The organism is Psychrobacter sp. CX97, assembly GCF_057396285.1.
On sequence record NZ_JBXYJE010000010.1, the window covers coordinates 1 to 57671 of the forward strand.

Genomic DNA, 57671 nt, shown 5'->3' on the forward strand with positions numbered 1-57671 from the left:
TGAACTGACCCCCAAAAGTTGGACACAACTTATGGGGTATTTTTATGCGTTACAATCTAGATTTTAAGATCAAAGTCATAGGATACTATAAGCAAGGACATACCGGTCATGCCACAGCAAAGAAGTTTAAAGTGAATCCAAGATTTGTAAGTAAATGGGTCAAGCAATATCAAAGCGGTGGTATAAAGGCTATTAAGCCAAAGACAAGCAAAGCCAAATACAGTAGTGAGTTTAAACTTAACGTACTAACAACGATGCTTACCCAAGGCCTAAGTCAATTGGAAGTTGCTCTAAGGTATAACATCAGCTCACCAGCTTTAATCAGCCAGTGGCACAAAGCTTATCGACTACAGGGTATGTCTGGACTCATATCTAAACGTAAAGGTAGAGCGGCCATGAGCAAACCATTTATCACAGACAAACCAGATGATGAAAAGATATTAGCAGAGCTGAAACGTGAGAATGAATATCTTCGTGCGGAGAATGCCTACCTAAAAAAGCTCGATGCCTTGCTCAGGGAGAGGGAACAAGCCGAGACAAAGCAAGGCTCATCGAAGGACTAAGGGATAAATATTGCATATCAGCTTTACTTAAGATAGCTGATATGCCTAAAAGTGTCTTTTATTACCATAGGTGTCAGTTTGATGCTGAAGACAAATACGCTGATTTAAAGCAGCGTATCATCGAGCTATATTACCAACATAAAGGTCGGTATGGCTATCGTAGAATCACAGCCGCATTAAAGCAGTTAGGCATGCATCATAACCATAAGCTTATTGCCAAGCTTATGAAGCAGTTAAATCTTAATGCGAAGATCAGAAGAAAGAAGTATCGATCCTATAAAGGTCAACAGGGAAAAATAGCAAAGAACTATTTAAAGCGTCGCTTCCATGCTGGTAAACCCAATAAACGCTGGTTAACAGACATTACTGAGTTTAAGGTGGGTGACAATAAATTATATCTATCTCCGATTCTTGATTGCTATAATAATGAAATAGTCAGTTATACCTTATCTAAAAGACCAACCTATGATGTGGTAAGTAAAATGCTAGATTTTGCGCTAGATAAGACGAAAACAAGTCGTCATAAAAAGTTAATGCTTCACTCTGATCAAGGCTGGCATTATCAAATGAAGCCTTTTAGAAAGACGCTTAAAAAGCATAAGATAAGACAAAGCATGAGTAGAAAAGGCAACTGCATAGATAATGCGTTAATGGAGAGCTTCTTTGGCACACTGAAGTGTGAGACCATCTATATTGAAAAGCCTAAAACTATTGATGAACTAGAAAAGCAAATTCATGAGTACATTCATTATTACAATCATGAGCGTATTCAGCTTAAACTTAAAGGACTGAGTCCTGTGAAGTACAGAATTCAGTCCTTGAGATAGACTTAAACCGTCCAACTTTTGGGGGTCAGTTCAAAACGAGTCCTTTTTTTATGCGATTTTTTTCAAAAGAACCTCAAAGAGTAGCCTAAATATATCTTAATACACCTTTAACATGGTTATGTCTATTTAAAAACCTTCATTTGGCTCTTGATAGCGTGGCTGTAAATATGCTTATAATGAGATATTAAATTTCATTTTAAAAACCCAGATGGTAGTTGCCCTTATATACATATAGTATATATTCAGTATAAGTATTGACATGAAAATGAGCACCTTTGGATGCTTTAAAGGATTAAGAAATATGAAATATTGCCTAACTTGTTAAATTTTAGGGTTGTGGTTGTTTTAAGCTATTCCATTTGGCGTTGAGTTAAATTAAAGTATTAGTCAGATTAAGCGTTTAACAAAGGATTTGTTAAAACATAATTATCATTAGTGCCATCGCTTTTATTTACCCAGTTAACCTAAGTTTATTAGATGGTCGCTGATTAAAAAGTCATTTAACCCCAGCTATTTAACAAGCGACTTAACCTCAGTTATTAAGCAATCGTCATAAAAAACAAGGATGTGATTATGTTTAGAGATCTATTACACCAGCGCTTCCCTAATGCGGCCTCAAGAAATGCGCCGCTTACCATGAGTCATGACATTGGCCCAACCGATACACCGCTTATTGACCAAACCATTGGCGATTATTTCGACAGTGTTGCGGAAAAGTATCCCAACAAAGAAGCCATTGTCTCACGTCATCAAGGTATTCGTTGGACATATAAAGAACTGCAAGAAAAAGCCAACCAGCTTGCAAGTGCCATGATAAGAACGGGGCTTGTTAAAGGCGATCGTATCGGCATCTGGTCGCATAACAACGTTGAATGGCTACTCATGCAGTTAGCGACCGCCAAAGCCGGCATTATTTTGGTAAACATTAATCCAGCTTATCGTATTTTTGAACTTGAATACGCATTAAATAAAGTAGATTGTAAGGTTCTGGTCGTCATGCGTCATTTCAAAACCAGTGACTATGCAGAAATGCTGCAAGAGATGGCACCAGAGATTTATCGCCAAGATTATAAGTATCTTGAGCTCGTCTCTTTGCCAAATCTTAAACGTTTAATATGGATTGATGAGCCTGAAAGCACAGAAAACATTCGCTATATGCAAAAGTTTTCGGATTGGCTCAGCGAGGGCGATGCGAATGACCCTTTATTAGCAGAGCGTAGTAAACAGCTGAAACCCTCTGATCCCATTAACATTCAATTTACCAGTGGCACAACAGGCGTGCCGAAAGGGGCAACGCTTACTCATAAAAACCTACTAAATAACGCCTATCATTGCGGGCAGACGCTGTGCTTAACACCAGAAGATAAGCTGTGCCTGCCATTACCGCTTTATCACTGCTTTGCCATGGTGTTGGGTAACTTAACCATGCTCAGTCATGGTGGTACGATTGTGTATCCGAGTACCAGTTTTGAGCCTTTGGCGGTGTTGCAAGCTGTGAGCGAAGAGGGCTGTACAGTATTGCATTCTGTGCCGAGTATGTTTTTGAGTATTTTGAACCATCCTGACTTTGATCAATACGATGTGTCAACATTGCGAACGGGAATCTCAGGTGGTTCAAGCTGTCCGATGGAGCTGATGCAGCGTATCATTACTGACATGCACATGGATGAGCTGACCATTGCCTATGGTATGACGGAAACCAGTCCTAAAGCCACTCAAACATTACCGATAACCTCCCTTGAGAAGCGTATCTCTACAGTGGGTCTGGTGCAAGCTCATTTGCAGGTTAAGATTGTCGATAGTGACACCAAAGAAACACTACCTATAAATCAAGTGGGCGAAGTAATGACTAAGGGCTACGCTGTAATGCTTGGTTATTGGAACGACACTATTAAAACGTCTGAGGCTATTGTGGATGGTTGGATGCACACCGGCGATTTAGGCCAGATGGATGAAGAGGGCTATATCACTATTGTGGGTCGCAGCAAAGATATGATTATCCGTGGTGGCGAAAATATTTATCCGATTGAGGTGGAAAACTACCTTTATCGTCATCCAAAAATACTGGATGTACAAATAGTCGGTGTACCATCTGAAAAGTATGGTGAGGAGCTGGCTGCTTGGATTATTCCAAAGCGTGGCGAAACCCTAACTGAACAAGAGGTTAGAGAGTTTTGTCGTAACCATATTGCTCACTTTAAAATTCCAGCGTATATTCGATTTGTAGAAGAATACCCCATGACTGTTACGGGTAAAATACAGAAATTTAAAATCGTTGAGGCAATGAAAGAAGAGTTAAACTTATAGGCCAGATCTAATCTGGCTCAAATGCTATCCAAAATGTGGATCGATCTCCCCTCACCTAAGTGATCCTGAGTAATGACTTAAAAAAGGGGAGTTGTTCTACTTTTAGCCATTACCATGGGTTTTCAGGTTAGGTTATTGTGCAAGCATTGGCATAATAGAGGAAGATTGCTTTATGTTAAGGTAACTCTTCATATTCGCCATGGATTCTACCGGTATTAAAAGGCTGGCGGATTTTTCATAATAGAGTCAAAGGCAAAATGAAGAGTTACGGTGTTGATTAAACTAAATATACTACTCATAGCATCTGCGGTTGGTCGCTATGTACCTCATTTGCCTGTCTGCTTTACTTGCCTGTGACTATAGCTGTCAATATTGATATAAAACAGTATGGATATAAACAACGCCAAAATAAAGCCCAGCATTTTACAAAAATATTTTTACAGTTAGCCATTATGGATAAGCTATGACCTCTGCTAAGCAACCTATTATTACCTCATTGCTTGATAACGATCTATACAAATTCACGATGCTACAAGCCATGTTACATCAGTTTCCACAAACCCATAGTGTCTATCGCTTTCGTTGCCGAAATTACAAGGATACCGCTTATCCTCTTGCAGAGATTAAAGATGAACTTGACGCGCAACTCGATTGCCTATGCAGTCTGAACTTTACTGCGGAAGAGTTAGATTATTTAAGCAATTTACGTTTTATTCGTTCTGACTTTATCGATTACTTAGAGTTATTCCAGCTTAAACGTCGTCATATCAAGGTTGTTATTGACAGAAAAAATAGGCTATGTATCGATATTGAAGGCCCTATGATTCAGGCCATGTTTTTTGAGATTTTTGTATTAGCGATTGTCAACGAACTTTATTACCAAAGATTAACGACGCCAGCAGTTTTAGAAGAGGGCGAGAAGCGTCTCCAACAAAAAGTGGCAAAACTCCAGCACTATGCAGCAAAACAGGTAAGAGGTGAACCTGAATTCATCATTGCTGATTTTGGTACGCGTCGTCGTTTTAATAAAGAATGGCAAGCACATGTGGTTGAAACATTACACAAAGCCGCTCCCAATATTGTCCGGGGGACTTCTAACGTCTATCTGGCCAAAAAGTTAAAAATAACCCCTATAGGAACGATGGCGCATGAGTTTATGCAGGCATTTCAAGCTTTGGATGTGCGCTTACGAGATTCGCAAAAGGCGGCTCTTGAAGCATGGGTACACGAGTATCGAGGCGATTTGGGAATTGCCTTAACTGATGTGGTGGGGATGGATGCCTTTTTGAGGGATTTTGATTTGTATTTTGCGAAATTATTTGATGGCTTGCGTCATGATAGTGGCGACCCTTACGAGTGGGGCGATAAGGCGGTCGCTCACTATAGAAAACTTAAGATTGACCCGAAGACAAAAGTGCTAACTTTTAGCGATGGGCTTGATATTGAAAAAGCGTGGCAGTTGCATCAATATTTTAAGGACCGTATTCAAACCAGTTTTGGCATTGGCACAAATTTGACCAATGACATGGGGCTGACTCAGCTAAATATTGTTTTAAAGCTCGTGGAGTGTAATGGTCAGCCGGTGGCTAAACTATCAGATAGCCCGGGAAAAACGATGATTAATAATGACACTTATCTGGCATATTTGCGGCAAGTGTTTGATATAGATAGCCCTTAATAGTAATAGCTTTTTTGCCATTGGTATGGGGTAATTTTTACCGCACGGGTGTGTAGACATTGGCGTATAAAAGATAACGTATCCATGCTCAAAGCAAGAGCGGTTTAGCCACGATTGTAGCGGATATACTTGGTGGGGCACTGGGCTGCGCGGGCTTTGGCTAGATGGGTTTGCTTGAATAATGAAACGCTTCTAGCCTTAGCCCACGCCCCAGTGAACAACCAAGATAGTAGCGAAAAGCGTGATGAGCTACAAATTTTAAGCTTTTCAAAGTTGAGACTGGGGGATACGCCTCAGTAAATTATGAGTTACTGCTTATGCAGACAGATTTTGTCGGCCATGTGGGGTGGTAAAGTCTATCTCTGGACCACGAGGCACGATCAATGTGGGGTTGATGGTGTCATGACTACCATAGTAGTGCGATTTTATATGGGCCATATTAACGGATGCGGCCACTCCCGGCACTTGGTATAAGTCACGTAAGTAACCCCACATGTTAGGGTAGTCGACAATACGTCTAATATTACATTTGAAATGGCCTACATAGACAGGGTCAAAGCGGACAAGGGTGGTAAATAATCGCCAGTCTGCTTCTGTGATGGTATCGCCAGTGAGATAGCGGCGCGTTGCTAAGCGTTCTTCAATTTTGTCTAAAGCGGCGAATAGATCAATGACCGCTTCATCATAGGCATCTTGAGTGGTCGCGAAACCAGATTTATAAACGCCATTATTAATATTGGGGTAGATAAAGTCGTTTAGTTCGTCAATCTCATCTCTTAATGTATCGGGTAAAAAATTAACGTCTTTATTGCCACCTACTGCATCAAAAGCTGAGTTAAACATGCGAATGATTTCTGAGGATTCATTACTGACTATGGTGTTATTTTTTTTGTCCCATAAGACTGGTACTGTAACACGTCCCGTATAATCTGACTTGGCAGCTGTATATATTTCATGCATATATTTAGCGTTAAATATAGGATCCGCAATGACACCTTCACCTTCTTGAAAAGTCCAGCCGTTACTGTGCATTAAAGGATGAACCACTGAGAGCGTTATCAAGTCCTCTAAGCCTTTTAGCTTACGATAGATGAGGGTGCGATGCGCCCAAGGGCAGGCTAATGATACATACAGATGATAGCGATTAGGTTCTGCATTAAACCCAGCACTTCCTGAAGGCCCAGCACTACCATCGGAGGTTATCCAATTTCTAAATCTAGAGATATCTCTCTGGAAACGACCACCAGTTGCCTCTGTATCGTACCATTGATCGTGCCACTTACCTTCGATTAGTAAACCCATAGGTTACTCCGTAATTAGTTAGGCTAATACTGTTTATCAGTATAGTTTATCAGTATAGTTGATTTAATCTTATGCTATTAATGCCCAGTTTTTAATGGCTACTATAGAATGTCATTAGAAAGATGATAACCGTTGAATTAATCTCAGTAAACAGCAGTAATAGCAATTGAGTGTTCTATTTATAAGAACCTTGTGTTTATAAGCAGTGTTTAAAAGACATCTGCTCTTTGTCAAACCAGAATTCAATGACTTTTAACGCATCGGTTGGGGTCGGTGGGTAAGAAAAATTAATAGTAGTTATATTAACGCCCGTTATTATAGTTTGTCTCAAAAAAATACACTAAGGCGTTGACCTTCCTGAATGTACGACTTGGATTATCTACGGTCTGTTGCCTTGTAGCGAAATTATTTGAGTTCAACTCTATTTTATTTATTGAGTGGTAGTCATTTGCTTAACAATTAATATAATTCAAATGTGCTTTTCAACCCGTAGTTTGGATATGGATATTCTACAATAATATTGTTTTTGGTCTAGCTTTGTTTAGTCTGCAGGTATTAAAGCAACTGTTGTCTTTATTAATAGACATGAATAATAGATGTGAAGATAACAATGCAACTGGACAGTCTCTTAGGCATACTATTGAAGTTTGTGCTTATGTGTCGATAACATACTGGCACAGTTTTTGCTTATTTCATTATTGCAAATAGATTTACTTATCAATCTATTAATAGACACTTTGGGTGTTATTATAAAGGAAAGTTCAATATGACAATGTCAAAGAAATTGGCTGCCGAATTTTTAGGCACAATGTGGTTGGTTTTAGGTGGGTGTGGTAGCGCTGTGTTTGCTGCAAACTTTGGTGGCGAGGGCAACCCCCTAGGGATAGGGTTTGTCGGTGTTGCTTTGGCGTTTGGTCTAACGGTACTGACTGGGGCGTATGCTTTTGGTCACATTTCAGGCGGTCACTTCAACCCCGCAGTAAGCGTGGGCTTAGCTATTGGTAAGCGATTTCCTATGGCGCATCTTATGCCCTATATTATTGCTCAAGTATTGGGCGGTTTATTAGGTGCTTTCTTTATTTATATTATAGCCAGTGGCCAAGCAGGCTTTGCAATTGACCCAACAGCTGCAGGGGCTTTTGCGACCAATGGTTTTGGAGCCTTATCTCCAGGTGGTTATAGCATGATGGCGGCCTTGATAGCCGAAGTGGTTTTAACCGCTATTTTTTTAATTATCATTATGGGCTCAACCCATCATCGTGCCCCAATAGGATTTGCGCCAATTGCTATTGGCTTAGGGCTAACGTTAATTCATTTAATTAGTATTCCTATTACCAATACTTCAGTCAATCCAGCTCGTTCAACAGCTGTCGCTCTATTTGTTGGCGGTGGCGCATTATCTCAGTTGTGGATGTTTTGGGTGGCTCCAATCATTGGCGGTGCAATTGGTGGTGGCATCTACGCTTGGTTGGGTCATGAAGGCCCAGATATTGTGGGCGATGTGGTTTTAGATGAAAAAATAGGCTAAGCGCTAGCAGAATTTGAGCGGTAAGTTTATAAATAAAAGGAGACTCAAATTGAGTCTCCTTTTTTTGTCTTATTATATTTAAACTCGATATTTTTTAATAAATAACATAGAGCTCCTGTAGTATTAATAGCCCCGGTATCCACCCTGTTGTAATCGCACAAAAAACGGCATACATGCCAACTTGTTTTTGGATGTTTTTTGATAAGCTGAGCATAACAAAGTCTAAAAACCATAGCACAGCCCAAGCATACCAGTTGTAGATGTCCCAAACACTAAATTCCATGCTTATTTTAAACGTGGCGTTTAGTGCAACAGATAAAGCGGTTAAACTGACAAACAGGCAAAACCATCCTAACCCTTTTGAATCTGTATTTAAAAATTGATTAATACCCGTCCATAGATAGGTAAAAGCGAATAGGAAAGTAAAAGCACCGGTACTGATTAAATGTAAATCGTGAGCGTTTATCAGTAAAGGTTATACCTTTTCTATAAAATAACCTATCTTTGTCAAGCTCATTAAACCTACTATTTGTAGCGTTTGCACTCGCTTTCCTTGATAGGTTAATTTCTAGATTTGTTATTAGCTAAATAATACCGCGCATAATCCAACAATTGCCATGACTCGTTGAACAATTATGCTGTTTTGAATATTATTAATTAAATACTTAGCCATGACGCTACCGAAAGCGTAAAGACCCAACATGGCCACAATCATACCGATAAAGAAACCTGTAATGATACTGTTGGCAGGGACTTCAATAGCATGCGCTGCACCATGAAACATTGCTAACGCACCAAAACCAATAATAATTGTGTTATACATTGTCTTAACAGAGGTTTGCGAGTGCTCGGTTAGCGCAGGGTTAAAGTATCGGCTCATAAGCGCTATGGTTAATAATACGATCGATAACATGATACCCGCTTCGATAAATTGACTGTTTAAATTCACACTTAAGCTAAGTGCAAAACCCGCTATTAAACCAATGCTTAAGAAGGCAAATCCTTTTTTAAAGCTGTGCATTTGACTAAAAAGTATGCCCATTCCTAGCGCTAGCATCAGATGATCAAGTCCAGTTAATGAGTGTATAACTCCAGATAAAACAGAGGAAGAAAATGAGCCGTCGGATAGGAATAAACCTTGCCCAGGATGTGCAAATGCAAGTGTTGGTAGCAAAGAGAGTAACGTGAATAAACTAAATGTTGCGGGTTTAGTCGCTGTATTTGAAAGGTTAATTAACTTTGCGTTATTTACTATCATGATAAATTCCTTAATTAATGAAGTAAGTCGGTTTTCTTACTACTACATATTCACACTTAAATTAAATATTCACACTTAAATAGTCACACTTTCATTAATATCATTGTTTACTTATGCCGCACCTTATGCTGTGCCGATCATGCCCTTATCTTTGATAAAAGCCACAATCTCATCCAAGCCTTCTCCCGTTTTCATATTGCTAAATACGACAGGTTTTTTACCACGCATTTTTTTGGCATCACGTGCCATGACCTCAAGAGATGCCCCAACTAAAGGGGCCAAATCTGTCTTATTAATAATAAGTAGGTCAGATTTCATAATGCCTGGACCACCTTTGCGCGGTATCTTGTCGCCTGCCGAGACATCAATGACGTACAAAGTTAGATCTGATAATTCAGGGCTAAACGTTGCTGCTAGGTTGTCTCCACCAGATTCAATGATGATTAACTCTAGTTCAGGAAACTGACTTTGTAATTCTGCAATTGCCGATAGGTTAATGGAGGCATCTTCACGAATGGCAGTATGAGGGCAGCCACCTGTTTCAACACCGCGAATACGTTCCGCCGGCATGGCATTATTTCGAGTTAAAAACTCGGAATCTTCTTTGGTGTAAATGTCATTGGTAACGACCGCCATATTGATCTCATCGCGTAGGCACTGGCATAATCTTAACGTTAAAGCGGTTTTGCCAGAGCCAACGGGACCACCGATACCTAAACGAAGTGGAGATAATGTGGTAGTGTTATTAGTATTTTGAGTTTTGGGCGTAAGCGCCATAGAATGCTTCCTTAATTTTTAATGGGCTATTATAAAAATAATTTTATAAGTCATAATACTGGTTTACTTATATTACGAACGGAATAAACGGCTGTATTGTCGTTCATGTTGACAAGACAGCTTGGCTAAATTGGGCAAGTTAGCCGACATATTTAGTGGTTGATATAACAAATTAAGAGGGGGTGCTGTTGGGTTGAAGTCAATCCTATCAGAGTCTTTATTTTGCTCGTAAAAGGCTGTTTGATGGGTTTGAAAATGTTGATAATCGAGATAAACGTGACGGACTTCAGAACTTATTTTTTGAGTAAAATGCTCCAGCTTTTGCTGCAACTGCCAAATAATACGTTGTCCTGCCATTTGACCCAGTGGCACAGTTTTTACCGCAGCCAATACCATATTCTCGATTTGACCAAAAGCATAAGTGATCATCGCTTGCTCGGGTTTAATCTGCCAATGCGCACTGATGTTCGCAAACAGTGGCAGAAATCCATGAGTGACTAGCTCTTCAGGAACATTTAGATCTAATACCTCATCCAGCCACGCAGATAGTGAAATGGCAAGTTGGCTAGACTCATAGACAAACTCTTTGCTTTCACGGCTGGCATGATAGTCAGCACCCAAGGCCTTGGCTAAGTCCTCATTGTCGTCAGTTAGCGCGTTTACCATCAAAGCCAATAGCGGAAGCTCATAACCCACTAATGCAAGCTCTAGGTAGTCTTGCATGAATTGTAGGGTACTGTCTTCATCATGAATAAGGCCTGATTCTATGGCAGGCTCTATACCTTGCGAATAGGTATAACTACCAATAGGCAGGTTACTTGAAGCCAGCATCAGCAACCGACCTGTAACATCTTTATCTAGAGCATCTTCGTCTGCGCTTAAGGGTAGGGTTTCTACTTTTGCATCAGTCATGTGAATGCTCTTTCTCGTGACTGTGCGTAGAAGCATGATCATGTGAATGACTGCTGTGCGAATGACCATGTCCACCTTTGTAAGCCCCTGTTTCTGGTTCAAAGAGAGCCTGTACTTGCTCTGTATGTAAGCCAATATTTTGTAGCATTGACTCAAGGACATGGTCAGGCTCAAAGTAGAGTGCGGTTGGAGTAATCATAAGCGGCACATGACGGTTACCTAAGTGATAGGCTCCCTTCATTAAATTAAACCCATCGTCAGCGGTTACGCAGACCAACGTTTGCTTAGCAGCTTTTACTTGAATAAGCTCTCCAGCAGCAGTAGACAGCACGCAACCGTCTTTTAACGTCTCAGTACGTGGCAAGTCAATAGCCACTGATTCATTTAATACAGTATTGGCTTTAAAACGGCTACGCTGGCGGGTATCAAAGTCCAAATATAGATAGTGATTGTTCTGCTTCTGCTCTTCAATTAATGAGCGTTGCTCAGGGGTTAAATCGGTATCATCAAGGCGTTGCGAATAAATTTTCATAGTCAATAGAGTCTATTTGATAGGATAAGGTCTCATATAAAAGTGCTTCAAAATACAAAGCGCTCTAGGTTGATTTGGCTCTAAAATAATCCTGCGTTAAAATAAAAAGTAGCGTTGAGCCATTGGTAGATGCTCCGCAGCCTCACAAGTCAATAGCTTACCATCGGCATGAACTTCATAGGTTTCAGGATTAATATCCATATCAGGACAATGACTATTGAGCTTCATATCACTTTTACGTACTTGGCGAATATTATGAACAGGTGAAATGACTTTATTAAGCTTAAGCTCGGTAGCGACGCCCTTATCTATCGCTGTTTGTGACATAAAAGCAATACAGGTTTGAGCCACTGTCTTTGGATAACTACCAAACATACTACGGTAATGTACCGGCTGCGGTGTTGAAATAGAGGCATTGATATCTCCCATTGGCGCGGCAGCTATTAGACCGCCTTTAATAATGCAGTCCGGTTTAACCCCAAAGAAGGCAGGTGTCCAGAGAATTAAATCCGCCCACTTACCTACTTCAACTGAGCCCACCACATCACTGATACCGTGAGTGATGGCAGGATTGATGGTGTATTTGGCGATATAGCGCTTGATACGGAAGTTATCATTGTCTTCACTGAAATCTGTTTGGGATAGGTTAATATGCCCCGCGTTTTGTTCACTTAGGGCTGACTTATCTGGACTTAAATGTCCTCGTTGAGCTTTCATCTTATCAGCAGTTTGCCAAGTACGGATAATAACCTCACCCACACGGCCCATCGCTTGTGAGTCACTGCTCATCATAGAGATAGCGCCTGTATCATGTAGGATATCTTCAGCAGCGATGGTCTCTTTACGGATGCGGCTCTCTGCAAAGGCGACATCTTCTGCAATAGCGGGACTTAAGTGATGACATACCATGAGCATGTCGAGATGCTCATCAATGGTATTGATGGTAAAGGGACGAGTCGGGTTGGTCGAGGAGGGGAGAACGTGCGGTTGTCCAATTGCTTTTAAGATATCTGGGGCATGTCCACCCCCAGCGCCTTCGGTATGGAAGGTATGGATACAGCGACCTTTAAATGCGCCTAGTGTGCTCTCTAAATAGCCACTTTCATTTAGGGTGTCCGTATGAATAGCCACCTGTACATCATATTTCTCAGCCACACTTAAGCAATTATCGATAGCTTGAGGCGTTGTGCCCCAATCTTCATGCAGTTTTAGACCAATAGCCCCTGCTTCAATTTGCTCCACAACAGGATCAGGTAAGCTGACATTGCCTTTGCCCAACAAGCCAATATTCATAGGGATAGCATCGGTAGCTTTTAACATACTGTGAATATGATAAGCGCCAGGTGTACAGGTTGTTGCCAGAGTGCCTTGAGCGGGTCCTGTACCACCACCGAGCATGGTAGTTACCCCTGACATCAAAGCGGTTTCACATTGTTGGGGGGCGATAAAGTGGATATGGCTGTCGATCCCGCCTGCGGTTAAGATTTTACCTTCACCTGCAATAATCTCAGTTGATGCGCCAATTGGGAGAGTAACATCAGGCTGAATATCTGGATTACCTGCTTTGCCGATACCGCTGATACGTCCATTTTTAAGCGCAACATCAGCTTTGTAAATACCAGTATAGTCAACGATAAGTGCATTGGTAATCACTGTTTCTGCAACGTCAACCCCCATTAATTGAGACTGTCCCATGCCATCGCGGATAACTTTACCGCCGCCAAATTTTACCTCTTCACCAATATTAATGTTGGGTTGTGAGTCGGTTGAACCATTACTGGCTAAACTTTGAGAGTCTTCTTCAGCATGCGCTGAACCGCTGATTGAGATTGATTCGCTAGTTGAGGAGAGAGCGGTGTGAGTGGATTGGGAAGTGGATTGCTCATTTGAATCACTATTTGCCTGTAAATCTGACTTGGCATCCATTTGATTGGTCAAATCGTACTCTACTTCTAGCCATAGATCGGTGTCTGCTAAGCGTACTTTGTCGCCAGTAGTAGGACCAAAATGTTCCGCATAAATACGGCGGTCGATACGTTTCTGTGAGGTTTGCTTGGTTTGTTTTACCTCAGCATTGCCCATCACTTTACCTGAAAAGCCATAGACGTTTTGCTTCCCGCTTATAGCAACAAGTTCGACTTCGCGAGATTGACCAGGCTCGAAGCGTACCGCAGTACCCGATAAGATGTTTAAGCGGTAGCCCTTGGTTACTTCTCTATCAAATCTTAGTGCTTCATTGACTTCATAAAAATGATAATGTGACCCAATCTGAATTGGACGGTCGCCAGTGTTGACCACCTCTATGGTTAGTACGCTGCGACCTGCATTTAAGGTCATAACACCGGCTTTTACTTTATATTCGCCTACTTTCATAATGTTACCTTATTTATTGACCAAATAGTTCATTCAATAATTTATTTAACACTTCATTTAACAGTTCATCGAATAACGCGTCTAATATGACATTAAATAATAGGGTTATGCACGGTTACCAGTTTGGTACCATCTGGAAAAGTCGCTTCAATTTGAACGTCTGATATCATATCTGGCACGCCCTCCATGACATCTTCAGCCGATAAATAAGTCGTCCCTTCGCTCATAAGTTGTGCCACAGTTTTACCGTCACGTGCCCCTTCCATCAGTAACATACTGATATAGGCGACGGCTTCAGGGTAGTTGAGCTTAACGCCTCGATTTTTACGGCGTTCGGCAACCATACCAGCAGTGAATAACATAAGTTTATCTTTTTCAGTAGGAGTCAGTTGCATAGCTATTCCTTAAAGGTTATCTTTTACTTAATCAAGTGTCCCAAATTCTAGGTCGATGTGGTTCAAGCTTGTACCATTTTGCCCTCAATAGCTCACGTATGAGATAAAATGCTTCAAAACAGGCTCTGACATCCACGCCTAAATAGCGACAATTAATGGCTTGATAATTATGCGTACAATCAATTGGTAAAGCATGTTTCTCAATCAGTGCGCGTATATCAATGATAGTGTCATCTAAATACTGCCCAAGTTTTAATGGATTGTGACGCTGTGCACTGTCAACAACCTCACAGCTTGGTACTGCCCAAAATGAGCCATGTACATGCTGGCTGTTCAACCCAAGTGGCGACTTAAACCATCGCGATGAAGCACGCTGGCAAGTATGCTCACTGATAAGTAATTGTTTATCTCGCCATATCTCTAAACGATTACTGTACTCTCCGCTGATAAACGTCTCGTTGTATGCTTGACGCCCAAACACAGCAATATCCCACGTTAGCAAGCCCGCTGTTTGTGACAACTCAAAACGGTTAAATGCATTTGAGAACGAATTATCGTAATAGATACTCTCTTGGGGTAGCCACTCTAGGGTCGCATTCGCCTGAATTTTTGCGCTAATATTTTGACTGGCAATTTTTTTTGTAATGATACTATTTATATTGTCACTATTTGCCTGAGAGCTATTTGCCTGAGAGCGAGAAGACAGATCAGCACTATTCACTTTTTTACGACCATACCATTTACCAGCGCCGGGTGTGGTAATCACTGCATGACTGTTCTCTTGCAGCTGAAGGTCGACTGTTAACTGATCCCCTTCGGCGATACCAGCGGGTGGGTAAAGGACATAGATATGACAGATACCTGTCTGCTTATTTGACTCAGGATACAAGGGACGTTGTACCATTAATGCACCTGAATGGGCACGGGTGCAAAGCCGAGTTTTTTGGCTGGCAGTCACATAATCAAAGCTTAGGTTGAGTGAGGAGAGCCATGTCAAGATTGCGTTTTCCTAAAAGTAAACTGTTTAAAAAGCTATCCAAATAGTTGTTTACAACGCTATTTAAACAGTTAGTCAGCCAAAATCTACTACCCGTATTATCTAAGTGATAATTCTTTGTAAATTAGTTACTTAGCTACTGATGAGGTAACAGCTAGGTCATCGGAAGTAATTTATCACTTTTGTTGTTACAAGCTAGGTAAATTAGGTTTGTTTATAGTAATTAATTCTTAAATAATATTTGCTCTGTGGCTTTTGTCCCAAACGCTAAAATAACCATTTAGTCGTTGAAAATAATTGATGAGTTATGTTGTTGTTACAAATTATGTGCCATCGCCTTATTCATAGTAACTGAGTCATAGTAACCGACAAAATCGCTCACTAATAGCCCCAAAAATGCACCAATATTATTAATAAAACAAAATATTGTTTTGTTTCGGTGCAGGGGTAGGGATAAAACAACACTGTCAATTCATATTGAGTTCAAGGCGCTAACCTCTAAGTTGAGGACTCTATTTTTTAATAGTTGATCGTGCTAAATAGCAGCTGTCCATCACATTGATTATTCAAAACCAAATGAGAAAAGGATTAGGTTACACCCTGCTAACGAGGACTTACTTTCAAAAAATATTGGCTATGTTAGAATCAAACTTAATGAACTTCTAATGCATTCAATAAGTATCTAACAACAAATAACTAATAAGTAGACAGTTAACAAAATCATCAGACGATAAAAATTAAGAGGATAGCATAGCCATGAAGACCACAGCTGCCATCGCATGGGAAGCCAACAAACCATTAAGCTTACATGAAGTTGACCTTGAAGGTCCAAAAGATAACGAAGTTTTAATTGAGCTTAAAGCGACAGGAATTTGTCACACTGATTACTATACTTGGTCAGGTGCTGACCCTGAAGGAGTTTTTCCCGCCATCTTAGGTCATGAAGGAGCAGGTATAGTGGTGGAAGTAGGTAAAAACGTAAAAAGTGTAGAGGTGGGTGATCATGTTATTCCACTCTATACACCTGAGTGCCGTGAGTGTGATTTTTGTTTACATCCAGCGACAAACCTTTGTCAGGCGATTCGAGATACTCAAGGCAAGGGTCTAATGCCAGACGGTACCTCTCGGTTTAGTCTTGATGGTCAGCCTATTATGCATTATATGGGCACTTCAACGTTTGCTCGGCACACCGTACTTCCTGAAATTGCCGTGGCCAAAATTCGTAAAGATGCGCCGTTTGACAAAGTTTGCTATATCGGTTGTGGGGTAACGACAGGTGTTGGCGCGGTGGTTTATAGTGCCAAAATGGAAGCTGGTACCACTGTGGCTGTATTTGGGCTTGGCGGTATTGGTTTAAACGTTATTCAAGGTGCGAAACTGGTTGGTGCTCGGCGTATTATCGGCATTGATCTTGATCCAAGTCGTGAAGCATGGGGTCGCCGCTTTGGTATGACTGATTTTATCAATCCAAAAGATTTGGATAAAGGCGAGAGTATCGTTGACCGTATCGTACAAATGACAGGCGGCGGTGTTGACTATTCGTATGAATGTATCGGCAATGTCGAGGTTATGCGCCAAGCGTTAGAGTGTACCCATAAAGGCTGGGGGCGCAGCTTCATTATTGGCGTTGCTGGAGCGGGACAAGAGATTAGTACCCGCCCATTCCAGCTGGTAACTGGCCGTAAGTGGGAAGGCTCTGCATTTGGTGGTGCTAGAGGCCGTACCGATGTGCCGACTATTGTAGATTGGTATATGGAAGGCAAAATTGATGTGGATTCACTGATTACTCATACTTTAAGCCATGAAGAAATCAACAAAGGTTTTGAGCTTTTGCATGATCCAGAATGTATTCGTAGTGTGATTGTTTATTAATAGCGCCATTGTTTACTAAATGAATGTCTAATAATCGAATGTTAAAAAATAAAATCAGTTATCAATATAAAAGATCCGTACAAAATAATAAACTGCGTGCTGTCTTATTTTTATAAAGACAGAGATAAAGGTCAGTTTATTATTAATTTAAATAATAAAATACAACTCTAAAAATAGGTCTCTAATATGTCTAAAATTAATCCCAAAGGTCTAGAGCTGAAAAGTAATAATCGCTGTTTTGAAGGCGAGCAACGCTACTATACGCATCAGTCATCCTCAACCAATACCACAATGACATTTAGTATTTATTTACCTGACGAAGCGCTGGTAGGTAAAACGTGTCCAGCAGTGATGTATTTGTCAGGGTTAACATGCAGCCCAGATAACGTGACACTCAAGGCACATTTTCAAAAAATATGCAGTGAGTTAGGGGTTATATTTATTGCCCCAGATACCTCTCCAAGGGGCGACAATGTGGCTGATGATGACCGCTTTTATGTGGGGCAAGCAGCGAGCTTTTATGTAGATGCCACCAAAGAGCCATGGCGTGACCATTACAAGATGGAAACTTATATTGTTGATGAATTCTATGAGTTAGTCCGTCATTTTTTTCCGATTAACAGTATTGGTATCATGGGACATTCAATGGGAGGGCATGGTGCATTGATGTTTGGATTCAAATATCCAAGCAAGTTTGTCAGTGTTTCGGCCATTGCGCCCGTGTGTGTGGCCAGCGAATCAGAGTGGGGCGCAGTTGCTTTAAACGCTTATTTAGGCGAAGGGCAATTAAGTGAATATGATGCTACTCAGTCCATCTTAACGGCTGGCAGCCAATATGATTCAATTCTAGTGGATCAGGGTAACGATGACGAGTACTATCATCAAGGCAATCTTAATCCAGAAATGTTGCATAAAGTGTGTCGAGAGGTGGAGCAGCCGTTAACTTTACGTTATCATGCAGGCTCAGAACATGGCTATTATTTTATCCAGACGGTCATTGACGACCATATTAAGCACCACTTTAAAGCCGCTCTGAGATACAGCTAAGTTTTCGTAAGAAACTAAGACATCTGGCATGATTTGAACTGAACCCAAATGAACATCTAAATGAATATATAGGTAGCCATATTATGACCCCTGCATCAAAGCCATATTTAATAGCCCCATCAATCTTATCAGCGGATTTTGCTCGTCTTGGTCAGGAAGTGGAGAATGTATTAAAAGCAGGTGCAGATGTCATTCATTTTGACGTTATGGACAATCATTATGTACCAAACTTAACTTTTGGTAGCATGATTTGTAAAGCATTACGGGACTATGGGATTGATGTGCCTATTGATGTGCATCTGATGGTAACGCCTGTAGACAGTATGATTGAGCAGTTTTTAGAGGCAGGAGCAAGTATCATTACCTTTCATCCAGAAGCCACTCATCATGTCGATCGCTCATTACAAATGATTAAAGATGGCGGTGCAAAATGTGGGTTAGTATTAAATCCTGCTGCGCCACTTCATCATCTTGATTATGTACTGGATAAGGTTGATCAAATCTTGCTTATGAGTGTTAACCCTGGGTTTGGCGGTCAGTCCTTTATCGAGAGTACAATAGATAAGATTCGTCAAGTACGCAAGCTTATTGATGTTAGCGGTAGAGATATCCGTTTAGAAGTAGACGGTGGCGTTAAAGCCAGCAATATTAGACAGATTGCCGAAGCAGGCGCCGATATGTTTGTGGCGGGCTCGGCAATATTCAATCATGAGGATTATAAAGTGGCAATTGATGCCATGCGTCATGAACTGAGCCTTGTTGGTTCAACAAGCGTCTAAGTCTCTTAACTAACCCTCTAATGTCTTAACTATCCCTCTAATGTATAGGCATCTGCTATATATTAGAGATAAGAGTGACATAAAATAAGGGACAGTATGACTCAAGATTCACAAAACAAGAGTGATCCTAGTTTAGTGCCTATAGGTGTAACTATTGGCTTAGCCATATTTGCATTTGTGTTAAGCGTTGCTGGCTATGGTTTTCGATTGATAGCTGGAGAGCCAGTCAGTGATGTCCTATTGCAGGCCGCTGTTCTGGTTCCTGCTTTTGTTATTGTCTATCCACTCCTATTTTGGTTGGGGGCACTTATCATGAATAAAGTGAAAGGTACTGATATAAAAAAGCGCAACGCTTTGACATTAGGTTGGTTGCTTTCATGTGTTACTATGCTGTGGTTAATGGGTGTGTATAGCTGATGTTTTAATTGGTTTTAGTGTTATCAACCTAACCCTCACTTGTTTAATGACAGTCGCCGGTTTAAAGAAACCAACATGCCAATTTAGCGCCTAACATTTTCCTATCATTAAGCTTATTATAAAGTCTCTCACTTTTTTAAGGACTTAGCTTTGTCATTGTTTGATCCAAATTCTTTTTATTACCCTTATCCTAAAACCATACCAAAGGGTTTAATTAGGTCACTTGTTATTGCCTGCTTATTGTTCGGTTTGGCTGGGCTCAGTAAAGGGTCGGGCTGGCAAGGTTGGTTATACGTTTTTGAAAACTGGTTAGTAATGTTGATTATTTTTCCAGCGGCCACTGCAACCGTTGCATTACCATTTAAGTATCGTGACCCAACTTTTGAGCTAAAAAACGCCTATTATCTAGGTATGTTTGTGGCATTATTGTTTATGTTAGCCAAAATGCGTTATTGGCGTTAACTTACAAAATCCTCTGGTTAATTACCATACCTTGGTTTTATTTTGCAGGCTGCTTTGAGTTTATAGGCCTGCCACTTTATACGATGACTAAATCGGTTTAGGGTACTTTTAAGTAAGTGGATAACTCATCCTTCATTGAATACGACCACTCCTTTAGGCAATAGCTAAGTTAAAGGTTCTATAATAAGTTAAAGGCTTTCTGCAAGCTTACTTGAGAAGTTATGTACTCAACTTCATGAATTATATTGAATAGCTTATTAAAAGATAACCCTTGAAATTCAGCGTAAAAGCATCCATTGTATACATTATAAGAAATTGCTAGATAAGGTGGTTAAGCATGGTGTATGATTCTGAAAAAGACAACTATAAGCAAGACACTATAGAGGCAGACTCTGAGTCTAAAGAGACTAGGTTTCGTAAAGGCTTTGCGCAAGAGACCGTGCTAGAGCTGGCTGAAAATGATAAAGGGCAGATTGTTCTTAGAGATGCGAATGATTCTGAAGATCCATTAGTGACCATTGATTTTTCTTCAAAGGTTCAAGATGTATTGGGTAGTGATATCCAATTTATTGGTCATCAAATGGTACATGCGGCTATTCAAGCAGTTATGCAAAAGCAATTCAGTCAATGGCATGCTAATGTGTATGACGAGCAGCCTGAACACTTTAGTTAAGTTGGGGCTATTAGGCTCAATTGCTTTTGATTTTAGCGCCTCTTAGTCTAAGTGAACTGGGACATTAGTAACTACGTTGTTCGTTAATCATTATTCTATTATCTCTAGTCATACAATCTAAGCATAAAAAAAGGGTTTATCTTAAGTGATTAACCCTTTTTTTATAAGCAAAGAAAAGCTTATTTAATTTTGGCTTCTTTGAATACAACATGCTTACGTACTTTAGGATCAAACTTTTTGATCTCCATTTTACCTGGCATAGTACGCTTGTTTTTAGTTGTGGTATAAAAATACCCAGTACCTGCGGTAGATACTAATTTAATCTTGTCTCTCATGATGATTTCCTATTTAAGTTTTAAAGTCAGAGGCTGGAAGTATAGATAGACTATACTTTTTGACCTGCTGCGCGCATATCAGCTAGCACTTTGTCGATACCATGCTTATCGATAATACGCATACCTTTAGTAGAAACACGAAGACGAACAAAACGGTTTTCAGACTCTACCCAAAAACGATGGTTATGTAGATTTGGTAAAAAGCGACGACGGGTCTTGTTATTCGCGTGCGAAACGTTGTTACCCACCGCAGGGCGCTTTCCTGTCACTTGGCATACTCGAGACATGACGGACTCCTAATAAAGTTGTAAGACACATGAGGTGACGTGTCAAGCACGGTCACGCTACAAATGCAGTCTTACTCTATTTAAATAACAAATCACAATGAGGCTATGGACACAGAGGACTGAAACTTAAATAAAATGTTAACAGAAAGTTTGCGGTCGTACCCTTTAATCGCCACAACGAAAAGTGGGTGACCTGCTAAAAAATTTAAGGGCGTATTTATACCACGTTATTTAAAATTTTTCAACCGAGTTGGTTATTTATTATCCCATATTTTATAAATAAATGTATGGCAAAATAGTCGGCTGCAAGGTGTCACTGTATTTCATATTTATTCTTTGGTTTTATGGAAAAATTAATATAAATAGTTAATTCGCAAGCCAATTAGGTTGTAAGTGACAAATAAAAACAGTAAAGTTACATTCATTAAATAATTGAGTATTCTGTAATAGAGCACGAAAGAAATGAGTAAGTGATTGACAACGCTCTTCTCGATTATTGCCATCGTATTAAAACTATTTTGAATCATACGGATTTTAAATCTAAGAGGCTTGTTATGCTAGTTAACCCTTTGTTGAATACGCGCAAAGTTATTAAAATTTCTGCACTATCAATGGCCCTTGCCCTCACAGCCTGCGGAGGTGGTGGTAATGGCAATACAGTTGATACGATCAAGCCAATCCCTGATAGGAATCCAGATTCAAATGACAATGATTCTGATAAGGATGCACTGAATAGTATTGTGATCAGTGAAATCAGGGTTTACGATGCTAATAATAATGCGACTAGAACCATTACTAGCCAAGGGGCGATGGCAAAAGTGAGTGTTACCGATGAACAAGGCAATGGTATTAGTAGTGCCTTAGTCACTTTTGAGGGTTTAGGGGTCGTATTTGGTACCTCTAATGGTGCAGTGCTAACCAATACGGATGGAGAGGCGACAATTTCAGTAAGACCTAAAGACCCAAGTGATACGGGTAGTTATCAACTGACTGCAACGGCTATTGTTAAAGATAATATTGTCAAGTCTGATGCTTATAACGTTGCTATTCAGCCCGCCAATATTATTATTAATGACTTTAAAGCGGAAAAGCCTATTATTGAGTCAGGCGAGACAACAAACCTGACGCTGGTTACGGTAGACGCAAATAGTAATTTTAAGCAAAACAATACCACGGTAAACTTTGCCACTACTTGTGGCACGTTTAGCGACTCATCTGTTGCCTCCACAAATCAAGGAAATATTACAACCACCTATAAGGCTATCGGAGAAGATGGTATTTTATGTGAGGGCATTCAAACCATTACAGCAACACCAATCAATAACACCTCTGCTACCAAGACTGTAACCGTCACTATTGAACGTGTGGAAGCAAACGCTTTGCTTTACACCTCCAATGAGAGCATCAAGTTAGGCACCGTTAATAGTGGCACCTCAATGGCGAGTATGCTCGAATTTACCGTTTATGCCAATGGTGTGCCTGCGGCTAATAAAGATGTGATTATTAGTAAAGTGCAAGCGCCAGCAGATTTTAGTTTCTACAATCGTCGAAACCATATGCCACAAACCGTTAAAAGTAATTCTGAGGGTAAGGTAGTCATGCCGATTTATCCAGGTGCATTGCCTGGGCCTGTAGAGCTTAAAGCAACACTTAAGTCTAATCCAAATATCTTTGCACTGTCCAAAAATGTTTCGGTAGCCACGGGTCGACCTGTACAAGATGGTATCAGTTTATCGTTTACTAAAAATGTTTTAGCTAAGGGTATTGATGGAGATACCGCTAATGTTACCGTTCGTTTGGTAGATCGAGTTGGCAATCCTGTGCCAGATGGTACGGTGGTTAGCTTTGTGAGTGAAGGCGGCAGTATAGATCCGAACTGTAACACGACAAACGGCGCATGTTCAATTGAATTCAGAACTCAAAATCCGCGACCTCTGGATAGTCGAGTGACAATTCTTGCTTATGTGGAAGGCGAAAAAAACTATATAGATATTGATGGTAATAATATGTACACCCCAGGTACAGACAAATTCTCTGTTAATATTGGTAGCTTTTTTAGAGATGATAACGAAAATAACAAATATGATGCTGATAAGGGCGAGTTTATCTATCGCCGCGGTCAGTCAACACAAGCCTGTGGCTCTTCACTCTTTACATACCCTAATATTAGCAACACTTGTAGTAATGAGTTAGAGGCCACATTACGTTATCAAGCCATTTTAGGTCTTGCCGATGATAAACCTGTATTTGAGGGTATGTCTAATTCTGTTCGGGCAAATATCATTGGCACTGATCAATCAAAGCCCAAACAACTAAACTTTAATATGTATGGTAATTCTGCTAAAACAGTGAGCATGCCTTCAGGTACTAGTATAGCGGTTAATACGACAGATAAAACAGAGGATAACGACGCTACCTGTGAGGCAGAATTAGTTGAGGGTTATTTGACGGTTCCTAACAACGTGAATTTAGGCAGAGGTCAGGTGCCAAATTCTGAAGTTAAATATACGATTACTTACAACAACTGTGCTCCCAATGATTACATGGATATCATAGTAAATACACCAGCTCCAAGCTCAACTAAGTCGACAAAACGAGTCTACTTTAATAAGGGGTAGAGGCTAACATAAAACCCCTAAGTGACTTACTTAGGGGTTTTATAAAGTGATGGATTTAGGTAAAGATATCACGTATGAAGTTAGCGATACATTTAAGATAGCGAGCAAAATAGCTTGTAAGCCGTTAATTGATAGCATGTCAAATGCTATTTATAATGTATGCGCTATGTTTAGCCCAAGTGCTATAAGGTTTAACCTAAGTGCTATAAGCCATAAAGAAGCATCTGCACATTAACCAAGCCCATTAAAGGCCATGCCATTGTTCACAATATAGTCATGGCTAAATGACAAAGGTTTCTTGGTCACAATACTACTTCCAAAACAAACTTACTACCAACAAAGCCTATGGCCAGTAGTACAAAAGCGAGAATAGTCATGTTAGCCGCTCGACGGCCTCGCCAGCCTGATTGCCAATGCCCAATTAATAACCCACCAAATAATAACCAAGAAATCACACTGAGCACGGTTTTGTGGGCAATATGCTGTGCCATTAAATCATTAACATACATAAAGCCAATAGCCAGTGCTAGGGTAAGCAGAACAAATCCAGCTAAAATCATATCGAACAATACAGATTCCATGCTTTGTAAGGGCGGTAACTTATTAACCCAATATCGATGTACGGTTTTATGTTTTAGATCTCGTATTTGAAACCGCATGATCAGTGCTTGAAAGGCCGCCATAAGTAAAACACAATAGGCCGCTATAGATAATAATATATGTGCCTCTAAGCCAGCGCTAATATCGCTTAATGGACTATAGGGGGCAGTACCAAAGTAGCCTAGACTTAAACCAATAATAGCGGTAGGTACCGCTAATACACCTAAGCTTAGGATTGGACGATATAAGCAAAATAGCAGATAGAATAAGAGAAAAAAGCAGCTGGTCAAACTCAAGATATTAAATAAGTTGAAGTTTAATCCATAAATGGTAGCAATATGAGGGTATAAGACTACCGAGTGAGCCACTAAGCCCACCGTAAGCATAGCTAAAGTAAACCCCTTAGCAATAGGCTTGGTACGTACAAGCGCCCAATATAAGTGTAGGCTAACAATAAGGTATGCAATAAGTGCAATAATATAGGCAAGCAACACGAATTTTTCCTAAACTCTCTGGTGTCTTAGCTGATTAAATCAGCATGTCAATTTAATAGAAATGCGATGTACAATATTAAGGATATAAATTGGGTTTATAAGCAGACCTTGATATTGTGTATAATGGTTAACTTATCATTTATCTAGCGACTAGATAACATTGTGTGACATTAATGTATGATAGTAAACAAATAACGTTATCAGTGATTCGTCAATCATTATACAAGCTTACTCATCAGTGGCTTTATACATGCCATTTTATAGAAGCGAAACAGATACTAACCTTTTCTAAATAAACAATGGATAAAGTTACTATAATAAATAGTTACTATAGAAAAGTACTATAGAAAAAAGTTACTCTAATCTAATAGCTATGCTCTTCTAATAACTATGCTCTAATTTAGCATAGAATGATACGTATTTGCGATAACTGTTAAGCAAAACTGTGCTTTTAGCTTATTTGATTTGTTTCTTAGCCTATTCCTATACGGCTAACAGTAGCAAACCATTAGGTTTTGTACAATAATCTGAATATTTAACCATAGCACTCTATCAGGTTGCTCAAGCTATCTGGTTACCCTAGAAAATAACTTACGATTTTTCGAGACAGCATTATGTTTGATACTTTAACCGAACGATTATCGACCAGTCTGCGTAAACTATCAGGCTCAGGTCAGCTCACTGAAGACAATATCAAAGATACCCTGCGTGAAGTTCGCATGGCGTTATTGGAAGCTGATGTTGCCCTGCCTATCGCTCGTGATTTTGTGAAACGGGTAAAAGAACAAGCCTTAGGTCAGGAAGTTTTAAAAGAACTGGCCCCTGGTCAGGCTTTTGTTAAGATTGTTTATGACGAATTAACGGAAATGATGGGCAGTGCCAACCAACAGCTAGAGATGACTGGTAAGCCGCCAGTGGTTTATTTACTAGCTGGCCTGCAAGGGGCGGGTAAAACCACGACGGCTGGTAAACTGGCTAAATATTTACAAGAGCGCCAAAAGAAAAAGGTCATGCTGGTGTCTGCTGACGTTTATCGTCCAGCAGCGATTAAGCAGCTTGAGCAAGTAGCGGGTCAGGTTAATGCTAAGTTTGTTAACTCAAGCACAGATGAAAACCCGATTGACATTGCCAAGCGAGCAATAGAAGAGGCGAAACTACAATATCAAGACATTCTTATTATCGATACCGCAGGTCGCTTGCACATTGATGAGATGATGATGGATGAGATCAAAGCCTTAACGGCGGCGGCTAACCCATCAGAAACTTTATTTGTCGTTGACTCCATGACGGGTCAAGATGCGGCCAATACGGCAAAAGCCTTTAATGATGCGCTACCATTAACGGGTGTTATTTTAACCAAAACCGATGGTGATGCCCGAGGTGGTGCAGCGCTATCTGTACGTGCGATTACTGGTAAACCCATTAAGTTCTTGGGCCGAGGTGAGCAGCTAGATGCGTTAGAGGCGTTCCACCCAGAGCGTGTTGCCCAACGTATCTTGGGTATGGGCGATGTGCTTAGCTTGGTGGAAGAGGTCGAACAAAAGATCGATCGTGAAAAAGCCGAAAAGATGGCTAAAAAGATGCAGAAAGGCGGGGACTTTGACCTCGAAGATTTATTAACACAGTTCCAACAAATGAAAAGCATGGGTGGTATGGCAGGCTTTTTAGACAAAATGCCGGGCATGGGCGGTGGCGATATGCAAAAAGCATTAGAAGAAGCCAAGCCAGAAGAAAAAGTGCGTGAAATGGAAGCGCTTATCAACTCCATGACCCCATTTGAGCGTAAAAACCCAGATAAAATTAACCCAAGCCGTAAACGCCGTATCGCAGCGGGTTCTGGCAAGCAAATCCAAGACATCAACCGTTTGCTGAAACAGCACAAGCAAATGGCCAAAATGATGAAGATGATCTCAAAGCCAGAAGGACTTGGTAAGATGATGAAAGCCATGCAGGGCTTAACTGGCATGGGCGGTGGTGCGTCTGGCGGCGGTGGTCCGTTATTTGGTGGCGGTGCGGGTAAATCAGCTGGAAAGCAAGCTATGGGAGGTATGCCACCATTTGGCCTAGACCCTAACAGTATGCCAAGCAAAGAAGATATGGAAAAGCAGTTACAAGACGTTCAAAAGAACTTGCCACCAGAGTTTAAAAAGCGTTTCTAAGTTTATTGACTATTCTCAACCTAAGGCTGAGTCGTTTGACTTGGCCTTTTTGTTGATGCTTAAGATAAGGTTGCCCCTATGGCGCATAAGAAAAAGAACGTCCGTAAAAAAGAATGCCCTGTCTGCCAGCGAGAATTCAGTTGGAGTAAAAAGCTGGATAAAAACTGGGACAGTATGGTGTATTGCTCGGATAGATGCCGACGGGTGAAAACCTATGAGGGTGTTGAGAAGCCAGAGTAGGGGTGTATAGTAGACAAATAAACTTAAAAAAATTTGCCGCAAAATAGGTGGCAACTTAAACGCTTAATAATCTTTAAATACTGGGGCGTGCCCTCAATTCGCACCATTAGATTTAAATGGGCTAAAAATAGCTAAATCTTGTCATACTGCGTCAAATAACGGGTAAATATCTTGATATTAACGGCATCATTTTCCTTGTCTGACTGCGATTTATCTTATTTCTATCTCCATTTTCAAAATGAGGACACGCCCTAGCCAATCACTCCTTGCCTTTATCTTTACGCACAAAGAAGTTCGCCACCAGCGCACCACTAAAGTTATGCCAGACACTAAGTTCACTTTCAAAGGTAAGAGCGGTAATCGAGAGGGGTGGGACTATTTAGAGCAAAATATCGCAAATTCTAATTTAAAAGATTCGTCGTCCAAAATGCCACTGCGTATGGCTTGAGAACCCATTCTTTAATAACAGTCTTCGCCAGTGACGTGTTTGGATATTCAACAGACCCTATTAAACTATGACTGTAAAGTCATGAAAATATGTCATAAATGTCTACAAAAAATTGAAAGTTTAACTTTATAGACGTATGGTGTTTTGTATTGCTAAACGAATTAGCAATACTTCTTTATGCTTATGGCTAGTATTAAGTCATTTGGATAGCCATAGTCAAGGATGACTGATCTTAATTATTACAAGGATGTTGCTATGAAAGGCAAGAACTCTCTCGACCTGGCGTTATCGCTGAAAAAGCTATTACCTACCCTAAGTGCCCTTAGCACTGGCCTCGTGTTAATGACCGTGCAAACAAGCTCTGCTCAAGCTGCTGGTCATTATTATAACTGTGCAAATGCCACAGGCTGTCAATTGGTCAGCACCAAATATTTGACATCTAAGCACACAGAAACAAAATACCCAATTGTCATGGCTCACGGTTTAGGCGGTTGGACTAAATTGTTTGGGACTATCGATTATTTTTATGGTATTCCGCAAACCTTGATGCGTGGTGGTTCAGAGGTTTACGCCACTAAGACCTCATCGCTTAATGCCAGCGAAGTGCGTGGCGAGCAGTTGTTACAGCAAGTAAAAACCATCTCCGCCATTACGGGAAGCCCAAAGGTAAACCTATTTGGCCATAGCCATGGCGGTCATGATATTCGCTATGTTGCTGCTGTGGAACCCAATTACGTGGCTTCTGTAACGGCAGTCGCCAGCCCACAGCAAGGCTCAGCAATGGCTGACTGGGTTATTGATCAGATAGTTAATGGCAGTGCAGAAGATGGTTTCCCTGAAGGCGAGTTTAACCCAGCATCTGAGGCAGTCATAGGCTTTTTTAACTTTGTTGGGGGCTTTATGGATGTCGGCTCTGGTATTCCACTTGACCAATTGCAGGATCAAGATGGTTGGGCAGCAGTGCAGTCATTTTCAGCTGAAAACATGAAAACCTTTAATGCAAAATACCCCGCTGCTTTGCCTGCCAGCTACTGTGGTCAGCCAGTCGATACGCGCGTGGATGGCATTGATTATTATTCGTTTAGCGGTGTGGGTCAGAGCACTAATATTTCTGACGTTACCGATTATGTGTTTGCAGCTTCGGCCTTAACTTTTGAAGGTGATCCTAACGATGGCCTAGTTTCTGCTTGTTCTAGTCGTCTGGGTCACGTTATCAGAGATGACTATAAAATGAATCACTTAGACATTGTCAATCAACTGTTTGGCATGGTGGCTTGGGGTCATACCAATCCTAAGACAGTGTATCGTACTCATGTCAACCGTCTTAAAAACTCACAGCTGTAAACTAACAGCCGGACTATTATATTAGACCTAGCAACTATCTTAGACCTAAAACTGGCTTAGACCTAAAACTGGCTTAGACCTAAAACTATCTTAGACCTAAAACCGGCTTAGACCTAACAACTGGCTTAGATCTAACTGGTTAAGTAGCCAGACTAAAAATAGTTAGACTGAATACAGGGTCAACATTGTTGGCCCTATTTATATTTATGCTATGTTTATGAGTGCCGTATGTCACTATTGATCTTAGTTTGGCCTCTTTTTTATTGAGTACTCCTACATCGTATTTTACCACTATCCTATTGTATTTCATTACCCTATTGTTTTTCATTATTCTATGGTGTCTCGCCATTCTATGGTTTATCACTATACTCTCGAAACCGATTAATTTAATAAGCTATTGCCATGTCAAATACTCGTCGTATACCCTATTTTCAAATCATTATCATTGTCCTCATCATTGTTTTTACCGTGGTACTCATTGCATGGTTTAAACCCAAACAAAACGCTATTGATTCTCCGCAAGTGAGCTCTATAAGCCCCCAAAATGACCCGGATATGACCGCGGTAGATGACTTAGATACCCATAATAGTCAAGATATATCTACCTTGGCTCAAAGCAATATGGATATGGTTACAGGCCTTGAAAACTTACCACGCTCGCTACAAGGGACAGATGTCGATGGCGAAATCATCATAGACCAAAACAAACAATTAGTCGTTACCGAAGGCTTGCGTCGCTTGTTCGACTATTTCTTATCTGCCACGGGCGAAGAGGACGACGCAGTCATCGTTGCTCGAGTAGAAACGTATATCCGTAGTCATACACCAGAGCCTGCCGCCAGCCAAGCCATTACCATATTTCATCAATATGTTGCTTATCTTAAAGCGATACCTGAGTTAGAAAAGCAATATGGTCATTTGCAATTGCAGGCGACCCAAAGTGGCAAACTGGATCTCAATGCAGTAGCTCAGAAAAAGCGAGATGTGACCACGCTCCGTCAGCAGTTCTTTGATAAACCAACCATTGACGCTTTCTTTAGTGCTGACGATGAGTATGATAAGTATAGTATGGCGCTCATTAGGATTGAGCAAAACACACAAATGACTGACGCGCAAAAAGAAGCGGCCAAGCAGGACTATATTAGCCGTATGCCAGACAATGAAATCAAAGCAAACATCCAACAGCAAGCTAACTTAAATGAGCTGATTACCCGTACTGAGCAAATGCAAGCTGAAGGTGCCAGCGCTGAGGCACTCTTTAATATGCGTAAAGCATTGGTGGGTGCGCCAGCAGCGAAAAGATTGGCAAATTTGGATGCAGAAAACGCCAACTTTGATAACCGCTTTCAGCAATATCAAAGCCAAAAACAGCGTCTGCTCAGTGAAAATACCGATCCAGCACAAGTAAAGATGCAGATAGAGCAACTCGAAAAACAATTATTTAATGACACCGAGCGCAAACGCCTCACAGGATATGCAGCCTTGCAACAACAAAAAGCCGGTAATGACAAATAAGCCTGTGTCAGTTTTGGCACTAAAGTTTTGCACTGTACTGGCTTAAGCCTTTTTTATTGTTTTCTCATGTAGCTATTTCCTGCTTTACGCTACTATCTGCTTATCTAGGCGATGCACTGGCTGAGGGTTTGTATTGTCTCTTGCTTCGCGTAGCCAATCCAAACCCTGCCATTGCAGCTCGCCTAGCCAAGCAGTATATCCGCTACAATCGGGGCTGAAAAGCCTTGTCATGGCAAAGTTTGCGTTTTTATAATGCTTATCTGAAGGGTGCGCGGGGCGCACTAATTAATTAATTAATGCTAAGTTTAATGGATTATTTACATTCATACCCTGTCAAACATCGGTTAGTAGACAACGTTGCAGCTTGGCAGTCTTTAAGTTTTCATAGATTGGTAAAAGAGGGTAGTTATTCAGCGTATTGGGGAAGTAAGTGAGGTTGATTTCCCTGATGGTTTTGTCATGAATCTGGAATAGGCTATGTTAGGGTACGTCCTGCGTACTATTTAAATTACGATTGATGCGCGGGGCGCACCCTACGGGGACTATTACAATGAATTTAATATATTTGAAGCAAAGCTATCGTTCGTATGGTTAAGGCTGTTTTTTTTATGAATTACCACATACTCTTTATTCATTGATTTTACAGCCACACCTTCATTATAAGAGATGATTCTGGCCATCCGTTTATTGGGTATATCTCTATCTAATAGTTGTAAGTTTTTAAAGCCTTTTAACTCTAAGTATGAAGACGTTATTGATGTTAGATCGATGTTCACACCATCTACAGTGCGATTACCTAAGGTCATTACGATGTATTTTCGAGTTACTTCACAAATGTGATCTAGAGACAAAAAGTAATCAGCAAAAAAGTTTATTATCTTAGTTTGCTTCGGTTTGGCTATATTGGCCAAGTAAGGTTCAATAAGCTTAAAACCTAATTTACTCAACTGGTTCTTACTACTTCCACCAAGACTCTTGCGATCAATTATTGAATAATTATCCAGCTCCCAACCTTCAAGTTCTAGGTCTTTCTTATCAATCCAAAAAAGTGATAAGGATGAAAATTGCCCATAGGTTACTGTTGTTTGGTTATCACCATACGGTGGACTAGTAATTGTAAGGTCAATTGAGCTAGGTACTATTTTATGACCAAGTTTAAGTACGTCGCCTTTAATCAAATTCACATTTTTAGATTTTACATAAAACTTATCGGCGTGGAGTTTTATCTCAGCTAAAAAGTCTCTAATCACATTATTCTTCATTCTAGCTATATCTTCAGGCTTTTTAATATGTAACTTGTACGTTGAAGAGCGTGTATTGCTATATTTTCTAACTAACTTCGAAAATATAGACCAGAAATATAGCCTATTACGCTTACTTTTTGTTTGAATAATGGCCCATCTAATTTGGGATAAACTAGATATAATATCTTTTCTAAACCACTTTTCAATGTTTTGGAACTCAAAATCAGGGGTTGATGAAATAGATAGTAAATATTCAATTTCAGAAATATCATTACGTATATTATTTGTTACTCCTTTTAACTTTATTAACGTTAAAAGATGAGCTAGAGGATTGATATCAAAACCATAAACCGAACAGTTATTATTAATTTTTAAAGCTTCATAAAGAGATGTACCAGAACCATGGTAAGGATCATAAATGCTTTGAATAGTATCTGCCTCAAAAATACTCTTCATAACTAAATTTTGGACAGGTGCAATCATCGTTGCAGGGTATAGACTAGCCCCATGTATATCGTTTTTCCGATAGTCTTGAAATGATATATTCATTTTAGATATAGCCCTTATCTTTCAAATACGCATCAACAAGTTGGGCGAAATATCCTGCACTTCGAGCGATTGTTTCAATATCATCTTTATCAAGTTTATCTGTTGCACCATGAGAGCCAAGATTAGATTTCTTTACTTTAGCTTTAAAGTCTTCAGGTATAAAATAGTTCTTAAAAGTATTAAATGATTGACCTAAATGCTTATAGAATTCGTTATCTGAGCCTTTATAAGTACTTATGTATTTAACAGCACTACAAACTTTATTCTCAAGACCGTTTTCTACTTTAAACTGAGTATCATAATCTTCTAAGTATTTACAGCATAAATCAAATATAACCCTTAAAGAAGTAGCAATTATTACTTTATAGTCTTGGTTTTTCGACCATAGATCGTTAATTTGTTGAATTAACTCTCCAACAGTTGGCAAGCTTACTTCGTACTGGTGGCTAAAAGATTTTATTAAGAATTCTTTATTGTCTGAGGGCTTCAAAGCCGATTTTATTTTTTTAAATACCAATCTTAGTTCAGAACTAACTATAGTGTTTTCTATATCATGAAATTTATATACTACAATTCTCTCAACAGATTCCGATATATCTGAAATCGTCCGGCTATCATATTTTATTCCATCTACATAAACTTTAATATCGTCATAATGAATATTATTGCCATTAGTATCTACAGCAGAACTAACAAAGTCCATCAAGTTTAATGTAGGAGATGAATGGTAAAACTTGACACAATAATGAGTCTCATTTAATAGAATGCAATTATTAACTCCTGCTTTTTCTGTGTCATTATTTTGATTTGAGTTATTATTTTGATTTGAGTCATTATTTTGATTTGAGTCATTATTTTGATTTGAGTCATTATTTTGATTTGAGTCATTATTTTGATTTGAGTCGTTATTTTGATTTGAGTCGTTATTTTGATTTGAGTCGTTATTTTGATTTGAGTCGTTATTGTTGTTCTGCTTTTTCTTTAACTCTTTTGAAACTTGGCTTCCGATATCTTGAATAAATAAGTTTAATTTAACTAAGAAATTAATAAGTTGTTTTGAAGCATGATTTTCAATTAGTTTAGTTCTGTCAGCATTAAAAGCTATTTTTGGACTGCTAGTCCGAATATCCAAGTATCCTATAATTTGAGGTAAAGATTTACTAGATTGACTCCCTCTTGATATCTCTGGATCAAATAGTTCGTAATTATTAAATAATACTTTATTAAAGTAAATTAACGGTCTTAGACTAGCTCTTACTGGTCTAGTAATTCTAAACAAAGAGTTAACATTATTAACTCCTGAGCCAGTAAGATCTAACACTTTTAAATTTGCGTCAATTGTAATACCTTCTGGTAAAGTTGATTTATCGAATTTTATCTCTTTGTAGACTCTTTCATTTACTACATAGGTTACAATATTTGTCTCTGAGTTAAACTTAATATCAAACCTTCTTAAACCATTAGCAGAATTCATTGCTTCAGAAACATTCAAGCTCGTTTCCTTTAGCAAACTTGGCTGTGATGACCTTTTCTTAAGTTTGAAGTTAACCTCAATAGTTTTATCGAGGAAAAGGTTAGAAAATTTATCATAGTTTTCACTTAATTCAAAAAAACTTCTAATTTCCTTTTGTTCATCAGAAGAAATTGCCTTTATTATAATTCTAGTACCTTTGAAATTTTTCACTTTAGAATAAGTTAAAGGGATTTCGTAATCAGTAATATTGTTCATTGAAGCTAATGTAGACTTACTTACACTAAAAATTACTGCTTCAGGGTAGTCCTTATGTTTAGTTTGCCAATGTATTTCTTCACCAAATTTAAATACCGATAACAAGCCTAATCCTTTTTCACCTTGAGTATATCTTTCAAAACAGATTTTTTTACCGTAGCTTTTAGTACTATTTGAGATATGAAATAGTGATTCGATATCATTGGAGGATATGCCGTCTCCGTTGTCTTGTATTTCTAAAACGTGATTATCTGAGTCGTAAATTATATCAATTACTGTGGCACACGCATCATAGCTATTTTTTAAGATTTCATTAATAGCGAACATATAGCTAGGTACTTTTTCAGAAAACTCATGAATAATGTTCCCACTAACTTTAACTGATATTTTTTTCATTAAACTCGTCCTAAATGCCATTAATTACAATTTAGTAAATATTCATAATCTACCTTTCTAATCTTTGAATCAAATATAACAGACCGTTATAAAAATGGCTAATTTAAGTTAAGTAGACTGGCTACGCCCCGCGCATTATTTAAGTTAAAGCTATGACATAAATAACTTAAAAGTTTGTGATAATTAAATTAATAGATTGTGATAAATGGCCTGTAATAATAGTGCGAACGACGCACCCTTGTATGATTTGCCTAAATTCGATTCAATAATAGTTAAACTTAGCATCGAAAGAGCGGTTTTGCCCTATTATAGCGAATGTACTGATGGTCTAGACGAGTGGCGATGGTTTTTTTAAAGAGTGGAACTTACCATTTTAAAATCATAATCAGGTTCATAAAACTGCGCTGGTGTTGGCTCAAAAAGACTGCGGACAAACTCCTGACCAAACTCATCCTCCAATTTTTGCCAAACATCATAATGAAGGGCAAACCAATTACGGTCATCTTGCGCAGTAGAAGCCACTTCTAGTCGTATATCGATATCATCAGCGACCAGTTTGCTTATCATAAAGACTTTAAATTCATCATCTAATACGCTTGGTATGTTTTGCCATGAGATAGTATTGTCTTTATAAGTTAGGGTATGCAAACAAGTTTCAGTATTAGACTCGGTTGAATCGTTATGGCAGTCTACCGTAGCTATTATTTTAGGTAAATTGTAGTAAGAGCCGATATGGCTATTAAATTGTTGTACAACATCGGCATATTCTGTGCTGATTAAAAAGTAGGATACTGTCAACAGTTCATAGTGCATGCCTTCGTACTCTTCTGGCGTGTCATTTTTTACTTGGTCAAGATAGGAATAAAATATATCCCAAGGACTTTCTGCTTTCTGCATATATTTTTGACGACGTTTAGCGAAAAAACTTTTTAACATAGACTCAAATCCTTTTGGTTGTTAGAGTAAACGTGAATCGAAGCAGCAATCTAGCCCTGATAGTAGCAAAAAGCAGGAGCAGCTACAAAAACCAATCCCGCTTCAAAAATATGATAGAAAATTCTAACCAACACCTAAGCGAAATTCGGATTTAACCACTTCTCAGCCGTCTGCATATCCCAATCCTTACGCTTGGCGTAATCCTCTAATTGGTCATGACTATTCAAGTTTAAATCTAAAGATTTAGTGAGTAACTTAGAACCAATCAACGAGTAGCAAGCCAGCCACTCGTTGAAACTCCTTAAAATTATGCGTTACTAAGGTAGCGTTATTTGACAACGCACATCCTGCAATTTGAATATCTTAATGTCCAATTGGTGTTCCCTGACGCTCAAGATTTGCTCGAATTCGTGCAGATATTTGAGCCTCTAAATTAGCGAAGGGCAACACTTGAACTTGAGTTAATAGCGTGGCCAGTTGATTAGTACGTTTTTCGGGCTGAGTGGATTTTTCAATACCCACCTATAGTTCATACAAAACGACGCTGGGTATATAAATATCATTGGGCGAATGTAAATAAAGGTGTGAAGCAACTTGCCCCACACCTTTAAAGAAATAGATTAAGGTATTAGTATCGAGTACATACTTCATAGAGATTCACGCATGCTATCCATACCTTGATTATCACGAATATTCTCTAAGCTTGGGAAGTCATTCCAGCTACCCGCTAGTGCTTTGACCTCGGGTGACCAATCTTGATGATGCTTGATCTGACGTTCAACAAACTGACTAAGCCATTCGCTGGGAGCTAAGTTTTCAGACTGTGCTAATTGCTTAATAACGTCTTCTATTTCTCTATCTATGGTTAGCGTGATTTGGCTCATATGATACCCCTTTTTAAACCAGCATTTACCTTTGATACTTATAGTAGCAGGTTTTGGCGGTATTTATAATCTTAACGAAAATAATCGGTTCAGCCAATTTTATATCATCTAATATCTCAATTTGATACACGACACAGTTGTTTTTAGAAAGCTTGGATGCGTTAAGTACAACCCACGCTTTAAAGATAGCCAAAGCCGAACCACGATAAATACCAGCAAGAACTCGATGTCACCGCTAGCCCTGATAGTAGCGGGTATACTTGGTGCAGCACAGGGTTGCGGACGCTTAAGAAGGGGTGTTATCGCTGAGTCAGGAATAACCCTTACTATTAGCGACCGCCCCTGTGCAAGCCAAGATAAAAGCGGATAGCAGGATCAGCTACAAGTTCGGATTTAACCACTTTTGCGACTTTCATACCCTATTATCCCTGCAAATCAATATTAATAGAGTGTCACGAACCTAATGCGACAACTCCTGTATCACAACTAGACGAATTAAGTCTTAATGAAAGTTTAATGCTATGATGGCATTTTAGCTTGCTATTCATTGGAAAAACTTTCTTGAAACAAACAACAAGCCCAGCCCCAAAACAAACCTGTAAGCCTTGGCACTCACTCAAGCAACAAATAGAACTGCTCGAAAATAGAGGTATGATATTTGATGATAAGGTACACGCTAAGCATATCCTATCGCAAGTAAATTATTATCGATTAAGTGGTTATTGGTATCCGTTTAGACAACTGACTAACAATTCAAGAAAAAGTGATTTTCGTGAAAGCACAAAGTTTAGCGATGTCTTAAATATTTATAACTTTGATAAAAAGCTTAGAATACTGTGTTTGCAGGCGCTTGAGGTTATTGAAATGTCTGTCAGAACCAGTATTGCTCACACCTTTGGTCGTATTAGCCCTATTGCGCATCTAGATAAAAACAACTTTGACCAAAATTTTGTACAAGGTAAAGACAAACAAATAAGTTATGACTTGTGGTTAAAGAAATATGAATCTCAGATACGTCGCTCAAAAAAGAGTCCTTTTATCAAACATCACCTTGCAACTTATAAAGACCTGCCGATTTGGGTGGGGGTTGAGGTAATGGATTTTGGTAGCTTATCGGTATTGTATTCAGGTTTAAAAGGCAGACAACAAAAGCAAATATCTCAAGGTTACGGTGTCGATAATGCAGGTTTTTTTGAAAGCTGGCTAAAATCATTGAACTATATTCGCAACATATGTGCACACCATTCGAGATTATGGAATACAAATATAGATGTTGTTGCAAAAGTTGATAGTAGCTTTTTAGGGCTGTCATCAGCGGACAATAAACGGTTATTCTTTTATTTGATTATAATGAAGCACTTGTTGACGGTTATTGAACCTGATAGCAGTTGGCAAAATGAAGTAGAAAGTTTACTCTTTGACTTCCCCATACCAGAAAATAATGCTATCAAACTAGATGATATAGGGTTCACTTCTTGGAACGATTGGTAACGTTCATTTCTTGTTAAATCTGTAGTAACCAAGACAATAGGCAATAGAAAACCGCCACATTTCCTAATTCAATGTTGCCAGAAAGATTAGGTAGAGGTGGCGGTGCTGTTGAGGTCTATTATAGTTAATGACAGGGGTGTAAACAAGCATTATTTAGCAATTACTAAATTTGAACAACAAACACCTAAGCCAAATTCGGATTTAACCACTTCTCAGCCGTCTGCATATTCCAATCCTTACGCTTGGCGTAGTCCTCTAACTGATCACGGTCAATTTTACCGACATTGAAATACACACTTTCAGGATGCGAGTAATAGAAGCCACTGACCGAAGACGCCGGCCACATCGCATAGCTTTCAGTCAGATAAGTGCCGATGGCGTTTTGGGTGTCGAGCCAATCAAATAGCTTACCCTTTTCGGTGTGTTCAGGGCAGGCAGGATAGCCCGGGGCAGGGCGGATGCCGACGTATTTTTCTTTAATCAGCTCTTCATTGGTCAGCTGTTCTTGTGGTTGATAACCCCAGTATTGAGTACGAATCAATTCATGTAGATGCTCAGCAAAGGCTTCTGCAAGGCGGTCACATAATGCTTGAACCATGATGGCATTGTAGTCGTTACCCGCTTCCTTAAAGCTGTCAGATAGCTCTTGAGCACCTTCAATAGAGACCGTAAATCCACCCAAATAGTCGGTGTGATCGTCCAAAGGAGAGATAAAGTCTGCCAAGCTAAAGTTCGGTTTGCCGCTTGCTTTGTCAGACTGCTGGCGTAAGTGCTCGAACACATGAGTGGGCTTACCACCCTCAGATATTGGTTTATCATATACAGTCACTGTATCGTGATCGGTACGCTTGGCAGGCATGATTTTAAACACGCCTTTTGCGGTGACCAATCCCTCATCAATGAAGCGTTGAAGTAACTCTTTGGCATTGCCAAACAGGTCTTTGGCCTCGGCGCCGACCACATCATCGTCAAAGATTTTGGGATATTTACCGACCAAGCCCCATGAGATAAAGAAGGGCGTCCAGTCAATATAAGACAGTAGGTTGACGATAGGGTAGTCGTCTAGGATGACTTGCCCTTGCTGGTTTGGTGTGGGCGGCGTGTAGTCTGCCCAATTAAACTGAAAGCCTTGTTCAATCGCTTCGGCATAGCTTAGTTTGGCTGCTTTAGGTTTGCGGTTTGCCAGACGTTGACGTACTTTTTCATACTCTTCACGGGTCTCTTTAATCAGATCGACTCGGTGTTCTTTTGACAGCAGTTTGGTGACGACACCGACAGAGCGGGAGGCATCGGTGACGTAAATCACTGCATCATTTTGATAATGGGGTTCGATTTTGACCGCAGTATGGGCTTTAGAAGTGGTGGCGCCACCAATCATTAGCGGTAGGGTCATGCCACGTTCTTGCATTTGTTTGGCGACATACACCATTTCATCAAGGCTCGGGGTAATCAGCCCAGATAAACCAATGATATCGGCTTTTTCCGCTATGGCCGTGTCCAGAATCTTATCGCAAGGCACCATCACCCCAAGGTCGACAACGTCATAGCCGTTACAACCAAGTACCACGCCGACGATGTTTTTTCCGATATCGTGTACGTCGCCTTTGACAGTCGCCATGACCACCTTACCTTTAACCTCGCCTTCGACTTTTTCAGCTTCGATATAGGGATTTAACACCGTAACCGAGCGTTTCATAACACGGGCGGATTTGACCACTTGCGGTAGGAACATTTTACCCGCACCGAATAAATCGCCGACCACGTTCATGCCGTCCATGAGTGGGCCTTCGATGACCTCTAGCGGTTTCGCATATTTTTGTCGAGCTTCTTCCGTGTCTTCATCAATATAAGTGGTAATACCTTTGACTAGGGCGTGTTCGATACGTTTTTCAACTGACTGCTCACGCCACGATAAGTCAACGGTGCCATCATTCTTTTTGCCGCCAGCCACATAGCCTTCGGCGACGGTCATTAAGCGTTCGGTGGCATCTTGTCCGCTGTCACCTTGATTGCGATTGAGCATCACATCTTCGATGGCATCCCGAGCTTCCTTTGGAATCTCGTCGTACACTTCAAGCATGGCAGGGTTGACGATACCCATGGTAAGGCCCGCCTTAATGGCGTGATATAAGAACACGGCATTGATGGCTTCACGAATTGGGTTACCTCGGAAGCTAAACGAGACGTTTGACACGCCCCCTGATACCATAGCATTAGGAAGGTTATCCGTGATCCATTTGGTGGCATTAATAAAGTCAGCGCCGTAGTTGTTGTGCTCAACGATACCCGTTGCGACCGCAAAGATATTAGGGTCAAAGATAATGTCTTCAGAAGGGAAGCCAACTTCATCGACTAAAATGTCATAACTGCGCTTACAGATATCGATTTTGCGCTCATACGTATCGGCCTGACCCTCTTCATCAAATGCCATAACAATGACCGCAGCACCATAGCGCATACATAGCTTGGCACGTTCGACAAATTCTTCATACCCTTCTTTTAAGGAAATTGAGTTGACGACCGCTTTACCCTGAGTACGTTTTAAGCCCTCTTCAATGATGTCCCATTTTGAGGAATCAATCATCAATGGTACACGGCTAATATCAGGCTCGCCTGCGACTAAGTTTAAGAAGTGAATCATCGCCCCTTTGGAGTCGAGCATGCCCTCATCCATATTGATATCGACGATTTGCGCACCGCCCTCAACTTGGTTTAAGGCGACTTCTAGTGCTTCGGTAAATTCGCCTGTTTTGATTAGGCGTAGGAATTTCTTCGAGCCTGTCACATTGGTACGCTCGCCAACGTTAACAAACAAGCTATCTTGATTGATGGTAAAGGGCTCTAAGCCAGACAAACGGCAGGCAGGGGGAATGGTTGGGATTTCACGAGGCTTATATTGCTGCATCACGTCAGCAATGGCTTTGATATGCTCCGGTCGAGTACCACAACAGCCTCCAACGATATTAAGCAGTCCTGATTTACCGAAACCATCGAGTAGGGCAGCGGTCTCCTCTGGTGTTTCATCATATTCGCCAAATTCGTTCGGCAAGCCCGCATTAGGGTGAGCAGATACATAAGTGTCGGCAATATCAGATAAGGTTTGAATATGCGGCTTGAGGGCATCGGCGCCTAGGGCACAGTTAAAACCAACGGATAAAGGTTTGGCATGGCGAATAGAGTTATAAAACGCTTCGGCAGTTTGGCCGGATAGTGTACGTCCAGACGCATCAGTAATCGTACCTGATATCATAATAGGCAACTCAAACCCGATGGTTTCAAACACACCGGTCACTGCAAAAATAGCCGCTTTGGCGTTTAGGGTATCAAAAATGGTCTCGATCAAAATAAGGTCAACACCACCTTCAATTAGTGCATAAGTCGCCTCTGTATAGTTATCCACCAACTCATCAAAAGTTACATTACGAAAGGCAGGATCATTGACATCAGGCGATAACGAGCAGGTACGAGACGTTGGCCCAATAACACCGGCCACAAATCTAGGCTTATCTGGATTCTTTGCGGTAAATTCGTCGGCGGTTTCTCGTGCTAATTTAGCAGCCTCACGATTAATCTCAGGTACCAGATATTGCATATCATAATCGGCCATAGAAATCTGCGTACCATTAAAACTATTGGTTTCAATGATATCAGCACCCGCCTCCAGATGGTCTCGATGAATGTTTTTGATAATCTCTGGCTGAGTGAGTACCAGCAAATCATTATTGCCCTGTACATCTTGTTCTATATCTGCGAATCTCTTACCGCGATAATCCGCCTCTTGTAGCTCAAAGGTCTGGATTTGAGTGCCCATTGCGCCATCAAGCATTAAAATACGCTGAGCCAATTGGGCTTCAATGCGCTGGCGAGACGTTAGCTGTTGTTCTTTAAACGGAAACTCTGCTGGCGGCACTAGATTGAAGTTATCAGGATTGTGACCTTTTTTGACCAGTTCAGCTGAGGGGTCTCGATCTACATTGGCATTGTTGCTAAGTGTGGCATTGAGCTTTTCGTTATGTTCGGGGTGAGAGCAATACATGTGTTGATTTCTTATACAGTAGGGTGGAGTACATTAGGTTAGATTTTAGGCAATTAGATGCTATATTAGCAAATCATGATATAGCGTACTTAAATGCAAATTTATTAATCGGTCATGATTTATGCTTGTGATTTACGTTTTTGAATGATGCTGTTAAATTATTAAAGACTATGTCAGCCTTTGCATAAAACATAGCCGCCGTTAATTGAATATTAAACTTTAAAGGACCCATTAACAGACATAAAAGATATCACAAAAGGTATGAGGATATTAGGCATGGTAAAAAGATTAACGATATTGCCTCTGACGATCGCTTTATTAGCTACTGCGGGGTGTCAAAGCACGCTCAAAACATCCAATAATAGCAATAACGCTCAAGTAATGAGAGGTAGCAGCTCTACTAACAGCACGGTTAGCAATAATGCCAATAAGCAGCAAACCGAGTCAAAACAAAAGAGCCTGATAACCAATCAAACTCAAGTAATTACCCAATATGCTTCAGTAGATGCTATACAAATGGCGAAGCGTAACCCAGACTTATCTATTTTAGTAGAGGTTTTAGAAGGCACTGGACTTACCGGTATGATAACTTTTGCAGGTAATGATTATACCATTTTTGCCCCTAATAATGCGGCGTTTGAGGCATTTTTTAGTCAAACCAACCTTACCAAACAAAAGCTACTTAATAACAAGTCATTACTACGGTCAATATTGGCTTATCATGTGGTAAAAGAGAAGGGGCCTTTGTTAGTAACCGAGTTGCCCTATGGTCAGCTATCCACTATTGGCAAAAAAAAGCTGACAGTAACTCCTCAACGGAGTTTATTAGATGGTAAAGGACGCACTGTCACAATTGTTAAGCCAAATATTGTGACTAAAACTGGCACCGTACATGTGATTGATAGGGTAATGTTTCCTGCTAGTTAATGAGATTTTTGATTTATTCTTTGGCGTACTCTCTAATGAATACTGTAATCAATTCTACGATTAATTCTTGGCTGAGGCATTATTTAGAATCCAAGGATGCCGACCTAGTCTGGTGGTTTCATAGCCACTTAATTAGGGCAATTGGAATGGTTTCTATTTCTATTAGTTTTTAATCTACAATCGTCTAACTGGCGTACAACAAAAAGCCCGATACCTAAATGTTAGCGTATCGGGCTTTGTTTGTAAGTTGTTTATAATAAAGCGATTATAAACAACTTGTTATACAGCGTTGCGAGGTTGCTTTCGACAACATTAGACAACATCGTCACGCTTAACATCAAGACTTTCTTTTTCTTTATGACGTTCTTCCCAGTAAGTGGCATTCTTGATACCGAACTTGGCAGGGTTGAAAACAAAGCGTTTGTGACTAGTACCACCGCCCGTTTTCAGCTGTGCTTCATAATCTTTAAGAATATCAAGAGCAGGACGCGCCACAAAGAAGACAATGATAATACCGATAATGTTTAACCAGGCCATTAGACCAACACCCACATCACCTAAGCCCCAGATGTAACCCGATGTATTTAATGCACCGTACGCTACCATAATCATAATAATTACTTTAACGGCAAATAAGCCACCTTTACTGGCCCCTTTACCCATAAAGCGAGTTAAATATGAAATATTAACCTCTGCAATATAGTAGTAGGCGAGTATTGTGGTAAAGGCAAAGAAGAATACAGCGATTGCGATGAATGAATCACCGAAAGTACCATACACAGACTCCATTGCCATTTGGGTAAATGAGGGAGAGCTAATAGCCGTATCGGCGGCAACATTTTGCACGATGAATTGGCCGTCTGGTAAACTACCTTGAATGTTGTACATACCGGTTGATAGAATCATAAAGGCTGTTGCAGAACAAACTAATAAGGTATCTACATAAACTGAGAATGCCTGAACCAATCCTTGCTGTGCAGGATGGTCGACAGCAGCAGCGGCAGCAGCATGAGGGCCTGTACCTTGTCCTGCTTCGTTAGAGTAAACACCACGTTTAACACCCCAACCAATAGCTGCACCAAAGCCTGCTTGTGCAGTAAATGCATCGCCAATAATCATACCAAATACTTCGGGCACTTTACTGAAGTTGGTAAACATGATCAATAAGGCAAGAATGATATAACCCAGTGCCATAAACGGAACAGCATACTCAGTGAATCGAGCAATACGTTTAATACCACCGAAGATAATAAAACCAAGAACCACAAGAATAATACCTAGTGCATAAATACGGGTTGAACCCACATCCATACCCATGATGTTCATCATAGAACCTTCACCAGCTACCTGCGCAACGGCATTAACAACACCATTGGCCTGTACGCCAGGCAAGAAGATACCACAAGCGATAATCGATGAAATGGCGAATAAAATTCCATACCATTTTTGACCCAATGCCTTCTCAAAATAGTAAGCTGGGCCACCACGGTATTCGCCAGTGACAACATCACGCTCTTTATAAATTTGACCGAGTGTTGATTCAACGTATGCAGTAGAAGCACCTAAGAAGGCAACAACCCACATCCAAAACACCGCACCAGGACCACCAAAGCCAATTGCAGCAGCAACACCAGCGATGTTACCCATACCTACACGGCCCGCTAACGAAACCGCTAACGCCTGAAATGATGAAATGCCATCATTGTCAGGTTTACCTTTGAATAAAAGCCTAAACATTTCTTTGAAAAGACGCACTTGTACAAACCGCGTCATGATTGAGTAAAATAAACCAGCACCCAGACACAGATAGATCAGTGCGGGGCTCCAGATAATATTGTTTAAAGCACTAACAATGCCTTCCATAGTGAATCTTCCTAATATAGATAAAACTGAGATGCTTGTTCCTAACTCAGTTTTTTTGAAGGGTTAGAATGCATACAAGGCTTATTTGATTAAACGAATTTCTCACTCAAATAATTAAATAAGCAATAATGATTAAGACACACATTTTAATAAGCTTAACTCTATAATGTAACTATATATAGTCAAATGTTACGTTAACGTATGTCTTAGTAACTGCAATTTGCCATAAAAAAAAAGTAATTACTAGCTTAATTTTTGCGCTTGCTGTCATTATTTTCACTATTTATGCTCTACAAATGTGGTTTTTATCAAATTTTTCATACCTCGTTGGCATAATAAAAGGTTGTAATTAGGTAACAATAATTGGTATTAATAGCGGTCAATCCCATTAAGACTGTACAATTGGCACAAATATACTTTAGCAATTATTAAATATGATAATTTTATTGAGTTTTTATGCGATTATTGATGAAGTATTGAATTAAATTAATTATTACTGACTTATTTGTATAGTCATATTTATAATGTTTAAATTTTAGGAGAAATGTTTATGTCACGTCAATCTATTTTAAAACCATTGTTTTTATCCGTTGTTATAGGTATCTCATCTGTCAGTCTGACGGGCTGTGGTTATAATAACTTACAAGCGCAAGATGAGCAGGTTACGGCGGCATGGTCTGAGGTAGTCAACCAATACCAACGCCGTGATGATTTGGTTCCAAATTTAGTTAAAGTAGTTAAGCAATATGCTGACCAAGAACAAGAGGTATTTACCGAAGTGGCTGCCGCACGCTCTAGAGCAGGTAGTATTCAGTTAACCCCAGAGGTGTTAAATGACCCTGAAGCGATGGCAAACTACCAAGCGGCTCAGGCAGAAATGACCGGCGCATTGTCACGATTAATGGCTGTTTCAGAACGTTATCCAGAGCTTAAATCAGATAAGTTGTTCCAAGATTTACAGGCTCAGTTAGAAGGTACTGAAAACCGTATTACTGTTGCACGTAACCGTTATATTCAAGAAGTGCAAGGCTACAACACGACGGTTCGCCAATTTCCAACCAATATTACTGCTAAAGTATTTGGCATGGATGTTAAGCCTAACTTTAGTGTTGAAGACGAAGCAGCCATTTCTAAAGCACCGACAGTTGATTTTGGCGACTCTGCTGAAGCCACTGCCCAGTAGAACTTTTGTTATAAAAGTCATCAGCTTTAGAGTTTGCAATTAAAATCATCAAAAACGAGTGGTCAAGATATACATGCGAAACTTAAGAAAAAAGGTGTCAGTACTCTTAATTTCAGTACTCTCTAGTAAAGTTGCAGCTCGTAAAGTTGCGCTTATTATAGTTGCAGGTCTCTTAGCAACGCCTTTAAGTTTTGCTGAAAATGAGCCTAACCAGAATCAAAACCAAAATGCTGAAGACTTAATTGCGATTGCCCAAGTTGGCAAGAACAATGAAGCCATAAATGACGCGGTTCTTGGTAACGAGGCTATTAGAGATAACATGCCTCAATTGGGCGAAGCAGTAGGTATGGGCTCTGATAGCCAAGATAGTAATCAAGTAGAATCAGCGCAGCCCACGCCACGCCAATCTACAGCGCAAAGTGTGGATAGTGATAAGCTTATTCTCAATGCACCCGTTGTGGATCAAGCTGAAATATTTAGCCCTCAAGAGAAGCAAATGCTGACTCAGCGCTTAAAGCATCTTTATGATCAGGGCTTAGCTCAAGCTGCCTTAGTAACGGTGCCCTCCACAAATGGCATGGATATTTTTCAATACAGTTTGCAAGTTGCTGAAAAGTGGCAACTTGGTGAAGCCGATACTGATGATGGCCTATTGATTTTGGTAGCGGTTAATGATCGCAATATGTATATCCTCTCAGGCTATGGGCTTGAAGGTGTACTCCCTGATGCGGTTCTAAATCGTATCATTGATAGTGACATTACCCCCTCATTTAAACAAGGCGACTACGCTGGTGGTCTTATTAAAGGCATAAATAGAATAGAGGAAAGGTTGGTTGCTGATCCTGAAGTATTGGCTCAGTCTGATGCCATTGCTAAAGAGAGAGCTGAAAGTGGGGTTAGTAACGCCGATTCTCCCTCTGTATTTGGCACCTTTATTATTGCCTTGATTGGTGGTATTTTCTTAACCTCAGTTTTTGGTCGTATTCTAGGCTCACTATTCGCTACTGGTGGATTTGTTGCTATATCATTGGCAACAGGTGGTAGTATTTTAATGACGATTTTCATGGCCGTATTTTTGTGGATGTTTCTATCAGCACGTAGCTCTGGTGGTGGAAAAGGAGGGAAAGGCGGAAAAGGTGGCCGTGGTGGCGGTATTGTATTTGTGCCTGGGGGCGGTTTTGGTGGTAGTGGCGGCGGCTTCGGCGGCGGCGGTTTTGGTGGTGGCGGCTTCGGCGGCGGTGGCGGTGGCTTCGGCGGCGGCGGTGCTGGCGGATCGTGGTAAGCTGACCAAAATTTCGCTTAAATGATTCTGCAATTTATTAATTATAATAATTACATTTAATAATCGCACTTTCTCACATTATTTATAAGGGAGGGGATAATGTTCAACCCTGATGCTGTCTATTTTGAATTCTATAGCCTCCCTAAACTTTATATTAGTCTTAAAAGCTTTGAGGTACGACGACATGCAACATCATGCCAAATCTGACGCATCATCTACCAGCTCAGTCGCACACCCCAATGTGGCAGAAGGTCATACCGCCATCAGTAAACCAAGCTTTGCCAGATGGTGGCGTCAAGCTAAATTTGTACCCATCATTCATAATCGCTGGTTAACAGATGACGTGCGTTCCCGTTTAACTCAGAAGGTAACGCAGGCAGAGATGGGGCATCGAGGTGAGGTGTTTTTAGTCATTGAAAATAGCTTACCTATTAATATGGCTTACCATATTAATGCACGCGAACGGGCAATCGATTTATTTAGTGTTTATCGTGTATGGGATACCGAAGAGAATACGGGTGTGCTGGTATATGTTAATGTATGCGAACATGCTCTAGAAATTGTAGCAGACCGTGGGATCAATTCTCAAGTGAGCCATACCGTTTGGCGGGCAATGTGTGATAAAGCACTCGCAGGCATGTCTAAAGGTAAGATGGAGGAGAGCTTAGCGTGCTTACTCGATGAGATTGGTTTATTACTAAGACAGCATTATTACTTAGAGCACGATCCAGAAGGTAATGAATTGTCTGATACAGTGGTATTTTTAAAATAGTAGTCTGTTAAGTGGATGTTCTAGTATATCTTATTGAAAACGTTTTTTATTGAAAACGATTATGCTTACTTTATTTGATGGTTTGATTATTTGGTGTTTAGTGTTTAATTATTCTGCTTAATTCTCCCATGATTTATCATGTTGCGATGATGTGATTGACCAGTTTGGGCAAAACCTCTCCTGCTTTACCAGCAATAACAATATCAATAAGTGGGCTTTGAGTTGGGTTTAAATTCACTTCAATAATTTTAGCACCATTTTGTTTTGCAAGTTGTGCCAAACCAGCCGCAGGATAGACCAAGCTTGATGTACCAATACTGATGAAAATATCACATTTTTCACTGGCAATTTCGGCATGTTGCCACTCGCTTTGCGGTAACATTTCGCCAAACCAAACTATATCTGGACGGATGTAACCCTTACATAATTTACAACTTATAAGTGATGATTGCTGATAATCTATAGAATCTGTATAAGGTGTATCACATTGGCTACATTTGTTGCGCCATAAATGCCCATGCAAATGAGTCGCTTGGCTCCCTGCTTGTTCGTGCAAGTCATCAACATTCTGAGTAATTAACTCAAGTTTCTTTGAGTGGTTATCTGCCCATTGTTGTAGGTCATTTAAGGCATAATGTGCAGGGTTTGGCCGCTTATCTTTAACTAAGTTACGACGCCATTGATACCAAGACCACACCATTTTAGGATTACGCTCAAACGCATCAATATTGGCTAAATCTTCAGCACGGTAGTTTTCCCAAAGTCCTGTTTGTTTGTCTCTAAATGTTGGAATACCACTCTCTGCAGAAATACCTGCACCTGTGAGAATGCAGATGCGATTTGCTTGGCGTAGCCATTTTACTGCTTGGTCTATCGGTTGAGATGTATTGTTATTCATTGCATTATCATTCATTATACTATCAGTCATTTATCTACTCAATTGTCTATAAATCAGTCACTTACCTATAAATTCGATACTGGTTTTACTTAACGCACTCTATTTTACAATATGTATTGGTAACCCCTGTATTGAAAATCCCTTTATATATAACTGTCTTTAGGTATAAGGATATTTAACAGGGTATCTTATTAGTGGACAGGGGTGGACAAAGGTTGACAGATATAAAGGCATCGAGATAATTGGGTATCAAATATATCATACCCTCATTCTCTATATTAGCTATTTAATTCACAACTTGTATTAATAAGCTAAAGCTAGGGTGTTTTTAGAAAAATAAAACAATACGAGGTACCATTAAGGAAAAAGCGCAGGTTGACAGGTTGAATAGTCATTCTATTTCATCCTAATATCAATAAAGTAGTGGCTTATGTTAGGCAAAAAATAGCCAATTGTGAATACAGGTACTAGTACTAAGTGTCGCTTATTAAGATATATAAGTCATACTGGATAAATGAATACGGTAAACCTCAGGAGGATATATGAATCAAACTTATAGTGGGCTGATGTTACTTGGCATTATTGTTGCCTGTGCGTTAATTTTATTTGTAATTGCAAGTTCAAAAAGATCGAAGCCTGACACCCAAGGCAGCAATAAGACTACATTAAAAGTTAAGGTCAAAGACAAGGCTATATTCAAGAGTAAGCCAGGGATATTACAGAATTTACCTGATGCAAAGCTGGTTAAGCTTAAAAAGAGAGTATCAAAGTATTTTCCTGAATTAACCACAAGCTTAAGACAGCATCATTTGATTATAGAGTATCAATCAAAAAAAATTGCTATGTTAACGGTGGATAAGACTGCTGCAATCGGTCGTCGCCGTTTAGGTGAGGTTATTGTTATTAATTTTCATGATATACCAAGCGCTGAAGAGTTAAAGATAGAGCTTAAGTTTTAGAGACGAGTAATATTTTATGTCTGAATCATACCTTCCATGTTAAAGCTAGCCGTTTAGTATTAAGGTGTACACCTTCTCATCAATACCACTGTATTTGTTTAAAATACATTTAGGTATCTTGCTAAAGCTATTAATGCAGTCGATTCGGTTTTGGTAAGAGGGAAGGGTTGAGAGAATCACGTCTTACTATCATAACTGGTGCATGGTTATTGCGGACTAGGTTACCTATCTATATCAATACAAAGTGTTTGATTTGATTTTAGGTTGCTTAACAGAGGTGTGTCTTTACCGCTAAACGGGTTGAGGTTGCTGCGCCTAAACAAGCATATTTTAGCAACATTACTTATAAAGTAATCTGCCACCAATAAGTGATATTTTGTATGAGTAATAAACGTAAATCCATTGAATTTCCAAAAACTTAACCTTCTCGAGAAACTCTCAAAAGATAAATCCTCAAAATACAATATTTAGCTGCTCTTTACAAAGCTTAATGATTAGCACTCTAATGGTGCAAAATGCTTTAGCGGCTACAGGTACAGAATTAAACAATAAGCCTGTTGCAAATTTTTGACAAGATTATTGTTATAGCTGAAAAATCAGATGAGGCCACTGAGGCTACAGAAGACATAGTATCTGCTAAGGATATTAGTGATCATTAAATTGAAAGCCAACAAGATTTGGTACGCAATAATACTGAAATCAGTGTGGCTGAAGTAGGGCGGTATGGTAACAAGGGTTATGCCATTCGAGGAGTTGATGGTAACCGAGTCGCTATGACCTTAGATGGCGTTAATCTACCTGATCAACAGATTAATCAAATATTCTCGTCATACTATGATGCTCGATTGCATGTGAGACACTACGCTTAAATCTAATGATTTCGTAAGGCTTTGAAACTAAAATAAAATGAGGGGTTATAAGTATGACGACAATATCGCTTACCAGTAAAAATAATGAGCTTTGGAAAAATTACCAACTGGAAAAGGCAAATAATCGAATGTTATTTCCAACAGAAGGGGCAAACTTACTAGGCGTTAGTGAGCTTGAGTTAGTTTTGGCCTCTCCTTTTAGTGAGTATATTGGCTCCAACTGTAAAGACGTTTTAATGCAGCTAGAAGGGTTTGGTAACGTTGAAAGCATTGTTCGTAATAAGTTAGCGGTACATGAGAAAATTGGCCTTTATCATAACTTAAAGCTTGGAGGGAAGATGGGGCTTGCGATCAATGTAGGTGGACTTGACTTGCGTTTCTTTATGAATCAATGGGCGCATGTTTTAGCGGTAAAAGATGAAAGTAAGGCAGATAAGAATACTTTAGCCTCCTATAGCTTTCAATTTTTTGATAAACATGGCAATGCTATCAATAAAGTATTTTTACGAGATACTTTAGAACAGAATTTACAAAAATGGCAGGAGATTGTTTCTGTACAAAAAGCGACTGTAGAAGTAGATGAACTAACACTTGAGCCAGTAAATGAAAATGGCAAAGCGCTATGGCAATATAAAGCGTTAGATGATGATAAGGTAGTAGAGTTACAGACAAAATGGAATCAGTTAACGGATATTCACCAGTTCTATTTCTTATTACAAAAGCTAGATATTGACCGTGCTAGTAGTTATCGTCAAGCCCCACAAGGTATGACGACACAGTTAGACAAAGGAGCCCTTGAGAGTATGTTGTTGGCAGTAAAAGAACAAGATTGTCTATTAATGACCTTTGTTGGAAATACTGGTGTGGTACAAATTCAAACTGGAAAAGTGCATAACGTAAAGCGTATGGGCGAATGGATAAATATTTTAGATAAAAAAGAGACCGACTTTACTCTACATCTAAACGATAGTAAATTGGACCAGATATGGTGTATTAGACGACCCACTAAAGACGGTATAGTAACTTGCGTTGAAGGTTTTGATGAATACGGTACCAGCATTATTACTTTTTTTGGTGAGCGTGCTGAGGGTGAGCCTGAGCGTGAAGATTGGCAGAAAATTGTTTTGGGATTAGAAAAAGACAATGGGGTGTCAGTAGAGTAGTCACTGGCTAATCTATACTACTCAAACCCAATCTGCCAGTTGTCCAAAGTGATAAGGGGAATATCAGGTTGGGTTTGAGATTTGAGCTCGTATAAATCAGCCTATAGCGATTGCAGGGATCAACTGTTTTGAGAAAACCTATGGGGGACTCTTAACGTTTAGAGTGTTAGTATTTAAAACTGATAATTAACCCCAAGTTTATAAGCACGACCTGGCGCAGGATAGCGACCGACTGGACTGGTATCGATACCGCGGAAGTAATACTCTTCATCGAATAGGTTATTGACACCAAATTGCAGGGCAAACTTTTCATTTTCGGTTTCTTTTATCGTTTTCTGGACGCTTAAATTCCAAAGCATATAATCTGGAATTTCGCCTTTACCCCCATCGATGCTCTCTTTGGTCGTATTGGCATTATCAGCATAGGCCTTAGAGTAATAGACGCCAGATAAGGTGGTAACTAAGTCATCTCTGTTATAGCTGGCGTGCCACCCAAGTTGATGTTTAGAGCTATAGGGTAGCTTGTTATCCTTAAACTCTCCTTCTTCCAAAGTCGCATCTAAATAGTTGTAACTTAGCCCTACATTTAAATTTTTATACTGTTCTGGGGTGTAATCTATGGCGGCCTCTACCCCTTGATGTAGGGTATGTCCGACATTATCAAAGCTTTGCTCGGCACTGTTCCATTGCAGCTGGTCATCAAAGTCAATACGATACAGTCCTAGATTGGCTTGAAGATTGTCAGTGGTGTATCGTGTGCCGAGTTCATAGTTCCAAGCTAATTCGCTACCTTCTTCTCCTTTACCGCGAATATAAGCTATCTGCGGCGTACGAAGCGACCTTTGAGTATTTCCATATACCGTCCAAATCTTGTCATTAGATTGGATTAAATCATAAGAGGCAGTTAGTCCGGGTAACCATTCAGTCGCCGTGTTATCTGTTTTAGTATCATTGCCTAGATCTTCAAAATCCATTTCGGCACGTTCATAGCGAATACCTGGTGTAATTTTTAACCGATCATCCATAAAGCCCATCTCATCACTCACATAAGCGGCCCACGCATCTGTTTCAAGATGCCAGTCTCTCGGTGTAGAAGTGGTGTTATCGTCTAATTTAGTCTGTTTTAATTGATAATCCACATCCTCATTCACGTAACGCACCCCACTAATGAGATGGTGACTGATAGTGTCTGGGTCTCCAAAGTCTATTGAAAACTTAGGTTCAATGCCGTAAACATCAAATTCACGAGGCGAGGTTCTAAGCGTGTCAGAGGCAACAGCAGGGTCTGCCCAATGGACGCCTTGGTTTTTAAACTGGGAGTTAAACCCCCATTCAAAGTTGCGAGTGGCGTGATGACCAAATGTGGTTAAATCCAGTACGGCCTCATTGCCTAGATTTAAGTAGTTTTTGTATTTGGCATGCCAGCGGGTCGATTTACCTTGATAGGCTTCATGAGGTCGCTGGGATTGTTCAACATCTTGTTTGTAGGCATCAGGTGATAATGCTCCCGGCATTTGCGTATCTGCATCATAATATTGTAAAAACCCTTCAAGTTCTTGATTGTCATCAATATACCAAAGCGCCTTTGCTTGCACATTGGTAACCTCGGTATCTGAGTGGTCTCTAAAACTATCGCCTTTAATGCCGTTTGCCTCAATTTGTACACCCAAGTCATCGGTCAACCAGCGGCTATGACGAGCATACACGCTGGTTAATGGCTTACCATTTTCTTCAAAAAGAGTCACATCACTCGAAAGCTCACTATGAGTACCAGATTCTATAGGCTTAGTAATGAGATTAATAACGCCGCCCACGTTATTGGGGCCATACTGAGTAGCCGCACCGCCTCGAACCACATCCATACGCTCAATATTGTCTAATGTAGCAGGAAAAATTGATTGTCCTGTATGGCTATAGGGCGCAAGCGTCAAAGGTATGCCATCCATTAAAAACTGGGCTTGACCACTACGGCTGGCATGCAGCCCTCGGATTGAGATATTGGGAAGTACGCCGGTACCTGTTTCATCATGAACTTTAACGCCGGGTACAAATTGCAAAGCGCTATCAATTGAATGACTGGCTGTCTTTTGAATATCAGCTTTATCAAGGACGGTTCGATTACCCGCAAATTCTTTGACCTCATTGCTACTTGAGTCTCCTAAAATATCAGCAGTCACGGTGATTTCATTAAATATCGCCGTAGGCACGACGTCATTATCATTTTGACTGCTTTGACCGTTTTGGGCATTGAGCACATTGGAGTAACGAGTAAGATTGGATACAGGTTCGGAGCTAATATCAGCAAAACTGTTTTGATGGATACATAGAAGAATGGCAATACATAGGGCAGAACGAGAGGGATGAATGGTCATTATAGCTCCTGTTAATAACGTGTAAAAGAATCGGCTCTTTGTAAAATAAAGTCCTAAATTAGGTTAATTTTCATTACTATATTGTAATTATAAACGATTTTCATTATCATTTACAAAGTTTTAAATATCTTTGTTCTCTTAACTATTTGAATATCTTTTAATTTATTAATGGGCAATATATGAAACAACCTTCATACGTTATTCTTACTCAGAAATTTCAACTACTAAAGCTTCGCACTCCGCGTGTGCTTTGCATGATGACAGCGGGTTGTCTACTACCACTTGGGCAATATGCAATGGCCCAAGACAGTTTAGCGACAGAAATTCAAGATACTTCAGTGCCGACAGCAACCTTCGAGCCAATTCTGGTTGTTGGTAAGCAATATGAAGGTTATGCAGAATATACCCCAACCTCAGGCACCAAAACGGATACAGAATGGCTAGAGGTGCCGCAATCGGTGTCAGTCGTTACTAAAACGGAGCTTGAAGACAGAGGTGCAGTGCGTGTTTTGGATGCTATGAAAGGTGTTGCTGGACTTAGTAATACATTAGGAGAGGGTAGCCGTGATGAGTTTGTATTGCGAGGTTTCAATGGTTTAAATGATATCTATAGCGATGGTATGAGAGATGATGGTAAGTTGCAGTCCTATCGCAGCCTCGCTAATGTGGAGCGTGTTGAAGTGGTTAAAGGACCAGCAGGGGCTTTATATGGACGGGGTAGTGCCGGCGGTATCATTAATTTAATAACTAAGAAAGCGACGGGTCAAGAGTTTGATAAAGTACAGGCGCAAATCGGAAGTGATGGATTGGCGGTTGGACGATTAGACAGCTCACATAAGTTATCAGATACGGTAAATGCAAGGCTGAATGCTGAGGTTCGCCGCAGTGACTCATTTGTCGATGAAGTCGATTCAAAAGATATATTTATTGCACCGACAGTTCGTTGGCAACCCAATGAGCAGCATACTGTAGATGCCTCGGTAGACTTTATGCATCAACGTTTAGTACCTTACCGCGGGATACCCTCCAAAGACGGAAAGCCTATCGATGTGCCTGTCAGTACTTATTATGGCAGTGACAACGATTACCAAGAGTCAGATACGTGGAATGCCAGTATTAACCATGAGTTTGATATTAAAGATAATATAACGTTGACCAACCGAGCCTCGTATAGCCATATTGAATTAGAGCAGAAAGGTACACGCCAAGCGTCGGGTGACATTGTTGACAATAAAGTAGCACAAACGGTCAATAACTTTGGTTATGACCCAAGAACCACGACCACCCTTCAGTCTGAGCTAGCGTGGCAACTGGATAACCATGAGCTATTATTTGGCGCCGACTTTAATAAGATAGATATTGATTTAACATTGGCAACGCTAAAAGATTTGCCTTCCAAGGACATTTTGAACCCACAGCATGGCAATACACTAAATCCAGGCTTTCCAGCCTTTCGCGATAATAGCACCCAAAGCGTCGGTCTTTTTGCACAAGATGTCTTTCATATCGGTAACTGGTCACTAGTCGGTAATGTTCGATATGACGATTTTAAACTCGAACAAACCTTCAAAGGTAAGGATAGTGATCTTAAAGAGGATAAATTAAGCTACCGTGCAGGTGCGGTATATAATTTCAATGACTCCACGTCAGCCTATGCGACTGTGGCACGCTCATGGCAGCTGCCTTATTCCGGTATTTATATCAATCCTAACCTTGCCGCACTATATCAAACGGACTTAAAAGAGTTGGGCGTTAAGTCTTATCTGAACAATGACAACATTATGCTAAATGCCTCGGTTTATCGTATTGATAAAGAAGAGCCTAAAACCAACGATCGACGAGAAGTGATCGATAAAGATGAGTTTCGTCATCAAGGGTTAGAGCTTGAGGCACGGGGTAAAATCACTGATAACTGGGACGTCTCTGTTGGCTATAGCTATCTTGATGCAGAAGACAAAAAAACAGGATTAACACCCAATGAGGTGCCTAAAAATACGTTCTCACTGTGGACGGCGTATCAACCCACTGAACAGTGGCGAGTAGGCGGCGGCGTCAACTATGTTAGTGACCGATATGTCGGTAATAACGAGGCAGTGACATTAGATAACTATACGACAGTCGATTTGATGACCGCCTATAGCGTCGGCCCACACAATATCCAATTAAATCTAAATAACGCCTTTGATAAAGAATATGCCTTAGGCGCAACCAATGGCATTGCTGGTAAAAATCAAATTGGTATGGGCGCACCGCGTACGTGGTTATTGACTTATAACTATGAATTTTAATAAAGGCTATAGGTTTAAGCAGACCTTAATGAAGTCAAAATTCTTCTAAAAGTCTTCCAATATATAAGCCTGTTTATAAGGGTTTAACATGCAAAAACATCTAAAACTGACTACCTTGCTACCGCTTATTATTATCGCAGTCATTATCATCGGTGGCGGACTTTTTATTGTGAGTCAACAAGATAAGCAGGCTAATAGCCAGTCAAAGTCGGTCACAGAAAACAACGCATCAGCAGAACATTCTGATGCCAGCTTACCTGAGGCTTCTATCGATGTGACTTTATTATCAGAATCACAAATAAGTGAGCAACTACCTAACCTTGAGAGATATCCTACAGATCCTAAACGTATCGTAGCGATGGAGTACTCTTTTTTAGGCGACCTAATGGCGGTTGGATTAACCCCTATTGGTATAGCCGATGACAATAAACCTGAAACCATTATTCCTGAATTTTCAGAACACTTAGGCGCTTATACCTCAGTCGGGTCACGTTACCAACCCAGTTTAGAGGCGATAGCTGACCTTAAACCGGACTTGATTATTGCTGATAAAGAGCGTCATGCAGTCATCGAAGATAGTCTAAATCAAATAGCACCAGCCGTTATCTTAAAAAGTCGCGGTGAGACGTATGAAGAAAACTTACAAACAGCGCAGTTGGTAGGTCATCTAGTGCATCAGGATGAAAAAATGACCCAAGCGATTGAGTCGCATCTACACCATCTAGGGCAGATAAAAGCCAAACTCATTGCAACGCCTATGAGGGATAAAAGTGTACAATTTGCTATTATTTCCGATAAAGGTATGTGGTTACATGGCCCTAGTTCTTATGCAGGCAGCTTACTTACCCAGCTTGGTATTAAAAGCCCCATACCAAACCAGACTCAGCAAGCCTATATCCCAACAAGCTTAGAGCAGTTAGTGGCAGCAGATCCAGATTGGCTATTAATCGGTCGTTATAATGACCATACCGCATTTGATGATTGGAAAACATCGCCTTTATTCCAGCAGCTTACCGCGGTTAAAAATAATCAGGTGATTGAAGTTGATCCCAATTATTGGGCTTTAAATCGTAGTATGCAATCCGCTGAGC

General features: G+C 40.1%; 50 protein-coding genes (1 of these 50 running past the window's edge). 28 read left to right on the top strand and 22 right to left on the bottom strand.

The genetic code is table 11. The annotated features are described in order from the left end of the window. The first annotated feature begins 44 nt into the window (after positions 1-44). From AC2SLL_RS08965 to pncB, 4 genes are all read left to right on the top strand, one after another. Positions 45-563: a helix-turn-helix domain-containing protein gene (locus tag AC2SLL_RS08965; protein ID WP_486530417.1), complete on the top strand. Its 519-nt coding sequence runs from the start codon at positions 45-47 to the stop codon at positions 561-563. Beyond that, positions 551-1390 (top strand): IS3 family transposase, encoded by an 840-nt coding sequence (locus tag AC2SLL_RS08970; protein WP_486530951.1) that lies wholly within the window; start codon positions 551-553, stop codon positions 1388-1390. Before AC2SLL_RS08965 ends, AC2SLL_RS08970 begins: the two co-directional genes overlap by 13 nt. A 573-nt stretch (positions 1391-1963) precedes the next feature. Beyond that, positions 1964-3697, top strand: a complete 1734-nt coding sequence (locus tag AC2SLL_RS08975; protein WP_486531350.1) for an AMP-binding protein — start codon at positions 1964-1966, stop codon at positions 3695-3697. 463 nt (positions 3698-4160) lie between these two features. Further along, entirely contained in the window at positions 4161-5375 is a 1215-nt protein-coding gene (gene pncB / locus AC2SLL_RS08980; RefSeq protein WP_486531351.1) for a nicotinate phosphoribosyltransferase, read from the top strand. Positions 5376-5690: 315 nt separating this feature from the next. On the opposite strand, the gene AC2SLL_RS08985 is transcribed toward pncB, so the two are convergent. Then, the gene (locus tag AC2SLL_RS08985) at positions 5691-6677 is read right to left on the bottom strand and encodes a glutathione S-transferase family protein (RefSeq protein ID WP_486531352.1); all 987 of its coding nucleotides are present in this window, start codon (positions 6675-6677) and stop codon (positions 5691-5693) included. A gap of 766 nt (positions 6678-7443) precedes the next feature. On the opposite strand from AC2SLL_RS08985, the gene aqpZ reads away from it, so the two are divergent. Further along, positions 7444-8205 carry an aquaporin Z gene (gene aqpZ / locus AC2SLL_RS08990; protein WP_486531353.1) on the top strand — a complete coding sequence of 254 codons (762 nt, stop codon included), beginning with the start codon at positions 7444-7446 and terminating at the stop codon, positions 8203-8205. Positions 8206-8299: 94 nt separating this feature from the next. On the opposite strand, the gene AC2SLL_RS08995 is transcribed toward aqpZ, so the two are convergent. The 8 genes from AC2SLL_RS08995 to AC2SLL_RS09030 all read right to left on the bottom strand — a co-directional run bounded on the left by AC2SLL_RS08995 (position 8300) and on the right by AC2SLL_RS09030 (position 15449). Further along, positions 8300-8674, bottom strand: coding sequence for an AmiS/UreI family transporter (locus AC2SLL_RS08995; RefSeq protein ID WP_486531442.1), 375 nt, complete (start codon positions 8672-8674; stop codon positions 8300-8302). 111 nt (positions 8675-8785) lie between these two features. Beyond that, the gene (locus AC2SLL_RS09000; protein ID WP_486531354.1) at positions 8786-9463 is read right to left on the bottom strand and encodes a HupE/UreJ family protein; all 678 of its coding nucleotides are present in this window, start codon (positions 9461-9463) and stop codon (positions 8786-8788) included. A gap of 123 nt (positions 9464-9586) precedes the next feature. Beyond that, complete coding sequence (ureG, locus tag AC2SLL_RS09005; protein ID WP_486531355.1) at positions 9587-10240, bottom strand: urease accessory protein UreG; 654 nt, start codon at positions 10238-10240, stop codon at positions 9587-9589. Between the two features lie 72 nt (positions 10241-10312). Continuing rightward, positions 10313-11152, bottom strand: a complete 840-nt coding sequence (locus AC2SLL_RS09010; RefSeq protein WP_486531356.1) for an urease accessory protein UreF — start codon at positions 11150-11152, stop codon at positions 10313-10315. Then, a complete protein-coding gene (gene ureE / locus AC2SLL_RS09015; RefSeq protein ID WP_486531357.1) occupies positions 11145-11684 on the bottom strand; it encodes an urease accessory protein UreE in 540 nt (179 codons plus the stop codon). The genes AC2SLL_RS09010 and ureE overlap by 8 nt, the downstream gene beginning before the upstream one ends. Before the next feature lie 96 nt (positions 11685-11780). Next, positions 11781-14057 (bottom strand): urease subunit alpha, encoded by a 2277-nt coding sequence (gene ureC / locus AC2SLL_RS09020; RefSeq protein WP_486531358.1) that lies wholly within the window; start codon positions 14055-14057, stop codon positions 11781-11783. A 92-nt stretch (positions 14058-14149) separates the two neighbouring features. After that, the gene (gene ureA / locus AC2SLL_RS09025; RefSeq protein ID WP_486531359.1) at positions 14150-14452 is read right to left on the bottom strand and encodes an urease subunit gamma; all 303 of its coding nucleotides are present in this window, start codon (positions 14450-14452) and stop codon (positions 14150-14152) included. A 31-nt stretch (positions 14453-14483) separates the two neighbouring features. Beyond that, complete coding sequence (locus AC2SLL_RS09030; RefSeq protein WP_486531360.1) at positions 14484-15449, bottom strand: urease accessory protein UreD; 966 nt, start codon at positions 15447-15449, stop codon at positions 14484-14486. A gap of 756 nt (positions 15450-16205) precedes the next feature. Here AC2SLL_RS09030 and AC2SLL_RS09035 point away from each other — a divergent pair. The 6 genes from AC2SLL_RS09035 to AC2SLL_RS09060 all read left to right on the top strand — a co-directional run bounded on the left by AC2SLL_RS09035 (position 16206) and on the right by AC2SLL_RS09060 (position 20699). Continuing rightward, positions 16206-17321, top strand: a complete 1116-nt coding sequence (locus AC2SLL_RS09035) for an S-(hydroxymethyl)glutathione dehydrogenase/class III alcohol dehydrogenase (RefSeq protein ID WP_486531361.1) — start codon at positions 16206-16208, stop codon at positions 17319-17321. Between the two features lie 186 nt (positions 17322-17507). Then, positions 17508-18368 carry an S-formylglutathione hydrolase gene (fghA, locus tag AC2SLL_RS09040; protein WP_486531362.1) on the top strand — a complete coding sequence of 287 codons (861 nt, stop codon included), beginning with the start codon at positions 17508-17510 and terminating at the stop codon, positions 18366-18368. Positions 18369-18451: 83 nt separating this feature from the next. After that, positions 18452-19147, top strand: coding sequence for a ribulose-phosphate 3-epimerase (gene rpe, locus AC2SLL_RS09045; RefSeq protein WP_486531363.1), 696 nt, complete (start codon positions 18452-18454; stop codon positions 19145-19147). A gap of 96 nt (positions 19148-19243) precedes the next feature. Continuing rightward, complete coding sequence (locus AC2SLL_RS09050; RefSeq protein ID WP_486531364.1) at positions 19244-19564, top strand: hypothetical protein; 321 nt, start codon at positions 19244-19246, stop codon at positions 19562-19564. 150 nt (positions 19565-19714) lie between these two features. After that, positions 19715-20026 (top strand): hypothetical protein, encoded by a 312-nt coding sequence (locus tag AC2SLL_RS09055; RefSeq protein ID WP_486531365.1) that lies wholly within the window; start codon positions 19715-19717, stop codon positions 20024-20026. 337 nt (positions 20027-20363) lie between these two features. Next, positions 20364-20699: a hypothetical protein gene (locus tag AC2SLL_RS09060; RefSeq protein WP_486531366.1), complete on the top strand. Its 336-nt coding sequence runs from the start codon at positions 20364-20366 to the stop codon at positions 20697-20699. 179 nt (positions 20700-20878) lie between these two features. Here AC2SLL_RS09060 and rpmG read toward each other — a convergent pair whose 3' ends face one another. Continuing rightward, the gene (gene rpmG, locus AC2SLL_RS09065) at positions 20879-21034 is read right to left on the bottom strand and encodes a 50S ribosomal protein L33 (protein WP_486531367.1); all 156 of its coding nucleotides are present in this window, start codon (positions 21032-21034) and stop codon (positions 20879-20881) included. 50 nt (positions 21035-21084) lie between these two features. Then, positions 21085-21321, bottom strand: coding sequence for a 50S ribosomal protein L28 (gene rpmB / locus AC2SLL_RS09070; RefSeq protein ID WP_486531368.1), 237 nt, complete (start codon positions 21319-21321; stop codon positions 21085-21087). 554 nt (positions 21322-21875) lie between these two features. On the opposite strand from rpmB, the gene AC2SLL_RS09075 reads away from it, so the two are divergent. Continuing rightward, entirely contained in the window at positions 21876-23939 is a 2064-nt protein-coding gene (locus tag AC2SLL_RS09075) for an Ig-like domain-containing protein (RefSeq protein WP_486531369.1), read from the top strand. Positions 23940-24241: 302 nt separating this feature from the next. Here the strand turns inward: AC2SLL_RS09075 and AC2SLL_RS09080 are convergent, their stop codons facing one another. Further along, on the bottom strand, positions 24242-25033 hold the full coding sequence (locus AC2SLL_RS09080; RefSeq protein ID WP_486531370.1) for a cytochrome C assembly family protein: 792 nt from the start codon (positions 25031-25033) through the stop codon (positions 24242-24244). Positions 25034-25647: 614 nt separating this feature from the next. On the opposite strand from AC2SLL_RS09080, the gene ffh reads away from it, so the two are divergent. From ffh to AC2SLL_RS09105, 5 genes are all read left to right on the top strand, one after another. Beyond that, on the top strand, positions 25648-27192 hold the full coding sequence (gene ffh / locus AC2SLL_RS09085; RefSeq protein ID WP_486531371.1) for a signal recognition particle protein: 1545 nt from the start codon (positions 25648-25650) through the stop codon (positions 27190-27192). A 78-nt stretch (positions 27193-27270) separates the two neighbouring features. Next, the gene (locus tag AC2SLL_RS09090; protein ID WP_486531372.1) at positions 27271-27432 is read left to right on the top strand and encodes a DUF2256 domain-containing protein; all 162 of its coding nucleotides are present in this window, start codon (positions 27271-27273) and stop codon (positions 27430-27432) included. Between the two features lie 238 nt (positions 27433-27670). Beyond that, on the top strand, positions 27671-27880 hold the full coding sequence (locus AC2SLL_RS09095) for a hypothetical protein (RefSeq protein WP_486531373.1): 210 nt from the start codon (positions 27671-27673) through the stop codon (positions 27878-27880). A 255-nt stretch (positions 27881-28135) separates the two neighbouring features. Next, positions 28136-29224, top strand: a complete 1089-nt coding sequence (locus AC2SLL_RS09100; protein ID WP_486531374.1) for an esterase/lipase family protein — start codon at positions 28136-28138, stop codon at positions 29222-29224. Positions 29225-29626: 402 nt separating this feature from the next. Then, positions 29627-30739 (top strand): lipase secretion chaperone, encoded by a 1113-nt coding sequence (locus AC2SLL_RS09105; RefSeq protein WP_486531375.1) that lies wholly within the window; start codon positions 29627-29629, stop codon positions 30737-30739. An 84-nt stretch (positions 30740-30823) separates the two neighbouring features. Here the strand turns inward: AC2SLL_RS09105 and AC2SLL_RS09110 are convergent, their stop codons facing one another. The 6 genes from AC2SLL_RS09110 to AC2SLL_RS09135 all read right to left on the bottom strand — a co-directional run bounded on the left by AC2SLL_RS09110 (position 30824) and on the right by AC2SLL_RS09135 (position 36477). Beyond that, entirely contained in the window at positions 30824-30970 is a 147-nt protein-coding gene (locus AC2SLL_RS09110; protein ID WP_486531377.1) for a hypothetical protein, read from the bottom strand. 314 nt (positions 30971-31284) lie between these two features. Beyond that, on the bottom strand, positions 31285-32532 hold the full coding sequence (locus tag AC2SLL_RS09115) for a modification methylase (RefSeq protein ID WP_486531378.1): 1248 nt from the start codon (positions 32530-32532) through the stop codon (positions 31285-31287). Position 32533: 1 nt separating this feature from the next. Beyond that, positions 32534-34657: an ATP-binding protein gene (locus tag AC2SLL_RS09120; RefSeq protein ID WP_486531379.1), complete on the bottom strand. Its 2124-nt coding sequence runs from the start codon at positions 34655-34657 to the stop codon at positions 32534-32536. Between the two features lie 351 nt (positions 34658-35008). Continuing rightward, positions 35009-35593, bottom strand: coding sequence for a hypothetical protein (locus AC2SLL_RS09125; RefSeq protein ID WP_486531380.1), 585 nt, complete (start codon positions 35591-35593; stop codon positions 35009-35011). A gap of 363 nt (positions 35594-35956) precedes the next feature. Beyond that, positions 35957-36115, bottom strand: a complete 159-nt coding sequence (locus AC2SLL_RS09130; RefSeq protein WP_486531381.1) for a PIN domain-containing protein — start codon at positions 36113-36115, stop codon at positions 35957-35959. Positions 36116-36240: 125 nt separating this feature from the next. Then, positions 36241-36477: a hypothetical protein gene (locus tag AC2SLL_RS09135; protein ID WP_486531382.1), complete on the bottom strand. Its 237-nt coding sequence runs from the start codon at positions 36475-36477 to the stop codon at positions 36241-36243. 226 nt (positions 36478-36703) lie between these two features. Here AC2SLL_RS09135 and AC2SLL_RS09140 point away from each other — a divergent pair, with 226 nt between their 5' ends. Next, the gene (locus tag AC2SLL_RS09140) at positions 36704-36847 is read left to right on the top strand and encodes a hypothetical protein (RefSeq protein ID WP_486531383.1); all 144 of its coding nucleotides are present in this window, start codon (positions 36704-36706) and stop codon (positions 36845-36847) included. A gap of 191 nt (positions 36848-37038) precedes the next feature. Continuing rightward, a complete protein-coding gene (locus AC2SLL_RS09145) occupies positions 37039-37968 on the top strand; it encodes an Abi family protein (RefSeq protein ID WP_486531384.1) in 930 nt (309 codons plus the stop codon). 184 nt (positions 37969-38152) lie between these two features. On the opposite strand, the gene metH is transcribed toward AC2SLL_RS09145, so the two are convergent. Then, the gene (metH, locus tag AC2SLL_RS09150; RefSeq protein ID WP_486531385.1) at positions 38153-42004 is read right to left on the bottom strand and encodes a methionine synthase; all 3852 of its coding nucleotides are present in this window, start codon (positions 42002-42004) and stop codon (positions 38153-38155) included. A 276-nt stretch (positions 42005-42280) separates the two neighbouring features. Here metH and AC2SLL_RS09155 point away from each other — a divergent pair, with 276 nt between their 5' ends. After that, complete coding sequence (locus AC2SLL_RS09155) at positions 42281-42931, top strand: fasciclin domain-containing protein (protein ID WP_486531386.1); 651 nt, start codon at positions 42281-42283, stop codon at positions 42929-42931. A gap of 312 nt (positions 42932-43243) precedes the next feature. Here AC2SLL_RS09155 and AC2SLL_RS09160 read toward each other — a convergent pair whose 3' ends face one another. Then, positions 43244-44794: an alanine/glycine:cation symporter family protein gene (locus AC2SLL_RS09160; RefSeq protein ID WP_486531387.1), complete on the bottom strand. Its 1551-nt coding sequence runs from the start codon at positions 44792-44794 to the stop codon at positions 43244-43246. Positions 44795-45344: 550 nt separating this feature from the next. Here AC2SLL_RS09160 and AC2SLL_RS09165 point away from each other — a divergent pair. The 3 genes from AC2SLL_RS09165 to AC2SLL_RS09175 all read left to right on the top strand — a co-directional run bounded on the left by AC2SLL_RS09165 (position 45345) and on the right by AC2SLL_RS09175 (position 48031). Next, positions 45345-45977, top strand: coding sequence for a LemA family protein (locus tag AC2SLL_RS09165; protein ID WP_486531388.1), 633 nt, complete (start codon positions 45345-45347; stop codon positions 45975-45977). 94 nt (positions 45978-46071) lie between these two features. Further along, positions 46072-47259 carry a TPM domain-containing protein gene (locus tag AC2SLL_RS09170; protein ID WP_486531389.1) on the top strand — a complete coding sequence of 396 codons (1188 nt, stop codon included), beginning with the start codon at positions 46072-46074 and terminating at the stop codon, positions 47257-47259. Between the two features lie 184 nt (positions 47260-47443). Further along, on the top strand, positions 47444-48031 hold the full coding sequence (locus tag AC2SLL_RS09175; protein ID WP_486531390.1) for a TPM domain-containing protein: 588 nt from the start codon (positions 47444-47446) through the stop codon (positions 48029-48031). Between the two features lie 136 nt (positions 48032-48167). On the opposite strand, the gene AC2SLL_RS09180 is transcribed toward AC2SLL_RS09175, so the two are convergent. Further along, a complete protein-coding gene (locus tag AC2SLL_RS09180; protein WP_486531391.1) occupies positions 48168-48959 on the bottom strand; it encodes an NAD-dependent deacylase in 792 nt (263 codons plus the stop codon). Between the two features lie 512 nt (positions 48960-49471). Here AC2SLL_RS09180 and AC2SLL_RS09185 point away from each other — a divergent pair. The 3 genes from AC2SLL_RS09185 to AC2SLL_RS09195 all read left to right on the top strand — a co-directional run bounded on the left by AC2SLL_RS09185 (position 49472) and on the right by AC2SLL_RS09195 (position 51920). Then, a complete protein-coding gene (locus AC2SLL_RS09185; RefSeq protein WP_486531392.1) occupies positions 49472-49888 on the top strand; it encodes a hypothetical protein in 417 nt (138 codons plus the stop codon). 677 nt (positions 49889-50565) lie between these two features. Next, positions 50566-50757: a TonB-dependent receptor plug domain-containing protein gene (locus AC2SLL_RS09190; RefSeq protein WP_486531393.1), complete on the top strand. Its 192-nt coding sequence runs from the start codon at positions 50566-50568 to the stop codon at positions 50755-50757. 53 nt (positions 50758-50810) lie between these two features. Next, the gene (locus AC2SLL_RS09195; RefSeq protein ID WP_486531394.1) at positions 50811-51920 is read left to right on the top strand and encodes a ChuX/HutX family heme-like substrate-binding protein; all 1110 of its coding nucleotides are present in this window, start codon (positions 50811-50813) and stop codon (positions 51918-51920) included. Between the two features lie 173 nt (positions 51921-52093). Here AC2SLL_RS09195 and AC2SLL_RS09200 read toward each other — a convergent pair whose 3' ends face one another. Further along, positions 52094-54292 carry a TonB-dependent receptor family protein gene (locus AC2SLL_RS09200; RefSeq protein WP_486531395.1) on the bottom strand — a complete coding sequence of 733 codons (2199 nt, stop codon included), beginning with the start codon at positions 54290-54292 and terminating at the stop codon, positions 52094-52096. Positions 54293-54471: 179 nt separating this feature from the next. On the opposite strand from AC2SLL_RS09200, the gene AC2SLL_RS09205 reads away from it, so the two are divergent. Then, on the top strand, positions 54472-56580 hold the full coding sequence (locus tag AC2SLL_RS09205) for a TonB-dependent receptor (protein ID WP_486531396.1): 2109 nt from the start codon (positions 54472-54474) through the stop codon (positions 56578-56580). 88 nt (positions 56581-56668) lie between these two features. Continuing rightward, positions 56669-57671, top strand: partial view of a Fe(3+) dicitrate ABC transporter substrate-binding protein gene (locus AC2SLL_RS09210; protein WP_486531397.1) — the 5' portion only. The gene runs 35 nt beyond the window's last position; 1003 of the gene's 1038 nt are visible here — the first part of the coding sequence; the start codon lies at positions 56669-56671; the stop codon falls past the right edge of the window.

What these genes read in the sequence shown, in the direction of transcription:
- AC2SLL_RS09185 (WP_486531392.1), top strand. Translation starts at nt 49,472, where the DNA reads ATGAATCAAACTTATAGTGGGCTGATGTTACTTGGCATTATTGTTGCC.
- AC2SLL_RS09105 (WP_486531375.1), top strand. Translation starts at nt 29,627, where the DNA reads ATGTCAAATACTCGTCGTATACCCTATTTTCAAATCATTATCATTGTC.
- fghA (WP_486531362.1), top strand. Translation starts at nt 17,508, where the DNA reads ATGTCTAAAATTAATCCCAAAGGTCTAGAGCTGAAAAGTAATAATCGC.
- rpmB (WP_486531368.1), bottom strand. Translation starts at nt 21,321, where the DNA reads ATGTCTCGAGTATGCCAAGTGACAGGAAAGCGCCCTGCGGTGGGTAAC.
- AC2SLL_RS08985 (WP_486531352.1), bottom strand. Translation starts at nt 6,677, where the DNA reads ATGGGTTTACTAATCGAAGGTAAGTGGCACGATCAATGGTACGATACA.
- AC2SLL_RS09180 (WP_486531391.1), bottom strand. Translation starts at nt 48,959, where the DNA reads ATGACTGATAGTATAATGAATGATAATGCAATGAATAACAATACATCT.
- AC2SLL_RS09165 (WP_486531388.1), top strand. Translation starts at nt 45,345, where the DNA reads ATGTCACGTCAATCTATTTTAAAACCATTGTTTTTATCCGTTGTTATA.
- AC2SLL_RS09095 (WP_486531373.1), top strand. Translation starts at nt 27,671, where the DNA reads ATGAGGACACGCCCTAGCCAATCACTCCTTGCCTTTATCTTTACGCAC.
- rpe (WP_486531363.1), top strand. Translation starts at nt 18,452, where the DNA reads ATGACCCCTGCATCAAAGCCATATTTAATAGCCCCATCAATCTTATCA.
- ureC (WP_486531358.1), bottom strand. Translation starts at nt 14,057, where the DNA reads ATGAAAGTAGGCGAATATAAAGTAAAAGCCGGTGTTATGACCTTAAAT.
- AC2SLL_RS08965 (WP_486530417.1), top strand. Translation starts at nt 45, where the DNA reads ATGCGTTACAATCTAGATTTTAAGATCAAAGTCATAGGATACTATAAG.
- AC2SLL_RS09100 (WP_486531374.1), top strand. Translation starts at nt 28,136, where the DNA reads ATGAAAGGCAAGAACTCTCTCGACCTGGCGTTATCGCTGAAAAAGCTA.
- AC2SLL_RS09155 (WP_486531386.1), top strand. Translation starts at nt 42,281, where the DNA reads ATGGTAAAAAGATTAACGATATTGCCTCTGACGATCGCTTTATTAGCT.
- metH (WP_486531385.1), bottom strand. Translation starts at nt 42,004, where the DNA reads ATGTATTGCTCTCACCCCGAACATAACGAAAAGCTCAATGCCACACTT.
- ureG (WP_486531355.1), bottom strand. Translation starts at nt 10,240, where the DNA reads ATGGCGCTTACGCCCAAAACTCAAAATACTAATAACACTACCACATTA.
- rpmG (WP_486531367.1), bottom strand. Translation starts at nt 21,034, where the DNA reads ATGAGAGACAAGATTAAATTAGTATCTACCGCAGGTACTGGGTATTTT.
- AC2SLL_RS09125 (WP_486531380.1), bottom strand. Translation starts at nt 35,593, where the DNA reads ATGTTAAAAAGTTTTTTCGCTAAACGTCGTCAAAAATATATGCAGAAA.
- AC2SLL_RS08975 (WP_486531350.1), top strand. Translation starts at nt 1,964, where the DNA reads ATGTTTAGAGATCTATTACACCAGCGCTTCCCTAATGCGGCCTCAAGA.
- AC2SLL_RS09075 (WP_486531369.1), top strand. Translation starts at nt 21,876, where the DNA reads ATGCTAGTTAACCCTTTGTTGAATACGCGCAAAGTTATTAAAATTTCT.
- aqpZ (WP_486531353.1), top strand. Translation starts at nt 7,444, where the DNA reads ATGACAATGTCAAAGAAATTGGCTGCCGAATTTTTAGGCACAATGTGG.
- AC2SLL_RS09205 (WP_486531396.1), top strand. Translation starts at nt 54,472, where the DNA reads ATGAAACAACCTTCATACGTTATTCTTACTCAGAAATTTCAACTACTA.
- ureE (WP_486531357.1), bottom strand. Translation starts at nt 11,684, where the DNA reads ATGAAAATTTATTCGCAACGCCTTGATGATACCGATTTAACCCCTGAG.
- AC2SLL_RS09195 (WP_486531394.1), top strand. Translation starts at nt 50,811, where the DNA reads ATGACGACAATATCGCTTACCAGTAAAAATAATGAGCTTTGGAAAAAT.
- AC2SLL_RS09200 (WP_486531395.1), bottom strand. Translation starts at nt 54,292, where the DNA reads ATGACCATTCATCCCTCTCGTTCTGCCCTATGTATTGCCATTCTTCTA.
- AC2SLL_RS09140 (WP_486531383.1), top strand. Translation starts at nt 36,704, where the DNA reads ATGTCACCGCTAGCCCTGATAGTAGCGGGTATACTTGGTGCAGCACAG.
- AC2SLL_RS09010 (WP_486531356.1), bottom strand. Translation starts at nt 11,152, where the DNA reads ATGACTGATGCAAAAGTAGAAACCCTACCCTTAAGCGCAGACGAAGAT.
- ffh (WP_486531371.1), top strand. Translation starts at nt 25,648, where the DNA reads ATGTTTGATACTTTAACCGAACGATTATCGACCAGTCTGCGTAAACTA.
- AC2SLL_RS09120 (WP_486531379.1), bottom strand. Translation starts at nt 34,657, where the DNA reads ATGAAAAAAATATCAGTTAAAGTTAGTGGGAACATTATTCATGAGTTT.
- AC2SLL_RS09115 (WP_486531378.1), bottom strand. Translation starts at nt 32,532, where the DNA reads ATGAATATATCATTTCAAGACTATCGGAAAAACGATATACATGGGGCT.
- AC2SLL_RS09050 (WP_486531364.1), top strand. Translation starts at nt 19,244, where the DNA reads ATGACTCAAGATTCACAAAACAAGAGTGATCCTAGTTTAGTGCCTATA.
- AC2SLL_RS09175 (WP_486531390.1), top strand. Translation starts at nt 47,444, where the DNA reads ATGCAACATCATGCCAAATCTGACGCATCATCTACCAGCTCAGTCGCA.
- pncB (WP_486531351.1), top strand. Translation starts at nt 4,161, where the DNA reads ATGACCTCTGCTAAGCAACCTATTATTACCTCATTGCTTGATAACGAT.
- AC2SLL_RS09160 (WP_486531387.1), bottom strand. Translation starts at nt 44,794, where the DNA reads ATGGAAGGCATTGTTAGTGCTTTAAACAATATTATCTGGAGCCCCGCA.
- AC2SLL_RS09135 (WP_486531382.1), bottom strand. Translation starts at nt 36,477, where the DNA reads ATGAGCCAAATCACGCTAACCATAGATAGAGAAATAGAAGACGTTATT.
- AC2SLL_RS09110 (WP_486531377.1), bottom strand. Translation starts at nt 30,970, where the DNA reads ATGACAAGGCTTTTCAGCCCCGATTGTAGCGGATATACTGCTTGGCTA.
- AC2SLL_RS09090 (WP_486531372.1), top strand. Translation starts at nt 27,271, where the DNA reads ATGGCGCATAAGAAAAAGAACGTCCGTAAAAAAGAATGCCCTGTCTGC.
- ureA (WP_486531359.1), bottom strand. Translation starts at nt 14,452, where the DNA reads ATGCAACTGACTCCTACTGAAAAAGATAAACTTATGTTATTCACTGCT.
- AC2SLL_RS09060 (WP_486531366.1), top strand. Translation starts at nt 20,364, where the DNA reads ATGGTGTATGATTCTGAAAAAGACAACTATAAGCAAGACACTATAGAG.
- AC2SLL_RS09000 (WP_486531354.1), bottom strand. Translation starts at nt 9,463, where the DNA reads ATGATAGTAAATAACGCAAAGTTAATTAACCTTTCAAATACAGCGACT.
- AC2SLL_RS09035 (WP_486531361.1), top strand. Translation starts at nt 16,206, where the DNA reads ATGAAGACCACAGCTGCCATCGCATGGGAAGCCAACAAACCATTAAGC.